This window comes from Agromyces sp. NPDC058126 (assembly GCF_042884595.1).
Lineage (GTDB): Bacteria > Actinomycetota > Actinomycetes > Actinomycetales > Microbacteriaceae > Agromyces.
Genome location: NZ_JBHVTS010000003.1, coordinates 54387 through 112057, shown reverse-complemented (window position 1 = coordinate 112057; position 57671 = coordinate 54387). Strand labels below are relative to the sequence as shown.

Annotated in this window: 50 protein-coding genes and 1 pseudogene (2 of these 51 cut by a window edge); 9 read left to right on the top strand and 42 right to left on the bottom strand. The window is 71.0% G+C overall.

Translation table 11 applies throughout. From position 1 onward, the window contains the following. The 4 genes in view from cydC to ACFVTR_RS09505 are tightly spaced (at most 14 nt apart) and all read right to left on the bottom strand, a layout consistent with a single transcriptional unit that may run on beyond the window. Positions 1–1298, bottom strand: the 5' portion of a protein-coding gene (cydC, locus tag ACFVTR_RS09520; protein WP_387036785.1) for a thiol reductant ABC exporter subunit CydC. It extends 424 nt beyond the left edge of the window; the window shows 1298 of its 1722 coding nt (coding positions 1–1298); it begins with the start codon at positions 1296–1298; the stop codon falls past the left edge of the window. Beyond that, entirely contained in the window at positions 1291–2976 is a 1686-nt protein-coding gene (cydD, locus tag ACFVTR_RS09515) for a thiol reductant ABC exporter subunit CydD (protein ID WP_387036783.1), read from the bottom strand. Before cydD ends, cydC begins: the two co-directional genes overlap by 8 nt. A 10-nt stretch (positions 2977–2986) precedes the next feature. Beyond that, on the bottom strand, positions 2987–3991 hold the full coding sequence (cydB, locus tag ACFVTR_RS09510; protein WP_387036781.1) for a cytochrome d ubiquinol oxidase subunit II: 1005 nt from the start codon (positions 3989–3991) through the stop codon (positions 2987–2989). A 14-nt stretch (positions 3992–4005) separates the two neighbouring features. Next, the gene (locus tag ACFVTR_RS09505) at positions 4006–5418 is read right to left on the bottom strand and encodes a cytochrome ubiquinol oxidase subunit I (protein WP_387036779.1); all 1413 of its coding nucleotides are present in this window, start codon (positions 5416–5418) and stop codon (positions 4006–4008) included. Between the two features lie 90 nt (positions 5419–5508). Between ACFVTR_RS09505 and ACFVTR_RS09500 the strand changes: the two genes are divergently transcribed. The 3 genes and pseudogenes from ACFVTR_RS09500 to ACFVTR_RS09490 form a co-directional block, all read left to right on the top strand. Next, positions 5509–5883: a BlaI/MecI/CopY family transcriptional regulator gene (locus ACFVTR_RS09500; protein WP_022890145.1), complete on the top strand. Its 375-nt coding sequence runs from the start codon at positions 5509–5511 to the stop codon at positions 5881–5883. A gap of 2 nt (positions 5884–5885) precedes the next feature. Then, entirely contained in the window at positions 5886–6827 is a 942-nt protein-coding gene (locus ACFVTR_RS09495; RefSeq protein WP_387036777.1) for a M56 family metallopeptidase, read from the top strand. A 34-nt stretch (positions 6828–6861) separates the two neighbouring features. Beyond that, a pseudogene (locus ACFVTR_RS09490) lies at positions 6862–7530 on the top strand (DedA family protein); the annotation flags it as partial. Between the two features lie 154 nt (positions 7531–7684). On the opposite strand, the gene ACFVTR_RS09485 reads toward ACFVTR_RS09490, so the two are convergent. The 5 genes from ACFVTR_RS09485 to ACFVTR_RS09465 all read right to left on the bottom strand — a co-directional run bounded on the left by ACFVTR_RS09485 (position 7685) and on the right by ACFVTR_RS09465 (position 11618). Continuing rightward, on the bottom strand, positions 7685–8611 hold the full coding sequence (locus tag ACFVTR_RS09485) for an ABC transporter substrate-binding protein (RefSeq protein WP_376944851.1): 927 nt from the start codon (positions 8609–8611) through the stop codon (positions 7685–7687). Then, positions 8608–9351 carry an ABC transporter permease gene (locus ACFVTR_RS09480; protein ID WP_387036775.1) on the bottom strand — a complete coding sequence of 248 codons (744 nt, stop codon included), beginning with the start codon at positions 9349–9351 and terminating at the stop codon, positions 8608–8610. Before ACFVTR_RS09480 ends, ACFVTR_RS09485 begins: the two co-directional genes overlap by 4 nt. Then, on the bottom strand, positions 9348–10043 hold the full coding sequence (locus ACFVTR_RS09475) for an ABC transporter permease (RefSeq protein WP_387036773.1): 696 nt from the start codon (positions 10041–10043) through the stop codon (positions 9348–9350). Before ACFVTR_RS09475 ends, ACFVTR_RS09480 begins: the two co-directional genes overlap by 4 nt. Next, entirely contained in the window at positions 10040–10852 is an 813-nt protein-coding gene (locus tag ACFVTR_RS09470; RefSeq protein ID WP_387036772.1) for an ABC transporter ATP-binding protein, read from the bottom strand. The genes ACFVTR_RS09475 and ACFVTR_RS09470 overlap by 4 nt, the downstream gene beginning before the upstream one ends. A 103-nt stretch (positions 10853–10955) precedes the next feature. Continuing rightward, a complete protein-coding gene (locus tag ACFVTR_RS09465) occupies positions 10956–11618 on the bottom strand; it encodes a TetR family transcriptional regulator (RefSeq protein WP_387036771.1) in 663 nt (220 codons plus the stop codon). A 105-nt stretch (positions 11619–11723) separates the two neighbouring features. On the opposite strand from ACFVTR_RS09465, the gene ACFVTR_RS09460 reads away from it, so the two are divergent. After that, a complete protein-coding gene (locus tag ACFVTR_RS09460; RefSeq protein WP_387036769.1) occupies positions 11724–12779 on the top strand; it encodes an App1 family protein in 1056 nt (351 codons plus the stop codon). A 48-nt stretch (positions 12780–12827) separates the two neighbouring features. Here ACFVTR_RS09460 and ACFVTR_RS09455 read toward each other — a convergent pair whose 3' ends face one another. The 24 genes from ACFVTR_RS09455 to ACFVTR_RS09340 form a co-directional block, all read right to left on the bottom strand. After that, complete coding sequence (locus ACFVTR_RS09455; RefSeq protein ID WP_387036767.1) at positions 12828–13883, bottom strand: quinone-dependent dihydroorotate dehydrogenase; 1056 nt, start codon at positions 13881–13883, stop codon at positions 12828–12830. Between the two features lie 37 nt (positions 13884–13920). Next, positions 13921–14394 (bottom strand): transcriptional regulator NrdR, encoded by a 474-nt coding sequence (nrdR, locus tag ACFVTR_RS09450; RefSeq protein WP_376944837.1) that lies wholly within the window; start codon positions 14392–14394, stop codon positions 13921–13923. Positions 14395–14471: 77 nt separating this feature from the next. Then, positions 14472–15779, bottom strand: coding sequence for a histidinol dehydrogenase (hisD, locus tag ACFVTR_RS09445; RefSeq protein ID WP_387036765.1), 1308 nt, complete (start codon positions 15777–15779; stop codon positions 14472–14474). 47 nt (positions 15780–15826) lie between these two features. Further along, entirely contained in the window at positions 15827–19294 is a 3468-nt protein-coding gene (dnaE, locus tag ACFVTR_RS09440; RefSeq protein WP_387037736.1) for a DNA polymerase III subunit alpha, read from the bottom strand. A 152-nt stretch (positions 19295–19446) separates the two neighbouring features. Continuing rightward, positions 19447–20367 carry an RluA family pseudouridine synthase gene (locus tag ACFVTR_RS09435; protein ID WP_387036764.1) on the bottom strand — a complete coding sequence of 307 codons (921 nt, stop codon included), beginning with the start codon at positions 20365–20367 and terminating at the stop codon, positions 19447–19449. Further along, positions 20367–20993 carry a signal peptidase II gene (lspA, locus tag ACFVTR_RS09430; RefSeq protein ID WP_387036762.1) on the bottom strand — a complete coding sequence of 209 codons (627 nt, stop codon included), beginning with the start codon at positions 20991–20993 and terminating at the stop codon, positions 20367–20369. Before lspA ends, ACFVTR_RS09435 begins: the two co-directional genes overlap by 1 nt. Next, positions 20983–21654 (bottom strand): DivIVA domain-containing protein, encoded by a 672-nt coding sequence (locus ACFVTR_RS09425; protein ID WP_376944829.1) that lies wholly within the window; start codon positions 21652–21654, stop codon positions 20983–20985. Before ACFVTR_RS09425 ends, lspA begins: the two co-directional genes overlap by 11 nt. A gap of 117 nt (positions 21655–21771) precedes the next feature. Next, a complete protein-coding gene (locus ACFVTR_RS09420; protein ID WP_376944827.1) occupies positions 21772–22086 on the bottom strand; it encodes a YggT family protein in 315 nt (104 codons plus the stop codon). A gap of 6 nt (positions 22087–22092) precedes the next feature. Further along, positions 22093–22581 (bottom strand): cell division protein SepF, encoded by a 489-nt coding sequence (locus ACFVTR_RS09415; RefSeq protein ID WP_387036760.1) that lies wholly within the window; start codon positions 22579–22581, stop codon positions 22093–22095. Between the two features lie 33 nt (positions 22582–22614). Beyond that, complete coding sequence (locus ACFVTR_RS09410) at positions 22615–23286, bottom strand: YggS family pyridoxal phosphate-dependent enzyme (RefSeq protein WP_387036758.1); 672 nt, start codon at positions 23284–23286, stop codon at positions 22615–22617. Beyond that, positions 23283–24497, bottom strand: a complete 1215-nt coding sequence (gene ftsZ / locus ACFVTR_RS09405) for a cell division protein FtsZ (RefSeq protein WP_157424338.1) — start codon at positions 24495–24497, stop codon at positions 23283–23285. Before ftsZ ends, ACFVTR_RS09410 begins: the two co-directional genes overlap by 4 nt. A gap of 182 nt (positions 24498–24679) precedes the next feature. Beyond that, a complete protein-coding gene (locus ACFVTR_RS09400; RefSeq protein WP_387036756.1) occupies positions 24680–25750 on the bottom strand; it encodes an FtsQ-type POTRA domain-containing protein in 1071 nt (356 codons plus the stop codon). Positions 25751–25763: 13 nt separating this feature from the next. Next, a complete protein-coding gene (gene murC / locus ACFVTR_RS09395) occupies positions 25764–27164 on the bottom strand; it encodes a UDP-N-acetylmuramate--L-alanine ligase (protein ID WP_387036755.1) in 1401 nt (466 codons plus the stop codon). A 109-nt stretch (positions 27165–27273) separates the two neighbouring features. Next, entirely contained in the window at positions 27274–28365 is a 1092-nt protein-coding gene (gene murG / locus ACFVTR_RS09390; protein ID WP_387036754.1) for an undecaprenyldiphospho-muramoylpentapeptide beta-N-acetylglucosaminyltransferase, read from the bottom strand. Beyond that, positions 28362–29621 carry a putative lipid II flippase FtsW gene (gene ftsW, locus ACFVTR_RS09385; protein WP_387036752.1) on the bottom strand — a complete coding sequence of 420 codons (1260 nt, stop codon included), beginning with the start codon at positions 29619–29621 and terminating at the stop codon, positions 28362–28364. The genes murG and ftsW overlap by 4 nt, the downstream gene beginning before the upstream one ends. Beyond that, complete coding sequence (gene murD, locus ACFVTR_RS09380; protein WP_387036751.1) at positions 29581–31137, bottom strand: UDP-N-acetylmuramoyl-L-alanine--D-glutamate ligase; 1557 nt, start codon at positions 31135–31137, stop codon at positions 29581–29583. Before murD ends, ftsW begins: the two co-directional genes overlap by 41 nt. Next, complete coding sequence (mraY, locus tag ACFVTR_RS09375) at positions 31122–32219, bottom strand: phospho-N-acetylmuramoyl-pentapeptide-transferase (protein ID WP_387036749.1); 1098 nt, start codon at positions 32217–32219, stop codon at positions 31122–31124. The genes murD and mraY overlap by 16 nt, the downstream gene beginning before the upstream one ends. A 73-nt stretch (positions 32220–32292) precedes the next feature. Beyond that, a complete protein-coding gene (gene murF, locus ACFVTR_RS09370; protein ID WP_387036747.1) occupies positions 32293–33705 on the bottom strand; it encodes a UDP-N-acetylmuramoyl-tripeptide--D-alanyl-D-alanine ligase in 1413 nt (470 codons plus the stop codon). Then, positions 33702–35249, bottom strand: coding sequence for a Mur ligase family protein (locus ACFVTR_RS09365; protein ID WP_387036746.1), 1548 nt, complete (start codon positions 35247–35249; stop codon positions 33702–33704). The genes murF and ACFVTR_RS09365 overlap by 4 nt, the downstream gene beginning before the upstream one ends. A gap of 13 nt (positions 35250–35262) precedes the next feature. Further along, positions 35263–37056, bottom strand: coding sequence for a peptidoglycan D,D-transpeptidase FtsI family protein (locus ACFVTR_RS09360; protein ID WP_387036744.1), 1794 nt, complete (start codon positions 37054–37056; stop codon positions 35263–35265). 60 nt (positions 37057–37116) lie between these two features. Next, a complete protein-coding gene (locus ACFVTR_RS09355; protein ID WP_387036742.1) occupies positions 37117–37710 on the bottom strand; it encodes a hypothetical protein in 594 nt (197 codons plus the stop codon). Continuing rightward, positions 37707–38660, bottom strand: coding sequence for a 16S rRNA (cytosine(1402)-N(4))-methyltransferase RsmH (rsmH, locus tag ACFVTR_RS09350; RefSeq protein WP_387036740.1), 954 nt, complete (start codon positions 38658–38660; stop codon positions 37707–37709). Before rsmH ends, ACFVTR_RS09355 begins: the two co-directional genes overlap by 4 nt. Positions 38661–38764: 104 nt before the next feature. Next, positions 38765–39196 carry a division/cell wall cluster transcriptional repressor MraZ gene (gene mraZ, locus ACFVTR_RS09345; protein ID WP_026378744.1) on the bottom strand — a complete coding sequence of 144 codons (432 nt, stop codon included), beginning with the start codon at positions 39194–39196 and terminating at the stop codon, positions 38765–38767. Between the two features lie 300 nt (positions 39197–39496). Then, complete coding sequence (locus ACFVTR_RS09340) at positions 39497–39880, bottom strand: DUF3040 domain-containing protein (RefSeq protein WP_376944799.1); 384 nt, start codon at positions 39878–39880, stop codon at positions 39497–39499. A gap of 74 nt (positions 39881–39954) precedes the next feature. Here ACFVTR_RS09340 and ACFVTR_RS09335 point away from each other — a divergent pair, with 74 nt between their 5' ends. Then, positions 39955–41067, top strand: coding sequence for a polyprenyl synthetase family protein (locus ACFVTR_RS09335; protein WP_387036738.1), 1113 nt, complete (start codon positions 39955–39957; stop codon positions 41065–41067). Positions 41068–41093: 26 nt separating this feature from the next. Here ACFVTR_RS09335 and ACFVTR_RS09330 read toward each other — a convergent pair whose 3' ends face one another. Next, positions 41094–41432, bottom strand: coding sequence for an Rv2175c family DNA-binding protein (locus tag ACFVTR_RS09330; protein WP_387036736.1), 339 nt, complete (start codon positions 41430–41432; stop codon positions 41094–41096). Between the two features lie 198 nt (positions 41433–41630). On the opposite strand from ACFVTR_RS09330, the gene ACFVTR_RS09325 reads away from it, so the two are divergent. Next, a complete protein-coding gene (locus ACFVTR_RS09325) occupies positions 41631–42860 on the top strand; it encodes a LysM peptidoglycan-binding domain-containing protein (protein ID WP_387036734.1) in 1230 nt (409 codons plus the stop codon). Positions 42861–42942: 82 nt separating this feature from the next. After that, a complete protein-coding gene (pknB, locus tag ACFVTR_RS09320) occupies positions 42943–44865 on the top strand; it encodes a Stk1 family PASTA domain-containing Ser/Thr kinase (protein ID WP_387036732.1) in 1923 nt (640 codons plus the stop codon). 162 nt (positions 44866–45027) lie between these two features. Here the strand turns inward: pknB and ACFVTR_RS09315 are convergent, their stop codons facing one another. The 3 genes from ACFVTR_RS09315 to ACFVTR_RS09305 all read right to left on the bottom strand — a co-directional run bounded on the left by ACFVTR_RS09315 (position 45028) and on the right by ACFVTR_RS09305 (position 48164). Then, on the bottom strand, positions 45028–46356 hold the full coding sequence (locus ACFVTR_RS09315) for a class II 3-deoxy-7-phosphoheptulonate synthase (RefSeq protein ID WP_387037734.1): 1329 nt from the start codon (positions 46354–46356) through the stop codon (positions 45028–45030). Between the two features lie 122 nt (positions 46357–46478). After that, complete coding sequence (locus ACFVTR_RS09310; RefSeq protein ID WP_387036729.1) at positions 46479–47168, bottom strand: lysophospholipid acyltransferase family protein; 690 nt, start codon at positions 47166–47168, stop codon at positions 46479–46481. A 48-nt stretch (positions 47169–47216) separates the two neighbouring features. Continuing rightward, positions 47217–48164 (bottom strand): ROK family glucokinase, encoded by a 948-nt coding sequence (locus ACFVTR_RS09305; RefSeq protein WP_387036727.1) that lies wholly within the window; start codon positions 48162–48164, stop codon positions 47217–47219. A 154-nt stretch (positions 48165–48318) separates the two neighbouring features. Between ACFVTR_RS09305 and ACFVTR_RS09300 the strand changes: the two genes are divergently transcribed. Further along, positions 48319–50151, top strand: coding sequence for an AMP-dependent synthetase/ligase (locus ACFVTR_RS09300; protein WP_387036725.1), 1833 nt, complete (start codon positions 48319–48321; stop codon positions 50149–50151). Positions 50152–50247: 96 nt separating this feature from the next. Here the strand turns inward: ACFVTR_RS09300 and def are convergent, their stop codons facing one another. From def to ACFVTR_RS09285, 3 genes are read right to left on the bottom strand one after another with little or no spacing between them, the layout of a single operon-like run. Continuing rightward, entirely contained in the window at positions 50248–50739 is a 492-nt protein-coding gene (gene def, locus ACFVTR_RS09295; protein ID WP_387036723.1) for a peptide deformylase, read from the bottom strand. 10 nt (positions 50740–50749) lie between these two features. Next, the gene (locus ACFVTR_RS09290; RefSeq protein WP_387036722.1) at positions 50750–52153 is read right to left on the bottom strand and encodes a MinD/ParA family protein; all 1404 of its coding nucleotides are present in this window, start codon (positions 52151–52153) and stop codon (positions 50750–50752) included. Between the two features lie 37 nt (positions 52154–52190). Beyond that, positions 52191–55595: a pyruvate carboxylase gene (locus ACFVTR_RS09285; RefSeq protein WP_387036719.1), complete on the bottom strand. Its 3405-nt coding sequence runs from the start codon at positions 55593–55595 to the stop codon at positions 52191–52193. A gap of 74 nt (positions 55596–55669) precedes the next feature. Between ACFVTR_RS09285 and ACFVTR_RS09280 the strand changes: the two genes are divergently transcribed. Next, the gene (locus ACFVTR_RS09280) at positions 55670–56503 is read left to right on the top strand and encodes a ParA family protein (RefSeq protein ID WP_157424317.1); all 834 of its coding nucleotides are present in this window, start codon (positions 55670–55672) and stop codon (positions 56501–56503) included. An 82-nt stretch (positions 56504–56585) separates the two neighbouring features. On the opposite strand, the gene ACFVTR_RS09275 is transcribed toward ACFVTR_RS09280, so the two are convergent. Both ACFVTR_RS09275 and ACFVTR_RS09270 read right to left on the bottom strand, forming a co-directional pair. Continuing rightward, entirely contained in the window at positions 56586–57131 is a 546-nt protein-coding gene (locus tag ACFVTR_RS09275) for a MerR family transcriptional regulator (protein ID WP_157424316.1), read from the bottom strand. 109 nt (positions 57132–57240) lie between these two features. Further along, positions 57241–57671 carry the 3' portion of a MerR family transcriptional regulator gene (locus ACFVTR_RS09270; RefSeq protein WP_376944775.1) on the bottom strand. It continues 262 nt past the right edge of the window, so only the last 431 of its 693 coding nucleotides appear in the window; its start codon lies beyond the right edge, outside the window; it ends in the stop codon at positions 57241–57243.

The following is a 57671-nucleotide window of genomic DNA, read 5'->3' as shown; positions in this document are numbered from 1 at the left end:
GGCCGCTGCTCGACGAGGCCGACGAGACGGCGCACGTCGCCGGGGTCGAGCTCGGATGCCTCGACGCCACCGATGCGGTACGAACCGCTCGTCTCGAGGAACCGCACGAGCACGTGTGCGAGCGTCGACTTGCCCGCGCCCGACTCCCCGCGCACGAGCACGCGCTCGCCCGGCGCGAGCTCCAGGTCGAGGCCCGCGAGCGTCGGGGCGGTGGCACCCGGCCAGCTCGCCGCGACGCCGCGCAGCGAGATGGCCGGCGCCGGCTCGGCGGCCGGTGCCGCGACCGGGTTCGCCGGGGCCACGGGGATCTCGGCCGGCACCTGTCCGGGAACGGCGCTCGCGACACGCTCGGCGCTCACCCGGCCGAGCCGCCACGCGCTCGCCGCGGGCGGGATCGCCGCGGCGACCTCGGCGATCGCGAGCGGCACGAGGCACAGCACCGCGAAGGTCGGGCCGTCGATCCGTCCGGAGGCGAGGAGCGGCTCGGCGCTCACGATCGCGAGGGCGACCGCGATGCCGCCGATCGCCGACATGATCGCCGCCGCCGCGCCGGCTGCCGAGGCGCTCGCCCGGGTCATCCGGGCCAGTCGCTCGCCGAGCGCGTCGATGCGCGCCCGCCCGGCCGCCGCCGCGTCGAAGGCGACGAGCATCTCGAGCGACTGCACCTGATCGACGACCGCGGCCTGCAGCTCGCCGCGCAGCGGCGCGAGCCGCGACTCGGCCCGGGCGGCGACCGCACGCTGCACGAGCAGGGTCGCGCCGACGCCGAGCACGAGGCATCCGAGGAGGGCGACGGCCGAACCGGGCGCGAGCACCGCCACCCCGACCACCGCGCCGAGCAGCACGACGAGCGCACTCACGACGGGTTGCACCGCGCGCAGCGGCACGTTCTGCAGTTCGTCGACGTCGCCCACGAATCGGGACAGCAGCTCACCGCGCCGGAGCGCGGCGATGCCGTCGGGGGCGACGGGGAGCATCCGTTCGAAGATGCCGCCGCGGATCGCGGCGAGCTGCCGGAACGCGGCGTCGTGACCGCTCAGCCGCTCGAGGTAGCGGAACACCGCGCGGCCGAGGGCGAACGCTCGGACTCCGACGATCGCGAGCGAGAGGTAGAGCACAGGGGGCTGCTCGGCGGCGCGGGCGATGAGCCACGCCGAGCAGGCGAGGAGCACGACGGCCGAACCGCCCGACAGGATCCCGAACAGCACCGAGGGCAGCAGCCTGGCGAACGGCGGGATGCTCGTGCGGAGCACCGTGCGGGTGTCGGGCCCGCCGTGCGGGTTGCGTGCTTCAGACATGGGCCACCGCCGGTTCGATGATGTCGTCGGCGGCGTGGACGAGCGCCGGACGATGGGTGGCGACGAGCACGGTGACGCCCCCGTCGCAGAGCGCGCGAACGCGTTCGACGAGCGCCGACTCGCGGCCGGCGTCCTGCGCCGAGGTGGGCTCGTCGAGCAGGAGGATCGGCAGCCGCCGCGCGAGCAGTCGATGCACCGCGCGCGCGATCGCGACCCGCTGCGCCTGCCCTCCGGACAGGCCGGCGCCGCCCGGACCGAGCACGAGTTCGGCCGGGACGTCGACGCCGGCGACCGCGAACGCCTGCTGGAGGAGCTCGGGGGCCGCAGATTCGTCGCCGAGGCGGACGTTCTCGGCGACCGTGCCGGCGAGGAGCATCGGCGACTGGCCGGCCCATGCGATGAGCTCGCGACGGCGACCGTCGAGCGGGCGACCGTCCCAGGCGATCTCCCCCGCCGCGACCGGCGCGAAACCGAGGAGGGCGGCGAAGAGCGTCGACTTGCCGCTGCCGCTCGGGCCGGTCACGGCGATGAGTGAGCCCCGGGCGACGACGGCGTCGAGCCCCTCGATCACGGGGCGGTCGCCGCGGCGCACATGGAGCCCCGTGACGACGAGGCCGGCGTGCGGCGCGGGCGCCGGGGCATCCTCGTGCTCGAGGGCAGCGCCGGGCTGCACGGCCGTCGCGGCGGGCGCCACCGGCGCGGCCGGGCCCGAGTCCGCCGAGCCGGCCTCCGCGGCGTCGAGCAGCGCGAACGCGTCGTCGGCGGCCGTCACCCCGGCGGCCGAGGCATGGAACGCCGCGCCGACGTTGCGGAGCGGCAGGAACACCTCGGGCGCGAGCACGAGCACGAAGAGGCCCGGCGCGAGCGACATGTCGCCCGCGACGAGGCGCAGGCCGATCGACACCGCGACGAGGGCGACCGACAGGCTCGCGGCGAACTCCAGCGTGAAGCCCGAGAGGAAGGTGATGCGGAGGACCTTCATCGTGCGGCGCCGGTAGCCGTCGGTCACCTCGCGGATGCGGCGCGTCTGCCGCTCCGCCCGGCCGTACAGCATGAGCGTCGACAGCCCGCCGACGACCTCGAGGAATCCGCGCGAGAGCACCGAGAGGCTCTCCCACTGGCGCCGCTGCACCGCCTCGGTCGCCATGCCGATGAGTGCCATGAACACGGGGACGAGCGGCAGGACGATCACGAGCACGAGACCCGAGAGCGGGTCGGCGATCCACGCCGCCGCGATGCACGCGGGCGTCGCGACGACGGTGAGCACGAGCTGCGGCAGGTAGCGGCCGAAGTAGTCGTCGAGCGCGTCGAGGCCCGGGCCGAGCAGGGTCGCGATGCGCGCCGACGAGAAGCCGGCGATGCCGCCGGGGCGACGCTCGAGCGCGGCCAGCAGTTCGGCCCTGAGCTCGCGCTTGACCCGCTGGGCGCCCGTCGTGCCGACGAGCTCCCACGCCCAGCTCGCGAGCGCCCGCACGCACGCGGCGCCCACGAGCACGGCGAGGGCCGGCCAGGCGGCGTCCATCGGCATGCCCTCGATGAGGCCGACGACGAGGGTCGCGATCGACCAGGCCACCGCGATGATCGCCGCCGCCTGCACGACGGCCAGCGCACCGCCCGCGACGAGGAAGCCGCGGGCGGCGCGCGAGCGGCGCACGAGCCGGGGGTCGAGAGGTTTCACGCGAGCCGGCTCAGTGGGTCGCCGCTTCGATCGTCGACCGGCTCACGCGTTTGCGGAAGACCCAGTAGGTCCACCCCTGGTAGGCGAGGATGAGCGGGAGGAAGATCAGCGCGACCCAGCTCATGAACGTGAGCGTGTACGTCGTCGACGAGGCGTTCTCGATCGTGAGGCTGTTCGCCGGGTCGTTCGAGGCCGGCATGACGCCGGGGAACAGCGCCGCGAACAGCGCGAACACCGCCGCGGCGATCGTCGCGGCCATGAGCGTGAACGCGACGCCCTCGGCGCCCCGCAGGTTCGCGAGCCAGCCGCCGATGAGCGCGACCGCGGCGACCGCCGCGAGGATCCAGAACCAGAACGTGCCGAACGCGAGCCCCGTCCACAGCAGGAAGGACGCGGCCACGACGATCGTCACGATCCCCGAGCGCACCGCGAGGCGGCGCGCCCGCTCCCGCAGCTCGCCCTCCGTCTTCAACGACACGAAGACGACGCCGTGCGTGAAGAAGAGGAGGAGGGTCGTGAGCCCGCCGAGCAGGGCGTACGGGTTCAGGAGGTCGAACAGGGTGCCCGTGTAGTTGTGGTCGGCGTCGAGAGGCACGCCCTGCACGATGTTCGCGAACGCGACGCCCCAGAGCAGCGCGGGCACCGCCGAGCCGATCACGATCATCAGGTCGAAGCGACCCTTCCACTGCGACTCGGGGCGCTGGTGGCGGTACTCGAACGAGACGCCGCGCACGATGAGCGCGAGCAGGATGAGCAGGAGCGCGAGGTAGAAGCCCGAGAAGAGCGTCGCGTACCACTCGGGGAACGCCGCGAAGAGCGCGGCCCCCGCGACGATCACCCAGGTCTCGTTGAGGTCCCAGACGGGGCCGATGGTGTTGATGAGCACTCGGCGGTCGGTGTCGTCCTTGCCGAGGAACGGCAGCGACATGCCGACGCCGAAGTCGAAGCCGTCGAGTACGAAGTAGCCGACGAAGAGGAACGCGACGATCCAGAACCAGAGCGTGGGGAGATCCACTTGTCCTCCTCCTTTCAGTAGACCGTCGTGGCGGGTTCGATGCGGCCCGACTCGGGGTCGGGTTCGCCGAGTTCGGGTGGGCCCTTCTTGATGGCCCGGAGGATCAGCCGCACCTCGACGACCGCGAGCGCACCGTAGACGAGCGTGAACGCGATCAGGGAGATGAGCACGTCGAGCCCGGTGACGTTCGGCGAGACGGCCGATTCGGTGGGCAGGAGGCTGAACACGATCCAGGGTTGGCGCCCCATCTCGGTGAAGACCCAGCCGACGCTCATGGCGGCGAGCGAGAGCGGGAAGCTCCAGATCGCGACCTTCCAGATCCAGCGCTGCTTCGGCATCCGGCCCTTGCGGGTGAGCCACAGGCCGACGACCGCGACGAGGACGTGGACCATGCCGAGCCCGATCATCCAGCGGAACGCCCAGTAGGTGACCCAGATGGTCGGCGCGTAGTCGCCGGGGCCGTAGAGCTCGGTGTACTGCGCCTGCAGGTCGTTGATGCCCTCGACGCAGCCGTCGAAGGAGTGCGTCGAGAGGAGCGACAGCAGATACGGGACGCGGATCGAGAACAGCTCGCTCGTGCCGTCGGGCGTGCCGAGCGTGAACAGGGAGAAGGAGGCATCGGCGCCGCAGACGGTGTCGTAGGTCGCCTCGGCGGCCGCCATCTTCATCGGCTGCGTGGCCACCATCGCGAGGCTGAGCTGATCGCCGAAGATCGTCGTGAGGATGCCGGCGCCGACCATCGTCCAGAGGCCGAACTTCAGCGCGGGGCGCATCGTGTCGAGGTGCTGGTTGCGGGCGAGGTGCCAGGCGGCGGCCGAGATGATGAGGCCGGCGGTCACCATGAAGCTCGCGGCGATCGTGTGCGGGAACGCGGCGAGGGCCACGGGGTTCGTGAGCAGCGCCCCGATGTCGACGAGCTCGGCGCGGCCCTTCTCGGCGTTCATCTCGTAGCCGACGGGGTTCTGCATGAAGGCGTTCGCCGCGAGGATGAAGTACGCCGACACGATCGTGCCGACGGCGGTGCACCAGATGGTCGCGAGGTGGATGCCGCGCGGGAGCTTGTCCCAGCCGAAGATCCAGAGGCCGATGAAGGTCGCCTCGAAGAAGAAGGCGAGCAGGCCCTCGAGGGCGAGCGGGGCGCCGAACACGTCGCCGACGAAGCGGGAGTACTCCGACCAGTTCATGCCGAACTGGAACTCCTGCACGATGCCGGTGACGACGCCCATGGCGAAGTTGATGAGGAAGAGGTTGCCGAAGAAGCGGGTGATCTTCAGGTACTCGACCTTGTCGGTGCGGAACCAGGCGGTCTGGAAGACCGCGACGGTGGTCGCGAGTCCGATCGTGATCGGGACGAACAGGAAGTGGTAGACGGTCGTCAGACCGAATTGCCATCGAGCGAGCAGCAGCGGGTCGAGCAACTCATTCACACGGATGCCTCTTTCACACGGAGAGAACGCCGAAGCGACGTTCTTCTACGAAGCGTAGAACAAATCGGAGATCGGCGGTAGTCTGGTGGCATGGCGAGTCTCGGAGATCTCGAGCGCTCCGTGATGGAGGTGCTCTGGTCGAGCGACGCCGCGCTCTCGGCCAACGAACTGCGCGACGCGCTCGCGATGCGCGACGGCGAGAGCGGGCGCACGGTCGCGACGACCACGGTGCTGACCGTGCTCTCACGACTCGAGCGCAAGGGCTTCGTGAGCCGCACCCGCGAGCACCGCCCCCACCGCTACCAGGCGCTGCTCTCCCGCGAGGAGCACACCGCCGAGCTCATGCACGAGGTGCTCGACCGTTCGAGCGACCGCGACGCCGCACTGGCCCGATTCGTGGGCACCGTGAGCGACGGCGAGGCGGCGACCCTCCGGCGCCTCCTCGACGAGCTCGTCCGACGCTGACCGTGGTCGCCGTCGCCGTGGGGCTCGGCGCCCTCGCGCTCACGCTCGCGTGGCCGATCCCGCTGGTGCTCTCGCGCGCGGGGTGGCCCGCGCGCTCCCCCGCCGTCGCCCTGGCGCTCTGGCAGGCCATCGCCATCGCCGGCGGCGTCTCGATGATCGGCTGCCTGCTCGTCTTCGGCGCCTCCCCGGCCGGCTCGCTCCTCGGCGCCTGGCATGCGCTCGTGCCCGCGCTCTTCACGGGCCCGATCCCGCCCGAGTTCGGCGTCGTGCACCTCGCCGCGATCACCCTGGCGGCCGGGCTCGCCGTGCACCTCGCCCTGAACCTCGCACTCACGGCGGTGCGCGCCGAGCGCGAGCGGCGCCGCCAGCACCAGCTCGTCTCCCTCCTCGGCGACCCGATGCCGGGCCAGCCGCACACCCGGGTGCTCGCCCACCCCGCGCCGCTCGCCTACTGCGTGCCCGGCATCCGCACGGCGACCGTGCTCACCGACGGCCTCATCGACGCGCTCTCGCCCGACGAGCTCGCCGCCGTCATCGCGCACGAACGCGCACACCTCGACCAGCTGCACCACCTGGTGCTCCTCGCGTTCCGCGCCTGGCACAGCGCGCTGCCGTGGTTCCCGATCGCGAACCGGGCCGAGCGCTCCGTCATCCTCCTCGCCGAGATGCTCGCCGACGACCGCGCCCGGCGCGCGGCCGGCGACGACGCGCTCCGCGGGGCGCTCCTCGTCGTCGGCGAGGGCGGGCCGGGCGGCTACGGCGACGATTCCGTCATCGCCGACGCCGACATGCTCGAGGCACGACTCGACCGGCTCGGCGTCGTGCCCGCGGCATCCTCGTCGTCGGCGATGCCGCGCGCGATCGTGCTCGGCGTCTCCGCGCTCCTCCTCCTCGTCCCGCTCGCGGCCTATTCCGCGGTACTGGCGGATCATCCCGCAGGGTGACGCGACGGCGCCCGCCCCCGGTTACGCTCGAACGATGAACGAGATCCTCGACTGGATCCTGAGCACCGTGCAGGCGGTCGACCCGGTCGCCCGCACGCTCCTCGCCGGCCTCGGCATCATGCTCGAGACGAGCGTGCTCATCGGCCTCGTCGTTCCGGGCGACACCATCGTGCTCGTCGCCGCGACCGCGGTCGACAGTGTCGGCGAGTACCTCGGCCTCACGTTCACGGTCATCGTCGGCGCGCTGATCGGCGAGAGCATCGGGTTCGGCCTCGGACGCTGGTTCGGCCCGCACATCCTCCACTCGCGCCTCGGTCAGAAGCTCGGCGAGGAGAACTGGCATCGCGCACAGCGCTACCTCGATCGCCGCGGCGGTCCCGCGATCTTCATCTCGCGCTTCCTGCCCGTGCTGCACTCGCTCATCCCGCTGACCGTCGGCATGAGCACGATGCGCTACCGCAAGTTCATCGCCTGGACGGCGCCCGCCTGCGTCATCTGGGCCTTCGCCTACGTCTCGGTCGGCTGGGCCGCCGCGGGCAGCTATCGCGAACTCAGCCGCGAGCTGCACTGGGCGGGCTACATCTTCGTCGCCGTCATCGCGCTGTTCCTCCTCGTCGTGTGGGGCGCCAAGAAGCTCATCGTGCGCTCCGAGGCCAAGCACATGGAGGCGGCCGAGGCCGCCGATGACTCCGGTGCGCTCGACACCGCCGTGGGCACTCCGGCGGACTTCACCCGCGAGGGAGCGCCGGCGACGTCGCCGGCGCCCGCGCGCGTCTCCCGGCACGACGAGGGGCCGGATGCCTCGGCATCCGACCCCTCGGAACGCGACGCCGACCGCTAGTCGGCCGCGACCCCGCTCAGAACAGGCTCTGCTCGGCGAGCCAGTCGCTGGCGATCTGCTCGGCCGACTGCTGCTCGTCGACGCTGAGTGCGTTGAGGGCGACCAGGTCGGCGGCGGTGAGCGCGGCGCTCACCGTGTTGATCACCTCGGCGGCCTCGTCGTCGACCTTCTCGCTCACCACGGGAACGACGTTCGAGGCGAGGAAGAGCCCCTCGGGGTCTTCGAGGGTGACCAGGTCGCTCGTGGAGATCGCCGGGTTGGCGCTGTAGATGTTCACGAGCTGCACCGCGCCGTCCTGGAGGGCCTTGATGGTGAGCGGCCCGCCGCTGTCCTCGATGGGCGTGAACGCGACGTCGACGCCGTACACCGACTTCAGGCCGTCGGGCCCGTACGGCCGGGTGGCGAGCTCCGAGTTGCCGCCGAGCGTCAGCGGCGTCTCGACCTTCGCGAGGTCGGCGAGGCTCGTCACGCCGTTCGTCTCCGAGAACTCCTTCGTGACGTTGTACGAGTCCTGATCGGTGGCCGACGACTGGTCGAGCACGCGCAGGCCCTCGGGCAGCGCGCCCTCGAGCTCGGCGTAGACGTCGTCGGCGGTCGTCGCCGTGGTGTCGGGCACGTAGTACTGGAGGAGGTTGCCCGTGTACTCGGGGAAGACGTCGATCGCGCCGCTCTCGATCTCGGGCATGTAGACCTCGCGCTGCCCGATGCGGGGCTGGAGGTCGACCGTGAAGCCGTTCGCCTCGAGCGCCTGGGCGTAGATCTGCGCGATGATCTCGTTGGAGTAGTAGTCCTGCGAGCCGACGACGAGCGTCTCGCCACCGCCGTCGGTCTCACCCGATCCGCTGTCGAGCGGGTCGCCCGACGCGCACCCTGCCAGGGCCACTGTCGCCCCGACCGCGACCGCCGCCAGCGCGACGAGTCGGCCTTTTCCTGCTGTGATCATTGCCTGTTCCCTTCATGGATGGGTCGCCCCACGACCGTTCGCGGCCGGGCCGGACGCGAGCGGAGTTCACGAGTTCGGGTCGCCCGCACGCCGGCGGGCACGACGAGGCGCTGCGCGAGTGCGAACGCGCCGTCGACGAGGAGGGCGAGCAGGATCACGAGGATCGAGCCGCCGAGCATCTCGCCGTAGTCACGGGTCTTGAGCCCCTGGAAGATCGGCCGCCCGAGGCCGACGTCCGCCACATACGCCGCGAGGGTCGCCGTGGCGATGATCTGCAGGGCCGCCGAGCGCACGCCGCCGACGACGATCGGCAGGCCGAGCGGCAGCTCGACGCCGCCGACGATCTCGCGCTCGCGCATGCCCATCGCACGCGCCGCGTCGATCGTGCGCCGGTCGACCGACTCGAAGCCCGCGTAGGCTCCGGCGAGCAGGGGCGGCACGGCGAGGATGACCAGCGAGATCACCGGGGCCGCGAGCCCGATGCCGAGCCAGAGCCCGAAGAGGGTCAGGACGCCGAGCGTCGGCAGCGCGCGCAAGCCGCCCGAGACCATCACGACGAGCTGCTTGCCGCGCCCGGTGTGCCCGATCACCGCGCCGGTGGGCAGGGCGATCGCCGAGGCCACCAGGAGCACCACGAGGGAGAGCAGCAGGTGCTGGGCGATGCGCTCGGGGATGCTGCCCGCCCCCTGCCAGTTGGCCGGATCGAGGATCCAGGCGATGCCGTCCGCGACGAGGTTCACGAGAGCGCCTCCTCCGCCGCGGGAGCGGTGGGTGCGGTCGCCGAGGAACGGCGCGCCGCCCCGACCCTCGTCCACGGCATGAGCATCCGGCCCGCCAGCACGGCGAGCAGGTCGAGCAGGAGGGCGAGCAGGATCGTCGCGACGATGCCGGTCGCGATCTCGGCCTGGATGCCGCGCTGGAACCCGTCGGTGAAGAGGCTGCCGAGACTCGGCACCCCGATCACGGCGCCGATCGTCGCGAGGCTCACGGTGCTCACGATGACGACCCTGAGCCCCGAGAGCAGCACCGGCCCGGCGAGCGGGAGCTCGACGGCCCAGAAGCGGCCGAACGCCGCGTAGCCGACCGCGGTCGCCGATTGGCGCACGTCGCGGTCGATCGCGTCGAAGGCGTCGGCGGCGGTGCGCACGATCACGGCGATGCCGTAGAGGGTCAGGGCGATCACGAGGTTCGCGGGCGACCGCACGCCGAGACCGGTGAACACCGGCAGCGCGATGAGCAGCGCGAGCGACGGGATCGCGTAGAGCAGCCCGCAGAGCGTGAGCAGCACGCCGCGCGACCACCGGTACCGGTGCGCCAGCCAGCCGATCGGGACGGAGACCACGAAGCTCAGTATGATCGCGGGCACCGACAATGCCAGGTGCACGAGGCTCAGCTCGCCGACCAGGTCGAGATTCGACCAGAGCCAGGTCACGAGGCGAGCACTCCCGCCGCGCGCCCGTCGCCGTCGACGACGACCTGCCGCCCGTCGACGTCGCGGAGGTGCAGCACGCGCTTGCCCCGATCGGCGCCGACGAAGTCGGCGACGAAGTCGTCGGCGGGATGCGCGAGGATCTCGGCGGGCGACGCGGCCTGCGAGATCCGCCCGCCCTGCTGCATGATGACGACCTGGTCGCCGAGAAGGAACGCCTCGTCGATGTCGTGGGTGACGAAGACGACGGTCTTGCCCAGCTCGCCCTGCAGTCGAAGCAGCTCCTGCTGCAGCTCGGAGCGGACGATGGGGTCGACCGCGCCGAACGGCTCGTCCATCAGCAGGATGTTCGGGTCGACGGCGAGGCCGCGCGCGACGCCGACGCGCTGCTGCTGCCCGCCCGAGAGCTGGCTCGGATACTTGTCGGCGAGCGCCCGGTCGAGCCCGACGGTGTCGAGGAGCTCCAGCGCCCTGGCGTGCGCCTCGCGCTTGCGGGTGCCGCGGAGGATCGGGACGGTGGCCACGTTGTCGATCACCTTGCGGTGCGGCAGGAGCCCGGAGTTCTGCATCACGTAGCCGATGCTCCGTCGGAGCGCGACGGGTTCGAGGGTCGAGACATCCGTGCCGTCGATGAGCACCTGCCCGTCGCTCGGATCGACCATGCGATTGATCATGCGGAGCAGCGTCGTCTTGCCGGAGCCCGAGGAGCCGACGAGGACCGTGGTCTTCCGCGGCGGGATCACGATGTCGACCCCCGAGACCGCGAGGGTGCCGTCGGGGAAGCGCTTGGAGACGCCGCGGAACTCGATCATGCTGGCTTCATCCCGTCGTCGGCCTTCGCTCGATGTGCAGGCTCAAGCCAAACACCGATCGCGCCGCAGGGCAACGGATTGACGCCGCGCGTCGCGAGCCGGTTCAGGCCGCGTCGACCTCCGCGAGCACCGAGCCGAGGTGTTCGGCGAGGTAGTCGTGCACGAGGCGCTTCGCCTCGGCGAGATACCGCTCGTCGCCCTCGGGGCTGCGCTCGAAGGCGCGGCTGATGAGTGCGTCGCCGATCTCCATCCCGACGCCGAGGCGGAAACGGAGCTCGGCCCGATCGGACTCGTCGCCGAACTCGGCCTCGATGAGGCGGGCCATGCGGTGGGCGAACTCGGGCTCGATGTCGTCCTCGGCGAGCTCGCGCTGCGCCGCGTGCACGACGGTGAAACCGGGTTCGTCGCGGTACATCGTGGCGCACGCCTCGAGCGCCGTCTCGACGACCGTCCACCACGACTCGAGCTCGATGCCCTCCATGTCGTCGGCGACGCGCTCGCGGTATCGGCGGACGGATCGCTCGCGGAGCGCGTACAGCACTGCGACGCGGTCGGGGAAGTAGCGGTACACCGTGCCGATCGAGGCCCCGGCGCGCTCGGCGACCATCTGCGTGGTCAGCCGCTCGAAGCCCGACTCGTCGACGATCTCGGCGGCGGCGTCGAGCAGCGCGTCGAGACGCTGGCTCGAGCGACGCTGCGTCGGCTCGGTGCGGACCGAGCGCCTCCGGCTCGGATCGGCCCCGAGGATCAGGTCGATGTTCGGCACGGAACCTCCTCAGTTGCTCGGACCACTCTATCGGGCGGCGAACGACCCGCCGTACCGATCGCGGCCGTTTCGCGACCCGGGCCGCTCGCATGACAGACTGAGTGGATGCCGGCGAGCTCCCCCACCCCGGCCGGATCCCGAGAGCGCCAGGTCCGGCATCGTGCCGCGCGCATCGAAGACTGGATCCACGACGTCCGATCGCGCTGGGCCCGACGTCGCGGACACATCCCGACCGTGGTCCCGTACACCGGCTACGGTTCGACCGAGTGGGTCCGCGTGTTCTGCCGGGTGCTGCTGCACAAGCCGATCCCGCCCGAGGCGTCGAAGCGTCGCCGTCGTCGCGGCGAACAGGGCATCCGCGGATGGCGCAGCTTCACGAGCGTGCCCGTCGGAGACGTTCCCGTCGTGATCGAGATCGGCGGCGAACGCATCGAGGTGCTCGCCGACCGGGGCGGCGTGGTCGACACGACCGTGCCGGTGTCGCTCGAGCCCGGCTGGCACCGCGCGACGCTCAGCACCGAGGGCGCGAACCCCGTCGAGGCGCCCATCCGCATCGTCGGCCCCGACGTCGAGTTCGGCATCATCTCCGACGTCGACGACACCGTGATGGTGACGGCGCTCCCCCGGCCGCTCGTCGCCGCGTGGAACACCTTCGTGCTCGACGAGCACGCCCGCATCCCGACGCCCGGCATGGCCGTGCTCTTCGAGCGCCTCGCCCGCTCGCACCCGGGATCGCCGGTCATCTACCTCTCGACGGGCGCCTGGAACGTCGCGCCGACGCTGACGCGCTTCCTCTCCCGCAACCTCTACCCCGCAGGCCCCCTGCTCCTCACCGACTGGGGCCCGACGCACGACCGCTGGTTCCGCAGCGGGCGCGAGCACAAGCACGAGAACCTGCGGCGCCTGGCCGAGGAGTTCCCGAACGTGCGGTGGCTGCTCATCGGCGACGACGGACAGCACGACGAGGAGCTCTACGCGCAGTTCGCCGCGGAGCACCCCGGGCGGGTCGAGGCGATCGCGATCCGGCGCCTCTCGACGGGCGAGGCGGTGCTCGCCGGCGGTCGCACCAAGGCCGAGGAGCACGGCACCGAGGTGCCGTGGGTCTCGGCGAGCGACGGGTCGACCATCGCCGACCGGCTGGCCGAGGTCGGCGTCGTCTGAGCGCGCCGACGACGCGTCCCGCCGGACGAACCGAGTCGGCCGCGCCGCCTACTTCGCGGCGACCGCCGAGACGCGCGAACGGCGGAACGCCGCCAGCCCGCGGTTGACCTGCCGCGCCCACAGCGGGCCCCGGTAGATGAACGCCGAGTAGCCCTGCACGAGCGTCGCACCGGCGTCGAGCCGGTCCTGCACGTCGGCCGCGGTCTCGACGCCGCCGACCGAGATCACGCAGAGCTCCGCCGGCACGTGCTGCCGGACGAGCTTCAGCACCTCGAGCGAGCGAGCGGCGAGCGGCGCACCCGAGAGACCACCGTCGCCGATCGCCTCGACGACGGACGCGTCCGTGCGGAGCCCCTCGCGGGAGATCGTCGTGTTCGTGGCGATGAGCCCGTCGAGGCCGAGGCGCACGACGAGCTCGCAGATGCGCACCACTTCGGCGTCGTCGAGGTCGGGGGCGATCTTCACGAGGAGCGGCGTGGTGCCGCTCGCGGCGCGCACGGCCTCGAGCAGCGGCGCGAGGGCGTCGAGCTCCTGCAGGCCGCGCAGGCCCGGCGTGTTCGGCGAGCTGACGTTGACCACGAGGTAGTCGGCGTAGGGGGCGAGCAGCTTCGCACTGCGCTCGTAGTCGCCGACCGCGTCCTCGACGGCGGTGACGCGGCTCTTGCCGATGTTGATGCCGAGCACCGGGCGGTGCGTGCGGCGCGACAGCCGTGAGAGGCGGCCCGCCGCGGCATCCGCGCCGCCGTTGTTGAAGCCCATGCGGTTGACGAGCGCGCGATCCTGCACGAGGCGGAACAGTCGCGGGCGCTCGTTGCCCGGCTGTGCGATCGCCGTGATCGTGCCGACCTCCACGTGGCCGAAGCCGAGGTTGCCGAGGCCGAGCACCGCGTACCCGTCCTTGTCGAATCCGGCGGCGACGCCGAACGGCGACGGGAACCGCAGGCCGAGCGCCTCGACCGCGAGCGAGGGGTCGGGCGCGGTGAACCGCTCGACCACCCGCCCGACGCCGAGCGTCGGCAGCGCCTTGATCACCCGGAATGCGAGGTGATGCGCGTCTTCGGGATCGAGCTTGGAGAGGAACGCGGAGAAGAGAAGTCGATACATGCCGGATTCAGGGTACCGGTCGCGGCACCCCGCCGCGTCACTCGACCGGTCGTGCGGGCAGTCGGCCGTGCTCCTCGCGGAGCAGCTCGATCGCCGATTCGAAGTCGTCGAGCGAGTCGAACGCCTGGTAGACGCTCGCGAAACGGAGATAGGCGACCTCGTCGAGCTCGCGCAGCGGGGGCAGGATCGCGAGGCCGATGTCGTTCGCCTCGATCTGCGAGGCGCCCGTCGAACGGATCGTCTCCTCGACCTTCTGGGCGAGCACCGCGAGGTCGGAGTCGGTGACGGGGCGGCCCTGGCACGCCTTCTTCACGCCGAGCACGACCTTCTCGCGGCTGAACGGCTCGACGACGCCGCTGCGCTTGATCACGACGAGGCTCGCCGTCTCGGTCGTCGAGAACCGCCTGCCGCACTCGGGGCACTGGCGACGGCGACGGATCGAGAGCCCGTCGTCGCTCGTGCGGGAGTCGATGACGCGCGAATCGGGGTGGCGGCAGAACGGGCAGTACATGGTGCCACCCAGCCTAGCGGCGGTGCGCGGTGCGGCGCCGACGACCGGGCGTCCCGCTGGCCGGGACGATCACCCGATCACGCCCGCTCGAAACGTGCGGTGACCGCTTCGCCGTGCGCCGGCAGGTCCTCCTCGGCCGACAGGGCCGCGATGACCGGGGCGACCTCGCGGAGCGCCTGCTCGTCGTAGCGCACGACCTGCTGCGGCCGCAGGAAGGTCGCAGCCGAGAGCCCCGCCGCGTACCGCGACTGGCCGCCCGTGGGCAGCACGTGGTTCGAGCCGGCCGCGTAATCGCCGAGGCTCACCGGCGAGTAGGGGCCGACGAAGATGGCGCCGGCGTTCTCGATGCGCGCGAGCACCGCGTCGGCGTCGCGCACTTGGATCTCGAGGTGCTCGGCGCCGAAGGCGTTGGCGAAGTCGGCGGCCTGCTCGAGGTCGTCGACGAGCACGACGGCCGACTGCACCCCCTCGATCGCCTGCCGCACCCGCTCGCGGTGCTTCGTCGCGTCGGCGCGGGCCTCGAGGCGGGCGACGACCCGTGCGGCGAACTCGGCCGAGTCGGTGACGAGCACCGAGGCGGCGAGCTCGTCGTGCTCGGCCTGGCTCACGAGGTCGGCGGCCACGAAGTCGGCGTCGGCCGCGTCGTCGGCGATCACGAGGATGTCGGTGGGCCCGGCCTCGGCGTCGATGCCGGTCACGCCCTGCACGAGCCGCTTTGCGGCGGCCACGAAGACGTTGCCAGGGCCGGTGACGCGCTGCACGGGCTCGAGGCCGAGATCGGGCACGCCGTGGGCGAAGGCGCCGATCGCACCCGCGCCGCCCATGGCGTAGACCTCGGTGATGCCGAGCAGCGCCGCCACGCCCGCGATCGTCGGGTGCACCCGCCCGCCGAACTCCGCCTGCGGCGGCGAGGCGAGGGCGATCGAACGCACGCCGGCGGCCTGCGCCGGCACGACGTTCATGACGACGCTCGACGGGTAGACGGCCTTGCCGCCCGGCACGTACAGGCCCACCCGGGAGACGGGCTGCCAGCGCTGTTCGATGACCGCGCCGTCGCCGAGCACCGTGCGCTCGGGCGCCGGCACCTGTGCGGCGCTGGCGGCGCGCACGCGCTCGATGGTGCGGAGGGCGGCGTTGCGGATCTCGGGCGCAAGGGCGTCGCGGGCCGCCTCGAGCTCCTCGGCGGGCACCCGCACCGACGACGGCCGCACCCGGTCGAACCGCTCGGCCTGGTCGAGGAGTGCGGACTCGCCATGCTCGCGAACGGCGTCGATGAGCGCGCGAGCGGGCTCGAGCGCGGCCGAGACGTCGGTCGCGGCGCGAGGGACGAGCGCGAGCAGCTCGGTCGTGGAGGGGCGGGTTCCGCGGAGGTCGATGGTACGCATGGCCCATCAAGCCTAGCGAGCGCCCGTGCGCCTCCGTCGGGCGGGCGTCACACGAGGCAGTTCGGCCCGAGCAGGCTCTTCAGTTCACCGTAGAAGTCGGCACTCACCTTCACGGGGTACGGCAGTTCGAACACCCGGGCGCTGCGCCCCCGGACGAGCTTCAGGCGCACCTCGGTGTCGCCCCGGTGCCTGATGAGCACGTCGCCGAGCGCGGTGACGGTCTCGGTCGTCGCCCGCTGCTCGGGCAGCGAGATCATCACCGGACCGCTCTCGTCGCCCTGGCCCAGCTCGGGGGTGAACACGCTGTACGCGTGCAGGTTCATGCCGTCGTCGCGCATGCTGACCCGCCCTCGCACGACGGCGATCGAGTCGGCCTGGAGGCCCGGGGCGAACTCCTGGTACGCCTTGCCCATGAACATGACCGTGATCTCGCCCGAGAAGTCCTCGACCTGGATCATGCCGTACTGGTTGCCCGACGCCTTCGCGACGCGGTGCTGCACGCTCGTCACGAGACCGGCGATCGTCACGGTGTCGCCGTCCTGCGTGGCGTCCGAGCCCATGAGATCGGTGATCGTCGTCGAGGCGTGCTTGGCGAGCGGCGCCTCGAGCCCGGCGAGCGGGTGGTCCGAGACGTAGAGCCCCAGCATCTCGCGCTCGAAGGCGAGCTTGTCGCGCTTGGCCCACTCGGGCCGGTCGGGCACGAGCGACGGCGGCGCCTCCTCGTGCTCGGCGAGCAGCGAGTCGAAGTCGAAGCCGGCCTGACCGGTCGCCTCGACGCGCTTCTCCCCCACCGCCGACTCGACCGCACCCTCGTGGATCTCGACGAGCGCCCGCCGGGTCGCCCCGAGCGAGTCGAAGGCCCCGGCCTTGATGAGCGACTCGACGGTGCGCTTGTTCGCCACCGGCAGGGGCGACTTCTTCAAGAAGTCGTGGAACGACTCGAAGCGCCCCTTCTCGTCGCGCGCTGCGCGGATCGCGTCGACGACGTTGAAGCCGACGTTGCGGACAGCGCCGAGACCGAACCTGATGTCGTCGCCGACGGCCGCGAAGAAGCCGATCGACTCGTTGACGTCGGGCGGCAGCACCTTGATGCCCATCCGGCGGCACTCGTTGAGGTAGAGCGCGAGCTTGTCGCGCGCATCGCCGACGCTCGTGAGCAGGGCCGCCATGTACTCGGCCGGGAAGTGCGCCTTGAGGTACGCCGTCCAGTAGCTCAGCACGCCGTACGCGGCGGAGTGCGCTTTGTTGAAGGCGTAGTCGGAGAACGGCAGCAGGATCTCCCAGAGCTTGCCGATCGCCTCCTCGGAGTAGCCGTTCGCCTTCATGCCGTTCGAGAAGCCCTCGTACTGCTTGTCGAGCTCGGACTTCTTCTTCTTGCCCATCGCACGACGGAGGATGTCGGCCTGGCCGAGCGAGAAGCCGGCGACGCGCTGCGCGATCGCCATGACCTGCTCCTGGTAGATGATCAGGCCGTAGCTCGTGTCGAGGATGTCCTTCAGCGACTCCGCGAACTCCGCGTGGATGGGCGTGATCTCCTGCAGTCCGTTCTTGCGGAGCGCGTAGTTGGTGTGCGAGTTCGCACCCATGGGGCCGGGGCGGTACAGGGCGATGACGGCCGAGATGTCCTCGAAGTTGTCGGGCTTCATGAGGCGCAGGAGGGCGCGCATCGGCCCGCCGTCGAGCTGGAACACGCCGAGCGTGTCGCCGCGTGAGAGGAGCGCGTACGCCTCGGGGTCGTCGAGGGCGAGGTCCTCGAGCACGGGGCGGAACCCGCGGTTCGCCTCGATGTTGTCGAGCGCGTCGTCGATGATGGTGAGGTTGCGCAGCCCCAGGAAGTCCATCTTGATGAGGCCGAGCGACTCGCACGCGGGGTAGTCGAACTGCGTGACGATCTGGCCGTCCTGCTCGCGCTTCATGATCGGGATGATGTCGATCAGCGGATCGCTCGACATGATGACGCCGGCCGCGTGCACGCCCCACTGGCGCTTCAGGTTCTCGAGGCCGAGCGCCGTGTCGAACACGGTGCGGGCCTCGGGGTCGGTCTCGACGATCGCCCGGATGTCGCCGGCCTCTTTGTAGCGCGGGTGGTTCTTGTCGAAGATACCGGTGAGCGGGATGTCCTTGCCCATGACCGCAGGCGGCATCGCCTTCGTGAGCTTCTCGCCCATCGAGAAGGGGAACCCGAGCACACGCCCGGAGTCCTTCAGAGCCTGCTTCGCCTTGATGGTGCCGTAGGTGACGATCTGCGCGACGCGCTCCTCGCCGTACTTCTCGGTCACGTACTTGATGACCTCGCCGCGGCGACGCTCGTCGAAGTCGACGTCGAAGTCGGGCATCGAGACGCGGTCGGGGTTCAGGAACCGCTCGAAGATGAGCCCGTGCTGCAGCGGGTCGAGATCGGTGATCTTCATCGCGTACGCGGCCATCGAGCCCGCACCCGAGCCACGGCCCGGCCCGACGCGGATCCCGTGCTCCTTCGACCAGTTGATGAAGTCGGCGACGACGAGGAAGTACCCCGGGAAGCCCATCTGCAGGATGACGCCGACCTCGTAGTCGGCCTGCTTGCGCACGTCGGCGGGGATCCCATCGGGGTAGCGCTGGGCGAGGCCCCGGTCGACCTCCTTCACGAACCAGGTCTCTTCGCTCTCGCCGGTCGGCACCGGGAATCGCGGCATGTAGTTGGCGCTCGTGTTGAACTGCACGTCGCAGCGCTCGGCGATCAGCAGCGTGTTGTCGCACGCCTCGGGGTGATCGCGGAAGACGTGCCGCATCTCGGCCGCGGTCTTCAGGTAGAACTCGTCGGCGTCGAACTTGAACCGGTTGGGGTCGTCGAGCGTCGAGCCCGACTGCACGCACAGCAGCGCGGCGTGGCTCTTCGCGTCGTCGGCGTGGGTGTAGTGCAGGTCGTTCGTCGCGACGAGCGGCAGGCCGAGGTCCTTCGCGAGCCGGTGGAGGTCCTCCATGATCCGGCGCTCGATGCCGAGGCCGTGATCCATGATCTCGGCGAAGTAGTTCTCTTTTCCGAAGATGTCGCGGAAATCGGCCGCGGCCTTCACCGCTTCGTCGTACTGCCCGAGCCGGAGCCGCGTCTGCACCTCGCCCGACGGGCAGCCGGTCGTCGCGATGAGCCCCTTCGAGTACGTCGAGAGCAGCTCGCGATCCATGCGCGGCTTGAAGTAGTAGCCCTCGATCGACGCGCGGCTCGAGAGCCGGAAGAGGTTGTGCATGCCCTCGGTCGTCTCGGAGAGCAGGGTCATGTGCGTGTACGCGCCCGAGCCCGAGACGTCGTCGCCGCCGCCGCTGCCCCAGCGCACCCGGGTCTTGTCGCCGCGTGCGGTGCCCGGGGTGATGTACGCCTCGGTGCCGATGATCGGCTTGATGCCGGCGTCGGTCGCTTGCTTCCAGAAGTCGTAGGCGCCGAACACGTTGCCGTGGTCGGTGACCGCGACGGCGGGCATGCCCTCGCCCTGCGCCGCCTTGATCAGCTCGCCCACCCGGGCCGCTCCGTCGAGCATCGAGTACTCGGAATGCACGTGCAGGTGGACGAATGAATCGGCGGCCACGGGGCTCCTCTTCGGATGCTGCGGGGTGGTTCTGGGGGTGTGTTCGAGTCTAGGGCGACCCGCCCACGTCGGGGCCGGTCCGCCTGCGGTTCGAACGGATCGAGTCAGTCGCCGCGCAGCAGCTCGAGCGCGTGCGCGAGGTCGGCGGGGTACTCGGAGACGAAGGTCGTCCACTGCCCGGTGCCGGGGTGCGTGAGCGAGAGCTCGTGGGCGTGCAGCCACTGACGGGTCAGTCCGAGCCGTTCCGAGAGACTCGGGTCGGCGCCGTACATCGCGTCGCCCGCGCACGGGTGCCGCTGCGCGGCCATGTGCACGCGGATCTGGTGCGTGCGGCCGGTCTCGAGGTGCACCTCCAGGAGCGATGCGTACGGGAACGCCTCGAGCGTCTCGTAGTGGGTGACGGCGTGCTTGCCGTCGGCGGTCACCGCGAACTTCCACTCGGAGCGCGGGTGGCGCCCGACGGGGGCGTCGATCGTGCCCGCGAACGGATCGGGATGCCCCTGCACGACCGTGTGGTAGATCTTCTCGACCTCGCGATCGTGGAACTGCCGCTTCAGCTCGGTGTAGGCGCGCTCGGACTTCGCCACGACCATGAGGCCGCTGGTGCCCGCGTCGAGCCGGTGCACGACGCCCTGCCGTTCGGGTGCGCCCGAGGTCGAGATGCGGAACCCCGCGGCCGCGAGGGCGCCGACGACCGTCGGGCCCGTCCAGCCGAGCGAGGGGTGCGCGGCGACGCCGGCCGGCTTGTCGACCACCACGAGGTCGTCGTCGTCGTGGACGATGCCGAGCTCGGGCACCGCGATCGGTTCGACCGCGAGCGTGCGCGGCGGCTCCCAGCTGACCTCGAGCCAGCCGCCGGCGCGCAGCCGGTCGGACTTGTCGACCGTCGTGCCGTCGACGCTGACGCCCCCGGCCGAGGCGATCTCGGCGGCGAGGGTGCGCGAGAAGCCGAGGAGCTTCGCGAGCCCGGCGTCGACCCGCGAGCCGTCGAGCCCGTCGGGGACGGGGAACGAACGATGCTCCATCAGGCCTCGTGCGCGCGCAGCGGGTCCGCGGCCGGGGGCCGCGGCGCCTCGGGGGCGTCGTCGCCGGACGAGACCGGCGCGGTGGCATCCTGGGCGTTCTTCGCGGGGCGGACCTCGCGCGACCCGTCGAGCCCGACGCCGCGGATCGTCAGGATCATGAACAGCACCATGCTCGACACGATCGCGATGTCGGCGACGTTGTAGATCGCCGGGAGCATCCACGGGGTGGAGATGAAGTCGATCACATGGCCCAGGCCGAAGCTCGGCTCGCGGAAGAGCCGGTCGGTCAGGTTGCCGAGCACGCCGCCGAGCAGCAGTCCGAAGACGAGCGCCCACGCGATCGAACGGATGCGCCGGGCGAACCAGATGATGAACGTGATCACGCCTGCGGCGAGGATCGTGAAGATCCACGTCATGCCGCTTGCGAGGGAGAATGCCGCGCCGGGGTTGCGCACGAACTGCCACTGGAGCACGGAGCCCAGCACCGGCACGATCTCACCCTCGGTGAGGTTCGAGACGACGAGGAACTTGCTCAACTGGTCGAGGCCGTACGCCGCGATCGCGGCGCCGGCCAGGACCAGCAGGGCGGTGGTGGTGCCGACCTTCGCGGCCGGCTCAGCCGCCAAAGCCCTGGAAGGTCGGTGCCGGCTGCTCGGCGGGAGCCGAGAAGCCCTGGTTGCCCGACACCTGAACCGGGGCGGCGGTGTCGAGGTCGCGCAGCTGGCCCTCGATGTAGCTCTTCAGCTTCGCGCGGTAGTCGCGCTCGAAGGTGCGGAGCTCGTCGACGCGCTTCTCGAGCGCGACGCGCTCCTGGTCGAGGATGCCCATCTGCTGACGCTGCTTGGCCTCGGCCTCGGCGACGACGCGCGCGGCGGTGGCGTGGCCCTCGGCGATGAGCGCATCGCGCTTCTCGATGCCCTCGCGCACGTGCTCCTCGTGGAGGCGGCGGGCGAGCTGCAGGAGGTTCGTGGTCGAGGTCTGCTCGTCGAGCTCGGACTGCACGGCGGGCGCCTGCGTCGGCACGGCGACGGTGGGGGGCGGCGCGGCCGGCTCGGTGTACACCGCGGCCGGTGCCGGCGCAGCGGCGGCGGGCGCCTGCGCGGCCTCCGCGGCACGGGCCTCGGCCGCCGCCACACGCTGGCGCAGCTCGTCGTTCTCCTGGTTCAGACGACGCAGTTCGACGACGACCTCGTCGAGGAAGTCATCGACCTCGTCCTGGTCGTAGCCCTCCCGGAACTTCGTCGCCTGGAAGCGCTTGTTGACCACATCTTCCGGAGTTAGCGCCATGGCTTTCCACCCTCAAATCTGTTCGATCGGTTCGATCACGTTCTGCTAACGGTAGCAAACACCACCTGTGAGTCGTGAGCGCCGATCGTCTCGGCTTGTCACGATCGCAGGAGATGCTCAGGCGGCGGCTGCTGCCGCGGCCAGCCCCGACACGATGGTCATGGCGAGGATGACGACCAGCATCGCGAGGCTCCACCCGAGATCGAGTGCCACCTGCCCGATGCGGATCGGCGGGAGGATCCGCCGGAAGAACTTCACCGGCGGATCGGTGATGCTGTACACGACCTCGACGACGACGAGCCAGAAGCCCTTCGGGCGCCACGAGCGGTTGAACGCCCGCACGAGATCGAGGACGAAACGCCCCCACATCACGAAGAAGTAGATGAGGAGAAGTGCGTACAGGAGGTTCCAGACGACGAGGAGCGCGCCCACGGGCGGCTACGCGTGCGTGAAGAACGACGCGTCGACGTCGCCCTCCGCATCGCCCGTCTCCCCCGAGACGACCACGTGCGCGGGCGAGAGCAGGAACACCTTGCTCGTGACCCGCTCGATCTTGCCGTAGAGCCCCTGCGAGAGGCCGCTCGCGAAGTCGATGAGACGCCGCGCGTCGGCATCGGACATCTGCGAGAGGTTGATGATCACCGGGACGCCTTCACGGAAGGACTCGGCGATGACTTGCGCGTCGCGGTACTGACGCGGGTGGACGGTCAGGATCTCGTTCATCTCCGCCTGCGGGGTGCTCGGTTGGACGTGGTGCTTGCGCAGCGGGGTCACCGCGGCGCCGGTCTTCGGCGCGGGGGCCGGGGCGGCGTGCACGACCGGAGCGGGTGCCGCCGCGGCCTGGGGCTGCGCGTGGGGAGCCTCGTGCTCGAGCTCCTCATCGGCGAGTCCGAGGTAGACCATGGTCTTCTTGAGCGGGTTCGACATCGATGCCTCCGTCTGTGTTCCGTCTCTTCGAGGTTAACCGGCGGCCGGCCGATTCCCGGTGATTGCGCTCCCGATCCGGAGGTGTGTCGCACCCTCCAGAATCGCCTCGCGAAAGTCGTGGGACATCCCCATGGACAGATCACGGGCATCCGGTGCGAGCCGGACGACCCGCTCGGAGAGCTCGCGCACCCGGGCGAACGCGGGACGCGCCGGCGCATCCAGCGGGGCGACCGCCATGAGCCCGCGCAGCCTCAGTCCGGGCGCGCCGAGCACCCGCTCGACGAGCTCTTCGAGCCCGTCGGGCGCGACGCCGCCGCGACCGGGATCGTCGGTGAGGTTCACCTGCACGAAGCAGTCGATGGATGCCTCGTCGGAACGGAGCGCGTCGACGAGCGCCGGCCGGTCGACCGAGTGGATCGCCGAGGCGTAGGCGCGCACCTGCTTGGCCTTCTTGCTCTGCAGCTGCCCGATGAAGTGCCAGCGGAGCTCGAGGTCGGCGAGCTCCGCGGCCTTCGCCTGCGCCTCCTGGTGCCGGTTCTCGCCGATGTCGCGCACGCCGTGCGCGGCGAGCTCGCGCACCAGGGAGGCCGGGTGGAACTTCGTCACGACGATGGTCGTGATCTCGGATGCCTCGCGGCCCGCCTCGCGCGCGGCGTCCGCGACGCCCGCCTGGACGGCCGCGAGGCGGTAGCCGAGCCCGCTCACTTCAGGAAGTCGGGGATGTCGAGGTCGTCGTCGTTGTCGTCGAAGGCCGGGTCGGTGACGATCTGGTCGGCGCTCGAGCTCTGCGCCTCGCCCCAGTTCGCCGTCTCGACGAGCTCGTCGATGTCGATCTCGGCGATGACCTCGGCGACATCGCCGCCGAGCGCGTCGCCGAGCGAGCCGGTGCCGCCGACGCCAGCGCCGACCGCCGCGGCCGCCGCGGGCACGAAGTTCGTGCGACGCGCCTCGACCGGCTTCGCGTTCGGCTCACCGCCGTCGAAGCCGGCGGCGATGACGGTGACCCGCACCTCGTCGCCGAGGGTGTCGTCGATGACGGCGCCGAAGATGATGTTGGCCTCGGGGTGCACCGCCTCCTGCACGAGCCTCGCCGCGTCGTTGATCTCGAAGATGCCGAGGTTCGATCCGCCCTGGATCGAGAGCAGCACGCCGTGGGCGCCGTCGATCGACGCCTCGAGCAGCGGGCTCGCGACGGCGAGCTCGGCGGCCTTGATGGCACGGTCGGCCCCCCTCGAGGAGCCGATGCCCATGAGCGCGGACCCGGCGCCCTGCATGACCGACTTGACGTCGGCGAAGTCGAGGTTGATGAGCCCGGGCGTGGTGATGAGGTCGGTGATGCCCTGCACACCGGCGAGGAGCACCTGGTCGGCGGTCGCGAACGCCTCGAGCATCGAGATGCCGCGGTCGCTGATCTCGAGCAGGCGGTCGTTCGGCACGACGATGAGGGTGTCGACCTCTTCCTTCAGGCGCGCGACGCCCTGCTCCGCCTGCGTCTGGCGGCGCTTGCCCTCGAAGCCGAAGGGCTTCGTGACGACACCGATGGTGAGCGCGCCGATCGACTTCGCGATGCGGGCGACGACAGGAGCACCGCCGGTGCCCGTGCCGCCGCCTTCGCCGGCGGTGACGAAGACCATGTCGGCGCCGGCCAGCGCCTCCTCGATCTCCTCGGCGTGGTCCTCGGCGGCACGGCGGCCGACCTCGGGGTCGGCGCCCGCGCCGAGCCCGCGGGTGAGGTCGCGACCGACGTCGAGCTTGACGTCGGCGTCGCTCATCAGCAGCGCCTGCGCGTCCGTGTTGATGGCGATGAATTCGACTCCGCGGAGGCCGAGTTCGATCATGCGGTTGACGGCGTTGACACCGCCACCGCCGATACCGACCACCTTGATGACGGCGAGGTAGTTCTGGTTTGTCGACATGTCCGGCCTTCCGTGCGAACTCTGAACCCTGAACCTCTAGTCGAAGGTTAAAGTTTTGCTGAGTATGCAATTCCTGTGATGACGGTACGAGGAGCACCGCGCGCGCCGCGCAAGGCGGGCCCGGCGTGTCGCGATCCGACCGCCGAGAAAGCCTCCGACGAACTCGCGCGGGCCCTCCGCGCTCAGTACGTGACCGCGCTCTCGGGGGACGAGACGTCGTACCCCGACACGGTGTCGGGCGGTGCGACGACCATCAGGCGCGCGAGCACCGCGGCCTTCGTGCTCGAATCGTTCGACCCGCCCCAGACGACCGGCACTCCCCCGGCGAGCTCGAGCCGCACGTCGTCGGCCGTCTCCGCCGATGCGCCGACGAGCAGCGGCCTGACCTCCGCAGGCAGGCTGCGGACGACCGCCGCGACCGCCCGGAATCCGTCCGAGGCGATGCCGCCCGGGGTCTCGATGAGCGGCTGCCCGTCTGGGCGCGACTCGAGTCGGTCGATGACCACTCCCGCGCCGTCGACGAGCTCGAAACCGCGGGCGGTCTCGATGACGCCCACCGGCGTCCGCTCGACGATGCGCACGACCAGGGTCCCGGGCGGGATCGTCTCGGTCGAGTACGTCTCGATCAGCCGGAAGTCGGCGAGTGCCCGGTGCACGTCCTCGCGCGTGACGAGCGGCAGCGGTGTTCCGAGCTCGCCGTCGAACGCCGCGACGATCTCATCCGGCGGAATGCGGGCGGCCCCCTCGACGCGCACCTCGCGCAACGCCATGAGCGGCGAGTACGCCCCGCCGACGACGACCACCACGAGCAGCGCCAGCGCTCCCCCGACGACCGACCAGACGATCCGTCGCCGGCGCGAGCGCTTCGTGAAGCGCCGCACCTCCTGCTTCTCGTATCGTCGCCGCTCGCGCTCGGCCGCGGCCAGGGCTCGCCGCGCGCTCTTCTCGTCGACCGCCGGCTCGGGGGACGGGGCCGGGCCGCCCTGCGCAGCATCGCTCGGCGACGCGCCCCCGGCGAGTCCGCGGCGGAGATCGTCGAGCGGCACGGTCTCCTGATGGTCGCGCGTCACGCGTGAGCCCTTCGCGCCGGCGCCGGCCACGACCTCGATCGGCTCGGTGCGTACCCGGTCGCCGCCGGCATCCGGCGACCGCGGCGCCGGGACGCGGGCCGCCGGACGGGCCTCCGAGGGCGCCGGCCCGCCGAGGGGCGGCCGCCTGGGCGGCCGCGCCTCGAAGCCCTGCGGCCGCTTCACGAGCGGACCACCGTCATCCGCGCTCCCGCTCGAGCGAGCCGAGCAGCTGCGGGACGATGCGGTAGACGTCGCCGCAGCCGAGGGTGATCACGAAGTCGCCCTCGCGGGCGATGCGGGCGGTGTGGTCGGCCGCCTCCTGCCAGTCGGGCACGAAGGCGACGTGCGAGGGGTCGGCGAACCGTTCGCTCACGAGCTCCCCGGTCACGCCGGGCACCGGGTCCTCCCGCGCACCGTAGACGTCGAGCACCACCGTCTCGTCGGCGAACTCCTCGAGCACCTCGGCGAACTCCTTCGCGAAGGCCTGGGTGCGGCTGTAGGTGTGCGGCTGGTGGACCGCGATGATGCGCCCCTCGCCCACGACGGTGCGCGCCGCAGCGAGCGCTGCGGCCACCTCGGTCGGGTGGTGCGCGTAGTCGTCGTAGACGCTCACGCCGCCGACGACGCCGTGCAGCTCGAATCGGCGGCCGGTGCCGGCGAATCGGGCGATGCCCGCGAGGGATGCCGCGGGGTCGAAGCCGAGCCCCACGAGCACGGCGAACGCGCCGGCGGCGTTGATGGCGTTGTGCTTGCCCGGCACGAGCAGCTGCGCGCGGTGGTCGACGCCGTCGTACGCGATCGAGAACGCCACGGGACCGTCGGTCTCGATGGAGTGCACGCGCACCGTGGCATCCGCCGCCTCACCGAAGGTGACGACGTTCCGGTGCGAGAGGCGCTCGGTGACCCGCTTCGCGCCGGCGTCGTCGGAGGAGACGACGACGAGCTCGCTCGCACGGTCGGCGAAGTCGACGAAGGCCTGCTCGAAGGCCTCGCGCGAGCCGTAGTGGTCGAGGTGATCGGGGTCGACGTTCGTGATGAGCGCGATCGCGGTGTCGTAGAGCAGGAACGAGCCGTCGGACTCGTCGGCCTCGACGACGAAGAGCTCGTCGGCGCCCGCGGCGGAGGAGACGCCGAGTCCCTCGATCACGCCGCCGTTGACGAAGCTCGGGTCGGCGCCCTGGGCGAGGAGCCCCGTGACGATCATGCCCGTCGACGTGGTCTTGCCGTGCGCGCCGGCGACCGACACGAGGCGCTGGCCCGAGATGAGCCACGCGAGCGCCTGCGAGCGGTGCAGCACCGGGAGCCCGCGCTCGAGCGCCAGCCGGTACTCGGGGTTGTCCTGCCAGAGGGCGCCCGTGACCACGACCGCCTCGGCGTCGCCCAGGTTCTCGGCCGCGTGGCCGATCGCGACCTCGGCGCCGAGCTCACGGAGCGCGGCGATGTTCGCCGAGTCGCGCACGTCGGAACCCGTCACCCGGTGGCCGGCGTCGAGGAACAGCCGCGCGATGCCGCTCATGCCGGAGCCCCCGATGCCGACGAAGTGAACGGCGCCGAGCTCGGCGGGGATCTGGATCGAGAGATCGGGCTTGATGGTCACGTTCGGGTGCTCTTCCTCGGTGCTGGTCGGTCGGGTCGTCGCACGACGACCGTGGGGATGTTCGAGGGCCGGGTGCGCGGGGCATCCGCCACGCTCCACGTTACGCGCCTCAGGCGGGGTGCGCGGCTCCCCCGCCGCGGGCGGCGTCGATGAGCGCGACCATCCGGGCGGTGCCGTCGCGGACGCCCGCGGTCGCCGCGGCGGCGGCCATCGCGGCGACGCGATCCGCATCGGTGAGGAGCGGCACCAGCTCGGCGCCGACCCACTCGGGAAGGAACCGGGCGTCGTCGACGAGGATGCCGCCGCCCGCCTCGACCACGCCGGCCGCGTTGAAGCGCTGTTCGCCGTTGCCGACCGGGTACGGCACGTAGACGGCCGGGAGCCCGAGGGCGGCGAGCTCGCTCACCGTCGCGGCGCCGGCGCGCGAGACCGCGAGGTCGGCGACGGCCAGTGCGAGGTCCATGCGGTCGGCGTACTCGACCATGCGGTAGTCGGCGATGCCCGGGTCGTCGACCTCGGACTTCGCCCCGGTGATGTGCAGCACCTGCCAGCCGGCGCCCGTGATCGCGCGGGCGCTGTCGACCATCGTGCGGTTGATGCGACGCGCACCGAGCGAGCCGCCGGTCGCGAGGAGCACCGGGCGGGCCGGGTCCAGGCCGAAGAACTCCGCGGCCTCGGCACGGAGCGACGCGCGGTCGAGCGATTCGATCTCGCGTCGCAGCGGCATGCCGACGACCTCGGCGTGCGGCAACGGCGTGCCTTCGAACGCGACGCCGACCTCGGCCGCCCAGCGGGCGCCGAGCCGGTTCGCGAGCCCCGGCTTCGCATTCGCCTCGTGGATCACCACGGGGATGCCCGCGCGACGCGCGGCGAGGTAGGCGGGGGTCGAGACGTAGCCGCCGAACCCGACGACGATCTCGACGCCGCGTTCGGAGATGATGCGCGCCACGTCGTCGATCGAGCGGCCGAACCGCGACGGGAACGCCAGGGCGGCCCGGTTCGGGCGCCGCGGGAACGGCACCTTCGCGATGGTGAGGAGCTCGTAGCCGCGCGCGGGCACGAGGCGGGCCTCGAGTCCCTCGGCCGTGCCGAGCACGAGCACCTCGGCGTCGGAGTCGCGCTCCCGGAGCCGATCCGCGACGGCGAGCAGGGGATTCACGTGGCCGGCGGTGCCGCCGCCGGCGAGGAGGTAGACGCTCATCGTGCGGCACGCTCCGATGCGCGCGCCTTGCGTGCCGCGGCACGTGCCGCCGCCCGCGCCGGCGCCTCGGGGTCGCGCGCGACCGAGAGCACGACGCCGATGGCGACGAGGGTCGTCAGGAGGGCGGTGCCACCGGCCGAGACGAGCGGCAGCGGGACACCGAGGACGGGGAAGACTCCGAGCACGACTCCGATATTGACACAGGCCTGGCCGATGACCCACACCATCACGGCCGCGGTGACCGTCTTCGCGAACATGGTCCGCGAGCTCCGCAGCACCCGGGCGAAGGCGACCGCGAGCAGCACGAACATGCCGATGACCACGATCGCGCCGATGAGCCCGAGCTCCTCGCCGATGATCGCGAAGATGAAGTCGTTGTCGGCGGCCGGCAACCACGACCACTTCGCCGCCGAGTTGCCGAGCCCGACGCCGAACACGCCGCCGTTCGCGAGCGCATACGTGCCGTGCATGACCTGCCAGCACGAGTTCAGCGTGTCGGCGCCTCCGGTGTCGCAGTTCGAGTCGACGAATGACATGATCCGTCGCATCCGGTTCTCGCTCGAGAAGGCGACGATCACGAAGCCCACGATCGCGACGAGGATCGGCACGAGCAGCAGGCGCAGCCGAACCCCGATCAGGAAGAGCGCGCCGAGCAGCATCGCCCCCATGATCATCACGGTGCCGAGGTCGCCGCCGAGGAGGACGAGGCCGATCGCCCCGCCGCCGACGAGCAGGATGGGCAGCACCCCGTGGGTGAAGTCGCCGAGCTTGTCCTGCTTCTTGGTGACGATGAGCCCGAGCCAGATGACGAGCGCGACCTTGATGAACTCCGAGGGCTGGAACTGCACCGGGCCGACGCGCAGCCAGTTGGTGTTGCCGCCGTCCTCGATGCCGAGGTCGGTGGCGACGACGAGCAGCTGCGGGATGCAGGTGATGATCAGCGCCGGCCACGCGATGCGCATCCAGAACTGCTCGGGCATGCGGCTCGCGATGAGCATCGCCGGGATGCCGATGATCGCGAACACGCCCTGGCGGATCGCCTGGTCGAGGAGGCCGCCGTCTTCGAGGTAGGACTCGACGAGCGACGCCGAGAGCACCATGACGAGGCCGAGCACGACGAGGAAGAGCGTCGTGCCGAGCAGTAGGAAGTAGTCGGCCGATTCGACGCGGAAGACCCGCCCGAGCCGGATGCGGGCGGCCGAGACGCCCTGCTGATCAGCCTTCTGGCGACGGGTCGAGCGGGGCGGAGTCGCCATCCGCCTCACCTCCCAGCATCGTTCTGACCGCCTCGTGGAACCGTCGGCCGCGATCGCCGTAGTCGGCGAACTGGTCCATCGACGCCGCGGCGGGCGCGAGGAGCACGGTGTCGCCCTCTGCGGCGACCGATGCGGCCAGTGCGACCGCCTCGGGCATCACCTGTTCAGTGTCGTCGGCGATCACCTCGAAGAGGGGCAGCCCGGGCGCGTGTCGGCGGAACGCCGCGACGAGGAGTTCGCGGTCGACGCCGATCACGATCGCCGCGCGGAGGCGCCCGATGTGCGCCGCGACGAGCGCATCGGCGTCGACGCCCTTGAGGAGCCCGCCGACGATCCAGACGACGCGGCCGAACGCCCGCAGCGACGCCTCGGCGGCATGCGGGTTCGTCGCCTTCGAGTCGTCGATCCAGCGGATGCCGCCGGCGACGGCCACGGTCTCGATGCGGTGCGCGTCGAGACGGAAGTCGTTCAGGGCATCGTGGATGACTCCGACCGGGACGCCGAACGAGCGGGCCAGCGCCGAGGCGGCGAGGATGTTCGCCACCACATGCGGCGCATCGAGGCCGCGAGGCTCGAGCTCGACCCGCGTCGTGATCTCGAGCGCGGTGTTGCGCCGGTCGTCGAGATACGCGCGGTCGGCGAGGATCCCCTCAACCACGCCGAAGTCGCTCGGCCCCGGCACGTCGAGGCCGAAGCCGATCGCCCTCGCGCCCTCTTCGACCTCGGCGTCCTCGACCATCCGCCTCGTCGCCTCGTCGGCTCGGTTGTAGACGCAGGCGTGCTTCGTGTTCGCGTACACCTTCGCCTTGGCCGCACGATAGGCCTCGAACGAGCCGTGCCAGTCGAGGTGGTCGTCGGCGATGTTGAGCACCGTGCTCGCCCACGGGTGCACTGCACCCGGGCCCTCGGTCGGCAGGTGGTGCAGCTGGTAGCTCGAGAGCTCGACGACGAGCACGTCGAACCCGCCCGGGTCGCGCACCGCGTCGAGCACCGGCACGCCGATGTTGCCGCACGGCGCCGCCCGCAGCCCGTTCGCCGCGAGGAAGGTCGCGGTCATCTGCACGGTCGTCGTTTTGCCGTTGGTCCCGGTCACGAGGATCCACTCGGCGGCGTTCACCTTGTCGCGGACGCGCCAGGCCAGTTCGATGTCGCCCCACACGGCGATTCGCTCGCGGCCGGCCCACTCGAGCACCGGGTGGTCGGGGTGGAACCCCGGCGAGACCACGACGACCTCGGGCGCGAACGCCTCGAGCTCGGCGGGCACCACGTCGAGCGGGTGGCGCACGAGCTTCGCGCCGATCACCTCGAGGATGCGCGCGCGGTCGTCGTCGACCTCGGGCGCGACGACGAGGACGTCGGCGCCGAGCTCGGTGAGGGTGTCGGCGACCGCGAAGCCGGTGACGCCCACGCCGAGCACCGCGACCTTGAGCCCGCGCCAGTCGGCGTTCCAGCTCGTCAGGGTGTCGAGACGGTTCGAGGTCGGTGCCGAGGCATCCGCCATCAGCTCTGCAGCCATTCGAAGTAGAACGCGCCGACGCCGGCGGCGACGAAGAGTCCGCCGATGATCCAGAAGCGCACGACGATCGTGACCTCGGCCCAGCCCTTCAGCTCGAAGTGATGGTGGATCGGACTCATCAGGAAGATGCGTTTGCCGTGCGTCACCTTGAAGTAGGCCCGCTGCAGGATGACCGAGCCGGTCTCGATGACGAAGAGGCCGCCGATGATGATGACGAGGAGCTCGGTGTGGCTCACCACCGCGAGCGCCGCGAGCGCGCCGCCGAGGCCGAGCGAGCCGGTGTCGCCCATGTAGATCTTGGCGGGGTTCGTGTTCCACCAGAGGAAGCCGATGAGGCCGCCGACGATCGCGGCCGAGACGATCGCGATGTCGAGCGGATCGCGCACGTTGTAGCAGCGGTACTCGTCGTTCTCGTTCAGGCCCACCGCGGCGCACGCCTGGTTGAACTGCCAGAAGCCGATGAACACGAAGGAGCCGATCGCGAGGATCGAGGCGCCGCCGGCGAGGCCGTCGAGCCCGTCGGTCACGTTGACGCCGTTCGAGGTCGACGCCGCGATCAGGCAGATCCAGACGACGTAGAGGATGATGCCGAAGAACGTGCCGAACACCATGAAGTCGAGCGGCAGATCGCGGATGAACGAGATCTTCGTGTTCGCCGGCGTCACGCCCTGGTCGTTCGGGAACTGCAGCGCGAGCAGCGCGAACAGCGCCGCGACGATCACCTGCCCGGCGACCTTCGCCCAGCCGCCGAGCCCGAGGCTCTGCTTCTTGCGGGTCTTCAGGAAGTCGTCGACGAATCCGACGAGGCCGAGGCCGACCATCATGAGGAGCACCAGCATGCCCGACGCCGTCGGCCGCTCGTTCGAGACGAGCAGCGTCGCGACGAAGTATCCGAACAGGGTGCCGAGGATGAAGATGATGCCGCCCATGGTCGGCGTGCCGCGCTTGACGTGATGGCTCTGCGGCCCGTCGTCACGGATGAACTGGCCCCAGCCGATCCGCGTGAACAGGCGGATGAACAGCGGGGTCAGGAACAGCGTGAAGGCGAGCGACAACGCTCCGGCGGTCAGCAGTGCTCTCACGCGAACCATTCTCCCAGTCGGTCGCCGAGCAGGCAGGTCGACTGCCAAGCCTCGCCGAGATGATGCACTGCGCTCACGCGAACCATTCTCCCAGTCGGTCGCCGAGCAGGCGGAGACCCGCCGAGTTCGACGATTTCACCAATATCGTGTCGCCGGGGCGGGCGCCCGCGGTGACGAGTTCGAAGGCCTCATCGGCGGTCTCGACGTACGCCGATTCGCCGTCCCACGATCCTTCGTTGATCGCGGAGATGTGCAGTCGGCGGGCGGCCTGGCCGACGACGACGAGCTGCGAGATCCCGAGGCGCACGGCGAGCAGGCCGATGCGGTCGTGCTCCTCCCCCGAGAACTCGCCGAGCTCGCTCATCTCGCCGAGGACGGCGATCGTGCGGCTGCCCGGCTCACGCACCTGGGCGAGCGTCTTGAGCGCGGCCGACATCGAATCGGGGCTCGCGTTGTACGCGTCGTTGATGACGGTGATGCCGTTGCGGCCGCCCATGAGCTGCATGCGCCAGCGTTCGGCGAGGGTCACCTGCTCGAGGGCGGCGACCACGTCGGCGAGGAGCACGCCGAGTTCGACGGATGCCGCGATCGCGGCCAGCGCGTTCATGACGTGATGCTCGCCGAGCACCCCGAAGTGCACCCGCGCCTGCTCGCCGCCGGGCACCGTCACGGTGAAGTCGGTGCCGCGCGAGTGGGCGCGGAGCTCGGTCGCGCGCACCTCGGCGGTGTCGCCCAGCCCGAACCAGACGACGCGGGCGTCCGTGAGCCCGGCCATCGGCACGACGCGCGGGTCGTCGGCGTTGAGCACCGCGACGTCGCCGGGGAGGAGGTCGGTGACCATCTCGGACTTCGCCTGCACGGTCTTCTCGATGCCGCCGAACTCGCCGGCGTGGGCGAGGCCGACCTTCAGCACGATGCCGACGTCGGGGCGGGCCATGCGGATGAGCCGGGCGATCTCGCCGACCCCCGAGGCGCCCATCTCGGCGACGAGGAACTCGGTGTCCTCGGCCAGCTCGAGCATCGTGACGGGGGCGCCGACCTCGTTGTTGTACGAGGCACGTGCGGCGACGGTCGGACCGACCTTCTCGAGCACGGCGCGCAGCAGGTTCTTCGTCGTGGTCTTGCCGTTCGACCCCGTGACGCCGACGATGCGCAGCCGGCCGAGCGCGCGCACCCGGCGCACGGCCTCGGTCGCGAGCGCGCCGAGCGCGTCGATCGAGTCGGCCACCACGATCTGGGGCACGGGCAGTTCGAGCGTGTGCTCGACGATGAGCACGGCGGCGCCGCGCTCGACGGCCGACGGGGCGAAGCGGTGGCCGTCGTCGAACTCGCCGCGCTTGGCGACGAAGACGTCGCCCGCACCGATCTCGCGCGAGTCGGTCGTGACGGCGCCCGTGACGACGCTCTCGGCCGTCGCGGTCGTTCCCTCGAGGTGGAGCGTGCCGCCCGCGGCCGCCGCGATCTCGGCGAGCGTGAGCGCGATCATTCGAGCCACCCCGCTTCGCGGAGCGCCTGCTTGGAGTCTTCGCGTGCCGAGTACGGGATCTTCACGCCTTTCACCTCGTGGTAGTCCTCATGGCCGGGGCCGGCGTAGAGGATGGCGTCGCCGTCGTCGGCGAGGGCCAGTGCGGCGCGGAACGCCGCCTTCGGGTCGGCGATCTCGTGGATCTCGCGCTCGGGCACGGCGGCGCGTGCACCGGCGATGAGCGCGGAGCGGATCGCCGCGGGATCCTCGAATCGCGGGTGGAAGTCGGTGATGACGACGACGTCGGCGCCGCGTGCGGCGATCGCCCCCATCTCGGCGCGCTTCGTCGTGTCGCGGTCGCCGTCGGCGCCGAACACCATGATGACGCGGCCCCGGGTCGAGCGACGGATCGCACCGAGCGTCTGGAGGAACGCGTCGGGGCTGTGCCCGTAGTCGATGTACACGATGGGGCCGCGATCGCCCGAGATGCGTTCGGCACGGCCCGGGATGTACGCGTCGATGCCGCCGTCGCGCTCGAGCGCGGCGGAGATGCGGTCGAGGTCGTAGCCCGCTTCGGTGAGCATGACGATCGCGAGGGCCGCGTTCGCCGCCATGTACCAGCCGAGGAGCGGCACGCGGGTCTCGAGGCGACGGCCGTCGGGAGCCTCGAGCGCGAAGGCCGTGTACGCCGCCGCCTCCTCGAGGATGGTGAGGCGCCAGTCGGCGGGCACGTCGGCCTCGCTCGTCAGCGTCGTCACCGGGATGCGCGACTCGGCGACCAGCCGGCGACCCCATTCGGAGTCGACGGTGACGACGCCGCGTCGCGCGCGGTCGGGCGCGAAGAGCTCGCGCTTCGCCTCGAAGTACTCGTCCATGTCGGCGTAGTCGTCGAGGTGGTCGTGCGTGAGGTTCGTGAAGCCCGCGACGTCGAAGACGAGTCCGTCGACGCGATGGCGCGAGAGCGCCTGCGCCGACACCTCGATGCCGACCGCCCGCACCTCGACCTCACGCATGCGGGCGAGGAGCGCGTGCAGCTCGCTCGCCTCGGGCGTCGTCAGCGAGCTCGTGACGGCCTCGTCGCCGATGCGGCGCTCGGCCGTCGAGGTGAGGCCGGCGACGACGCCGAGCTGGCGGAGGATGCCGTAGAGCAGGTACACGACGCTGGTCTTGCCGTTGGTGCCGGTCACGGCGAACGTCGTCGCCGGGTTCTCCGCCGTGCGGTGGATCCAGGCGGCGACCTCGCCGAGCGCGGCGCGCGCGTCGGGCGTCACGAGGATCGGCAGCCCCGATTCGGCGGCGAGGGTCGCGCCGGCCTCGTCGGTCAGCACGGCGACGGCGCCCGCGTCGCGGGCGGCGACGGCGTACTTCGCCCCGTGCGCGTTGCGCCCGGGGACGCCGACGTAGAGGTCGCCGGGGCGCACCGCGCCCGAGGCGAGACCCGCACCGGTGACTTCGAGGTCGCCGAGCTCGCCGCGCACGTCGAACCCGAACTCCTCGGCGAGGCCGCGGAGCGATCGGGGGCTCGGGTGCTGCGGCCGGAGGGCCGTTGGAGGCGATCCGGTCACGAACCCAACTTTCTCACCAGGTAGCTGGCAGATCGGGCGCCGGAGCGCCGGATGGAACGGTCCGATACTTCTTCAGCACCTGGCTCATCACCTCTTGGAAGACGGGAGCGGATGCGGCGGACGAGTTCATCTTAACGGCATTCTGGAAGCTCACCGAAACGACGAACTCGGGATCGTCGGCGGGAGCGAAGCCCGAGACGGAGACGAGGTAGCCCGGCAGGTAGTGCCCGTCGGGGCCCGCCACCTGCGCCGTGCCCGTCTTCGCCGCGACCCGGTAGCCGGGGATCTCCCACTGGTCGGCGAGCCAGCCGTCGGCGTAGACGCGCTCGAGCATCGCGCTCGTCTCGTCGGCCGCCTTCTCGGAGACGACGCGGGTGCCCTGGGCGGGCGGCGAGGTGGTCTCGCCGTCCGCGGTGGTGCACCCGTCGACGAGCGTGACGGGCATCCGAACGCCGCCGTTCGCCAAGGTCTGGTAGACGCTCGCGATCTGCACGGCGGTCGTGGTGAGGCCCTGGCCGAACATGGTCGCGTACTTCGTCTGGTTGTCCCAGTCGTCGGGGTCGCCGTGCAGGTCGCCGGCCGCCTCCTGGGGGAATCCGACCTCCGTCTGCTCGCCCAGGCCGAAGTCGAGCATGTCCTCGTAGCGCTGCCGGTCGCTGAGCCGCTCGCCGAACTTCGACATCCCCGTGTTCGACGACTCGACGAGCACCCCGGTGAGGGTCAGCCGCTCGTCGTCGTGGACCGAGCTGTCGTTGATGTTCGCGCCGTTCGGCGGAAGATACCGGTACGGGGCGATGATCTGGTCGACGGGGGTCGCCTTGCCCGCATCGAGCACCGACGCGGCGGTGAGCGCCTTGAAGGTCGAGCCGGGTTCGTACGGCGCGGTGAACGCGCGCGAACCGCGGTCCTCGGCGTCGGTCGCCGAGGGGTCGTTGGGGTCGACGGTCGGCACGTCGGCGATCGCGAGCAGACGCCCGGTCTTCACCTCCATGACCGTCACGGTGGCCCAGTCGGCGCCGACGGCCCGACGCTGCTCCTCCGCGACGCGCTGCACGTAGTACTGCAGGTCGGCGTCGATCGTGAGCTTCAGCGTGCCGCCGTCCTTCGCCTGCTTGTGCACGATCTCGCTGCCGGGGATGGGCACCCAGTCGGCCGCGCTGTGGAGGTAGCTCACCTCGCCGTCGGTGCCCGCGAGGCACTGGTCCTCGGCGAGTTCGAGGCCTTGGAGCGGGGTGCCGTCGTCTTCCTGCACGAAACCGAGCAGGTTGCCGCCGACCGCCCCGTTCGGGTACGTGCGGCTCGGGTGCTTCTCGGCGTACACCCATGGGATGTCGAGGGCCTTCACCGCGTCGTAGGCCGTCGTGTCGACCTGCTTCGCGAGGAACGCGTAGTCGGAGTCGGGGTCCTCGGCGAGCTTCGAGGTGATGACGCCGACCACCTGGTCGCCGGTGAGGCCGACGGCCGGGCCGAGCTCGGCTGCGGCCGGGGCGAGCTCCGCGACGAGTTCCGCCGCCGTGACCTCGACCTTCTGGCCGGGATGCTCCTTCTGCTTCCGCTCGAGCACCGAAAGCTGCGCCTGCTTCGGCGAGATGACGATGTCGTAGCGCATCACGCTGTCGGCGAGCACCGTGCCGTTGGCGTCGACGATGTCGCCGCGGGCGCCCCAGACCTTGACGGGCTGCGACCTCGCGTCCTGCGACTTCGCGTTCAGGGCCGAGGCGCGCACCACCTGGATGTCGACGAGCTTCACGACGAACACCCCGACCAGCACGACGAGCACCACCGCCGAGGCGAGGATCCTGCGCATCGGGTGTCGACTCGTCCGGTTCATCCGTTGCGGTCCTCGTTCGTGCTCGTCGTGCTGGTGCTAGTGGGTGGCGGGCGTCGGCAGTCCATCGCCCACCGGCGGAGCGACCGGAGCCTCGACGGGCGCCTCGGCCCCCGCCTCGCCTGCCGCCCCCGCTGCGGTCTCACCCTTCGGAGTCTCCCCCGCGGGCTGCTCGGTGACGAGCGGCACGCCGTCGATGAGGGCATTCGGGACGAGCGGCGCGGAGGCCGCGGCTCCCCCGGTCGCGGCGGACGGGTCGCCGCTCACCGTGCCGTCGGAGAGCCGGAGCAGCACCGGGTTCGAGTTCGGCACCATCCCGAGGGCTTCGGCGTTCGCGGCGAGGTACTGCGGCGACTCGACCCGGTCGAGGTCCTCGCGGAGCTGCTGCTCCTGCCGGTCGAGCGTCGACTGCTGCATGGTCGCCGCGTCGATGTCGTAGGCGCCCTGCGTGATGGCGATCGACAGCAGCAGCTGCGCGACCACGATGACCGCGACCCCCGCGACGGCGATGATCGCGTAGGCGAGGCGGGGCTTCGCCCGTCCGGTGCCCGGCTCGGGCGCGGGGCGCAGCCAGCGGGGCCGCTCGGGCGCGCGCCGGGGCGCGGGCAGGGACTGGGCCGGCACAGCGCTCATGACGGCCTCCTCACTCGTTCTGCGGCGCGCAGGCGCACCGGTTTCGCACGCGGGTTCTCCGCCTGCTCGGATTCGCTCGCGAGCTCGGCGCCCCTGACGAGGAGCTTCCACTGCGGGCGGTGCTCGGGCAGCTCCATGGGGAGCCCGGCCGGTGCCGACGAGCTGGATGCGGTCTGCAGCACTCGTTTGACGATGCGGTCCTCGAGCGACTGATACGCGAGCACGACGATCCGGCCGCCGACGGCGATCGAGTCGAGCGCCGCGGGCATCGCACGCTCGAGCACCGAGAGCTCCTCGTTGACCTCGATGCGCAGCGCCTGGAACACCCGCTTCGCGGGATGCCCCTGCCGCTGCACGGCGACCGGGGTCGCCGCCTGGATCACGGCGACGAGTTCGGCCGAACGGGTGATCGGGGCCTCCTCCCGCGCCCTGACGATCGCTCGCGCGTAGCGGGCCGCCAGCTTCTCCTCGCCGTAGTCGAGGAAGATGCGCCGCAGTTCGTCCTCGCTCGACTCGGCGATGACGTCGGCCGCGGTGCGGCCCTTCGTCGAGTCCATCCGCATGTCGAGCGGGGCGTCCTTCGAGTAGGCGAATCCCCGCTCGGCGCGGTCGAGCTGCAGCGAGGAGACGCCGAGGTCGAAGAGCACGCCCTGCACCTCGGTGAATCCCTCGGATCGCACGGCCTTCGCGATGCCGTCGTAGACGGTGTGCACGAAGCGGGCGCGGTCGCCGAACTTCGCGAGCCGCTTGCGGGCGATGCCGAGCGCGTCGGTGTCGCGGTCGAGTCCGATGACCGTGAGCTCGGGGAAGCGCTCGAGGAACGCCGCCGTGTGCCCGCCCATGCCGAGCGTGGCGTCGACCATCACCGCGCCGCGCTGCTCGAGCGCCGGTGCGAGCAGCTCGAGCGTGCGCTCGAGCATGACCGGGGTGTGAATGCGTTCGATGTCCATGATTCCGCCTTGCCTTCCGGGCCTTCGAGCCCTGATCCCCATCCGTTCGTCCTGATGCGGGGAAGTGCACCAGGCCCGGCCGGCTGGGAGTCGGGACCCGTGGATCAGAAGAGTCCGGGGATCACCTCCTCCGCCGTTTCCGCGAAGGCCGCCTCCTGCTCGGCGAGGTAGCTCTGCCACGCCGCCTGATCCCAGATCTCCACCCGGCTGCCCGCGCCGATGACCGTGAGGTCCCGGTCGAGCCCCGCATAGCTGCGGAGCATGGCGGGGATGGTGACCCGGTTCTGCTTGTCGGGGGTCTCCGCGGATGCCCCCGAGAGGAACACGCGCATGTAATCGCGTGCCTGCTTGCTCGTGACCGGGGCTTGGCGGATCTTCTCGCTCATGCTCTCGAACTCGCGGGCGCTGAATACGTAGACGCAGCGCTCCTGCCCGCGCGTGAGCACGAGCCCGTTCGACAGCTCCTCCCGGAATTTCGCCGGAAGAATGACGCGGCCTTTCTCATCGAGCTTTGGTTCGTAACTCCCGAGGAACACCACACCACCCCCTTTCCTCCGGCCAGAATCCAGGTGGCCCCACTTTACTCCACCTCCATCCACTGATCAACGACATTCGCTCGATTTCACGGCTTTACGGCGCCTGAAGGCCCGTCATCACGCGGAATTCCGGGGGTGGAGGGAGGTGGAGGAAAACGACACGCCGGGGAGGAGCAGGGGCGTCGGCCCGCTGCTGGATGCCCCGCCGACGGCATCGGGCGAGCGCGCGAGTGCCCCCGGGGACACGAAAAACGGGCCGATCAGACGATCGGCCCGTTCAGGTGGTGCGAAGTGGAGTGGCTACTCGTGCCCGTCCTGGCGGCGGTCCCAACGCTCGTTCATGCGATCCATGAATCCGGTGCGCGAGCGGGGCTTCGCCCCACCAGAGGACTGCTCGCTCGGCGCGGGCGCGGCGGCGCCGCGCTTCGAGGGCGTGATCGCGACGAGGACGCCGGCGAACATGAGCGCGAAGCCCAGGATGCCGATGATCAGCAGTTGGGTCGCGACACCGATGATCAGCGCACCGACGCCGGCGACGGCGAGCAGCACACCGAGCACGATGGCGCGGTAGTTCGGGCGCCGACCCCGCACGCCGCCGACGGCATGCACGAAATCGGCATCATTGCGATAGAGGTTCCGCTCCATCTCCTCGAGAAGACGTTGCTCCTGCTCTGAAAGCGGCATCTCTTTCCCCTCAGGCTCGGGATCGACGCATCCGAGTCCATTCTAGCCCTGCGCTGCGTCGGTAGGCTAGGCGGGTGGCTCACAGCTCCCGACTGGTCGATATGGTGCACGAACGCATCGAGGATTTCCTCGCCGAACGCACCTCCATTCTCCGCTCGATCAGCGCCGACCTCGAACCGCTCGACGGCTTCTCTCGGCGCTTTCTCAGCGGGGGAAAGCGCTTCCGCGCGCTCTTCTGCTACTGGGGCTGGGAGGCGGTGCGAACCCGCGGCTTCGACCCATACGAGTCGACCGAGGGGCCCGACCGGTTCCCGGTCGTCTCGGCGGCGGCCGCGCTCGAACTCTTCCACGCCGCGGCGCTCGTGCACGACGATCTCATCGACCGATCCGACACCCGCCGCGGCCTCCCCTCGGCCCATCGGCTCTTCGAGGGGCTCCACGCCGAATCAGGCTGGGCCGGCGACGCCGCCGACTTCGGCGTCGACGCGGCGATCCTCCTCGGCGACCTCCTGCTCGGCTGGAGCGACGAGATCCTCGACGAGGGGCTCGACGCCCTCGACGATCGCGCCGCCGCCCGCGCGGCGCGTCGCGAGTTCATGCGGATGCGCACCGAGGTCACGGCCGGCCAGTACCTCGACATCCTCGAGGAGCGGGCCTGGGTCGTGCAGCCCGACGACGAGCAGCGGCTGCGCGCAGAACGGGTCGTCGTCTACAAGTCGGCGAAGTACAGCATCGAGGCCCCCCTCGTGATCGGCGCCTCCATCGCGGGCGCGACCGAGTCGCAGCTCCGCGCGCTCCGCGACTTCGGCCTGCCGCTCGGCATCGCCTACCAGCTCCGCGACGACCTGCTCGGCGTCTTCGGCGACCCCGAGGTCACCGGCAAGCCGAGCGGCGACGACCTCAGGGAGGGCAAGCGCACGGTGCTCGTCGCGATCGCCCGCGAGCGGCTCGCTGCGGGCCAGCGGCGACTCCTCGACGAACTCCTCGGCGATGCGTCACTGAGCGCCGAGCAGGTCCGGATGCTGCAGCGCACGATCTCCGACTGCGGCGCCGTCGACGAGGTCGAGGAGCTCATCGCACGGAACGCGGCCCGCGCGGTCGCCGCCCTCGACGACGCACCGCTCGGGCACGAGGCGCGCAACGAGCTCGCCGCGATGGCGAAGACGGTCACCCGTCGCACGAGCTGAGCGGCGCGGCAGCGTCGACGTCGCGCTCAGGCCAGCGCCTGGGCGATCCGCCGCACCTCGGCCTTCCTGCCGGCGCGCAGGGCGTCGATCGGGGTCGTCCCGAGGCTGTCCTCCTCGGCGAGGAACCATTCGAGCGCCTCGCCGTCGCTGAAGCCGGCATCCGCGAGCACCATCGCGGTGCCGTGGATCTCGGGCATCGGCGCATCGTTCTTGAGGAACACGGACGGCACCTTCAGCACGCCGTCGACGCGAGCGGCCAGCAGGTGCCGGTCGTCGATCATGCGGCGCACGCGGCTGGGGCTCTCGCCCAGCAGCTCGACGAGGTCGGGAACAGTCAGCCAGGTGGTCTCGGCGGCATCGGTCACGTCACCAAGCCTGCCATGTCCCGAGGCGTCGGAAAAGCAGTGCATCGCGAATGCCGTCATGATCGAGGCGCGGCCGCGCCTCGATCCGAACGCGCCGCCCGCACCGAGTCGGCGGACTCGCGGCGGGGTGTTTGACTCGCCCCGATGCCTGTGCGACGGTGACGGGAGTCGGAGCACCAGGCCGGCGAAGGGGGAACCATGGCGTACGACGTCGACGACGCCGGCGGACGCGAGCGGCGCGGATCCGGCGGACGGGGGTCGGCACGCGGCATCCGCGGGCTGCTCACGGTGCCGCTCGCGGTCGTGAGCGCCGTGGCCGTCACCCTCGGCATCGCGCAGCCGGCCGAAGCCGCACCGCAGCCGGTCAAGCGGCAACCGAAGGCGAAGACGGCCGCCCCCGGGGCGATGATGCGCGCCGCCGCCTCGACCGCGGGCGCCGTGCCCGAGGAGGTCGTCGTCGCCGAGGGCGACACGGTCAGCGGCATCGCCGAGCGATTCGGCCTCTCGACCGCCGAGGTGCTCGCGCACAACGGACTCGGCTGGTCCAGCATGATCTTCCCCGGACAGCGCCTGGCGCTGCCCGGCGGACGGGCGGCGCCCGCGGCTCCGCCGCCCCGCGATGCGATCGCGAAGCACCTCGTCGCCGAGGGCGACACGATGAGCGGCATCGCCGAGCGATACGGCGTGGCACTCGACGAGCTCCTCAGAGTCAACGGACTCGGCCGACAGTCGCTCATCTTCCCCGGCGAGGCGATCGTGCTGCCGCCCGACGCCGCCGACCGCCCCGCGCCGGCACCCGTCGCCGCGGCCGTCCCCGACGAGCCGGCCGCACCGTCCCCGGCCGACACCCACGTCGTCGTCGACGGCGACACGGTGTGGGACATCGCCGCGCGCAACGACGTCGAGGTCGCGGCGCTCATCGCGGCGAACGGGCTCGACGCGAACGCGACGATCAGGCCGGGTCAGCGACTCGCGATCCCCCGTCCCGTCGCCGTCGTCACCGTCGCCTCCGTCAGCGTCGTCCTCACCGAGGAGATGCGCGCCAACGCGCAGCTCATCGTCGACGTCGGCCGCGAGCTCGGCGTGCCCGACTCGGGCATCGCCGTCGCACTCGCGGCGGCGGCCCAGGAGTCCGGGCTGAAGAACGTCCGGCACGGCGACCGCGACTCGCAGGGCCTGTTCCAGCAGCGCCCGAGCCAGGGCTGGGGCACCGTCGAGGAGGTGCTCGACCCTGTGCGCGCCGCGAGGGCCTTCTACGGCGGACCGGGCAACCCGAATCCGGGCGTCACCGCCGGGCTGCTCGATATTCCCGGATGGGAATCGATGTCGCTCACCGAGGCCGCCCAGTCCGTGCAGCACAGCGCCCACCCCGACCACTACGCCAAGTGGGAGGCGCAGGCGAAGGCGTGGCTCGCCGAACTCGGCTGAACCTCATCACGATGGGGTTTCGATCGGCGCGTCTGCGGCGTTTGTTCAGATCACGGCATATGCCGTTTCGTAGACTCGAACGGTGACCAGTGCACCTCCCGACCCCATGATCGGCCGTCTCATCGACGGTCGCTATCAGGTGCGCTCCAGGATCGCCCGAGGCGGCATGGCGACCGTCTACCTCGCGACCGACCTCCGTCTCGAGCGGCGGGTCGCGATCAAGATCATGCACGGGCACCTCGCCGACGACAACACCTTCAAGACCCGCTTCGTGCAGGAGGCCCGTTCGGCCGCGCGGCTCGCCCACCCGAACGTGGTGAACGTCTTCGACCAGGGCCAGGACGCCGACATGGCGTACCTCGTCATGGAGTACCTGCCCGGGATCACGCTGCGCGAACTCCTGAAGGACTACAAGAAGCTCACGCCCGAGCAGACCGTCGACATCATGGACGCGGTGCTGTCGGGTCTCGCCGCGGCCCACAAGGCCGGCATCGTGCACCGCGACCTCAAGCCCGAGAACGTGCTCCTCGCCGACGACGGCCGCATCAAGCTCGGCGACTTCGGCCTCGCCCGTGCGGCCAGCGCGAACACCGCGACCGGGCAGGCGCTCCTCGGCACGATCGCCTACCTCTCCCCCGAGCTCGTGACGCGCGGGGTGGCCGACGCGCGCAGCGACATCTACGCCGTCGGCATCATGATGTTCGAGATGCTGACGGGCGAGCAGCCCTACGTCGGCGAGGCGCCCATGGCCATCGCCTACCAGCACGCGAACGACGAGGTCCCGGCGCCCAGCTCGAAGAACCCGGCCGTGCCGTCAGAGCTCGACGAACTCGTCCTGTGGGCGACGCGACGCGACCCCGACGAGCGCCCGCGCGACGCGCGCGAGCTGCTCGACCGGTTGCGCGAGGCCGAGCCGGCGCTCCGCTCCTCGCACGTCCCGCTCACCACGCAGGCGACGATGGTCCTGCCGGCGGCCGGTGAGCTCCTCGGCACCGCAACCGCCGAGACGAGCGTTCTCGGCACGGCCGCGCTCGCTGCTCCTTCGAACATCACGACCGCCGAGGCGGCCGATGGCGACGACGCCGCCGAGCTCGCGACGAGCGCGGCGCGCCGCAAGCGCCGTGGCTACTGGATCCTCGCACTCGTCCTCCTGGTCACCGGTCTCGCAGCAGGCACCGGCTGGTACTTCGGCGCCGGACCCGGCGCCTACGTGACGATTCCGAAGACGGCCACCGAGACTCCCGAGGCGGCGCTCGCGCTCCTCACCGACGCCGGCTTCGAGGTGAAACAGGAGACCCGCACCGATCCCGAGATCCCCGTGGGCGCCGTCATCGACACCGACCCCGCCGGCGGGAGCTCGGTTCGAAACGGCTCGACCGTGACCCTCCTCGTCTCGGAGGGGCCCCGCATCCTCGAGGTGCCCCAGGTCGTCGGCGAACCGGTCGACGCGGCCACCGAGCTGTTGGCCGAGTTCACCCTGCTCGAGCCCATCGAGCAGTTCTCCGCGGAGGTCGCGGCCGGCTCCGTCATCGGTGCGCTCGGCGCCGACGGCGAGGCCCTCCCGGCCAGCTACCCCGAGCGCGGCGAGATCACGCTGATCGTCTCGGTCGGCCCCGTGCCGCCCGTCGAGGGTCTGCCGGTCGCCGACGCCGAGGCGAAGCTGAAGGACGCCGGGCTCGAGGTGAAGTACAAGGATCCGGTCTTCTCGAACGACGTCCCGAAGGACCACGTCGTCACCGCCGATTGGCTGAACGATCCCATGCGACCCGGGTCGACGGTCGAGCTGACCGTGTCGAAGGGCCAGGACCTGGTCGCCGTGCCGAACGTCGTCGGCAAGCCGCTCCAGGACGCGATCGACGAGCTCGAGGCGGCGGGATTCAAGGTCGCCCACAGCTTCCCTGCCGCGTTCATCGCCTTCGCCACGGTGAACGAGCAGAATCCGGTCGCCGACACGCAGGCCGTGCGCGGCAGCACGATCACCCTCGTGGCGACCCTCACCGTCTGAACCGAAGGCCGCCGCCACAGGTGGCGGGGGCGCTGCGCAGTGGCGCGCAGGTCCGCGTCGGCTCTCCCTGCGGCTTCACGACATCGCGTGCCCGGAACGAGATCGGCGCGAGGCATCCGCCCAGAAGGGGATGCCCCGCGCCGAGGCCGGGTGCCGTGCGACTCAGCGCGCCGCGAGCTCCTCTGCCACGAGGAAGGCGAGCTCCAGCGACTGCATGTGGTTCAGGCGCGGGTCGCACAGCGACTCGTAGCGCGTCGCGAGGGTCGCCTCGTCGATCTGCTCTGAGCCGCCGAGGCACTCGGTGACGTCGTCGCCGGTGAGCTCGACGTGGATGCCGCCGGGGTGCGTGCCCGCGGCGCGATGCGCCTCGAAGAAGCCCTTGACCTCGTCGACCACGTCGTCGAAACGACGGGTCTTGTAGCCCGTGGGGGTCGTGATGCCGTTGCCGTGCATCGGGTCGGTCACCCACAGCGGGTTGGCGTCGCTCGCCTTGATCGCCTCGAGCAGCGGCGGCAGCGCCTCGCGGATCTTGCCGGCGCCCATGCGCGTGATGAAGGTGAGTCGGCCCGGCTCGCGGTTCGGGTCGAGCTTCTCGACGAGCTCGAGCATCGTCTCGGGCGTCGTCGTCGGGCCGAGCTTCACGCCGATCGGGTTGCGAACGCGCGAGAGGAAGTCGACGTGCGCGCCGTCGAGCTCGCGGGTGCGCTCACCGATCCAGATGAAGTGACCGCTCGTCACGTACGGCGTGCCCGTGCGCGAGTCGATGCGCGTCATCGGCCGCTCGTAGTCCATGAGCAGGCCCTCGTGGCCGGTGTAGAACTCGGTGTGCTTCAGCGCCTCGAAGTCGGCGCCGCAGGCGTCCATGAACTTCACGGCGCGATCGATCTCGCGAGCCATCGACTCGTAGCGCGAGTTCGCCGGGTTCTTCGCGAAGCCCTGGTTCCACGAATGCACCTGGCGCAGGTCGGCGAAGCCGCCCTGCGTGAAGGCGCGGATGAGGTTCAGCGTCGACGCGGCCGTGTGGTAGCCGCGGATGAGGCGGCCGGGGTCGGCCGCGCGCGACTCGGGCGTGAAGTCGTAGCCGTTGACGATGTCGCCGCGGTAGGCCGGCAGCGTCACGTCGCCGCGGGTCTCGTTGTCGCTCGAGCGGGGCTTCGCGAACTGGCCCGCCATGCGGCCCATCTTCACGACCGGCATCGAGGCGCCGTACGTCAGCACGACGGCCATCTGCAGCACCGTCTTGACGCGGTTGCGGATCTGGTCGGCGGTCGCCCCGGCGAAGGTCTCGGCGCAGTCGCCGCCCTGGAGGAGGAACGCCTCACCGCGCGAGGCGGCCGCGAGGCGATCGCGCATCGTGTCGACCTCGCCCGCGAAGACCAGCGGCGGCAGCGTGGCGAGCTCGGCCGAGGCCGCACGCGCTGCGTCGGCGTCGGGCCACGTCGGCTGCTGCTTGATCGGCAGCTCCCGCCAATAGTCGAGGCCCGCGATCACGGAGGGATCTGCGTTCACGAAGGGCTCGACAAGCTGTACCACGAGTGTGTCCTGAGGGGTGAGGGGCGCTGGTGCGCCGTGATGCGGAACGGCGACGCAGATCGCGCCGCCGTGCCTCGAGCCTACCGCGATTGCGCGGCCCGCTGCTCCTTCACCGAACTCGCGTACACGTCGACGTAGTCCTGGCCGCTCAGCGCCCGGAGCCGGTAGACGAGTTCGTCCGTCACAGAACGCAACACGAAGCGATCCCCCTCGAGCCCCTCGAAGCGCGTGAAGTCGACCGGCTCGCCGACGATGATGCCGATGCGACGCACCTTCGGCAGGCGCTTGCCGATGGGCATGACGTGCTCGGTGCCGATCATCGCCACGGGGATCACTGGGACGCCCGATTCGAGGACCATGCGCGCGACGCCCGTGCGGCCGCGGTAGAGCTTGCCGTCGGGGCTGCGGGTGCCCTCGGGGTAGATGCCGAGGATGCTGCCATCGGCGAGCACCCGGAGCCCCGTGTTGAGGGATGCCTCGGACGCCTTGCCGCCGGAGCGGTCGATCGGGAGCTGGCCGGCCGCCTGGAAGAACACGCGGGTCGCCCAGCCCTTGAGCCCCTTGCCCGTGAAGTAGTCGCTCTTCGCGAGGAAGACCACCGGACGGTCGACGACGAGCGGAAGGAAGATCGAGTCGATGAAGGAGAGGTGGTTCGACGCGAGCACCACGGCGCCCTGCTTGGGCACGTTCTCGAGCCCGACGACCCACGGGCGGAAGATCGAGAGGAGGATCGGCCCGATCACGAGGTTCTTCATGATCCAGTAGAACACCGCAGGGCTCCCTTCTCGTGGCGCATCGATCAGCCTACCGTCGGCCGCTCAGGCGTGCTCGGCGACCCAGACGCGGGCGAGGTCGGCGGCGCCGACGACCCCTGCGTCGTTCTGGAGCTCGGCGACGACGAAGTCGGGCTCGGGGTGGTACCCGCGCGCCGGGAGGTGCTCGAGGTAGGCCTCGCGGATCGGCTCGAGCAGGAGTTCGCCGGCGATCGCCACGCCACCGCCGAAGACGAAGCGCTGCGGGTCGAGCACGGCGGAGAGGCTCGCGGATGCCGCGCCGAGCCAGTGTCCGAGCTGGCGGAGCGCCGCGACCGCGCCGGGGTCGCCGGCCTCGATGAGGCCGCCGACGATCGCGCCGTCGAGTTCGCCGTGCTCGGCACGGGCGCGGGCGAGCGCCTGGCCGATGCCGCCGGCGTCGGCGATCTCGCCCGCCATGCGCAGCAGCGCCCGTCCGGAGCCGTACTGCTCGATGCATCCGCGCTGGCCGCAGCCGCAGGCGAGGCCGTCGGGCACCACGCGGAGGTGGCCGAGCTCGGCGCCGGCCCCGAAGCCGCCGCGGAAGAGGCGGTCCCCCGCGACGATGGCGCCGCCGACGCCCGTACCGATCGTGAGCATCACCATGTCGCTCACGAGGCGACCGGCGCCGAAGCGGAACTCGGCCCAACCGGCCGCGTTCGCGTCGTTGTCGACGACGACCGTGCCGCCCACGCGCGCCTCGAGCTTCGCGCGCAGCGGCTCGTTGCGCCAGTCGATGTTCGGCGCGTAGTAGAGGGTCGACTGGGCGGCGTCGACGAAGCCCGCCGCCGCGACGCCGACGGCGCCGATCTCGTCGCCGCCGCGCAGGCCCTCGATCATCGCGACGACCGCGTCCTCGAGCAGCCGGGGGTCGGCCGGCGTCGGCACCCGGTCGCTGCGGACGATGCCGCCGAGTTCGTCGACGACCGCTCCAGCGATCTTCGTTCCGCCGATGTCGATTCCGATCGCGTGCACGCGGACGCCGCCTTTCGAGCATGAAGAGGTACGAGGCTGATTCGTGCCGGGACCGTGGCCACGCGAGCAACGACTAGAGTGTAATCGACCCCAATGCCGAGGTCGCGCAGGTACCCGAGCCGGGCGCGATCCTCCCGGTGCCGAAGGAGCTACCGTGACCGAATTCTCCACGCCTGCCGTGGTCTCTCCAGACCCCACGGCGAACACCACCGATCTGCTCGTCGACCGGCTCGCTGCGACGCCCGATTCGGTCCTGTTCTCACTGCCCACCGCCGACGGCGGCTGGTCGCCGGTGACGACGCGCGAGTTCTACGACCAGGTCATCGCCCTCGCCAAGGGTCTCGTCGCGGCCGGCATCCAGCCGGGCGACAAGATCGGCCTCATGTGCAAGACGCGCTACGAGTGGACCCTGATCGACTTCGCCACGTGGTTCGCGGGCGCGGTGCTCGTGCCCGTCTACGAGACGAGCTCCCCCGCGCAGGTGCGCTGGAACCTCAGCGACTCGGGCGCCATCGCGATCATCCTCGAGACGCCCGACCACTTCGCGCGCTTCGACGAGGTGCACCCCGACCTCCCCGGCATCCGCAACACCTGGCAGATCGACCTCGGCGACCTCGAGAAGATCGCGGCGGGCGGCACCGAGGTTCCCGACGACGAGATCGAGCGCCGCCGCAAGCTCGCCAACGGCGACGACATCGCGACGCTCATCTACACCTCGGGTTCGACCGGCAAGCCGAAGGGCTGCGTGCTCACGCACTCGAACTTCGTCGAGCTCTCGCGCAACTCGGCCGTGGCCCTCGACGAGGTCGTGCTCGACCCGAACGGCGCCTCGACGCTCCTCTTCATCACCCTCGCGCACGTCTTCGCGCGTTTCATCGCGGTGCTCTGCGTGCACGCCGGTGTGCGCGTCGGCCACCAGCCCGACACGAAGCAGCTGCTCCCCTCGCTCGGCAGCTTCAAGCCGACCTTCCTCCTCGCCGTCCCGCGGGTGTTCGAGAAGGTCTACAACGTGTCTGAGCAGAAGGCCGAAGCCGGCGGCAAGGGCAAGATCTTCCGCTCCGCCGCCGACACCGCGGTCGCGTACTCGATCGCCCTCGAGCAGGGCAAGGTCCCGCTCGGACTGAAGCTCAAGTTCAAGCTGTTCGACGCGCTCGTCTTCTCGAAGCTCCGCGATGCCATGGGCGGCAACGTCAAGTACGCGGTCTCGGGTTCCGCGCCGCTCGGTCCTCGTCTCGGCCACTTCTACCACGCACTCGGCATCACGATCCTCGAGGGCTACGGCCTCACCGAGACGACCGCTCCGGCGAGCGTCAACCTCCCGTCGAAGTCGAAGATCGGCACCGTCGGCCCCGCGCTGCCCGGCAACGCGATCCGCCTCGCCGACGACGGCGAGATCCAGGTCAAGGGCGTCGCCGTCTTCAAGGAGTACTGGAAGAACGCCGAGGCGACCGCCGACACGTTCGACGGCGACTGGTTCAAGACGGGCGACATCGGCTCCTTCGACGCCGACGGCTTCCTCACGATCACCGGCCGCAAGAAGGAGATCATCGTCACGGCCGGCGGCAAGAACGTCGCCCCCGCCGCCCTCGAGGACCCGATTCGCGCGAACCCGCTCGTCGGCCAGGTCGTCGTGGTCGGCGACCAGAAGCCGTTCATCTCGGCGCTCGTCACGCTCGACTCCGAGATGCTCCCGGTCTGGCTCAACAACAACGGCGAAGACGCCGGCATGACGCTCGAAGAGGCCTCGACCAACGCCGCGGTGCTCGCCGAGGTCCAGCGCGCGATCGACGCAGCGAACGAGAACGTCTCGCGGGCCGAGTCGATCCGCAAGTTCACGATCCTCACGAGCGAGCTCACCGAGGAGAGCGGGCACCTCACGCCGAAGCTCAGCATCAAGCGCAACATCATCCTGCAGGACTTCGCCCCGCTCATCGAGGCGATGTACTCGGGCGCACCGGCGACCGAGGGCCACTCGATCGTCAGCTGACGCTCGCCGAGCACGACGAAGCGCCCCACGGGATCTCCCGTGGGGCGCTTCTCGTCGAGGTCGCCGCGCCCGGACCGGTGCGCGTTCAGCAGTCCGTCAGAACCAGTCGGACTCGCGGATCTCCTTCATGGCCGAGCGGCGCTCGTCCTTCTCGAGGCGATCGAGGTAGAGCAGGCCGTCGAGGTGGTCGGTCTCGTGCTGCAGCGCCTGCGCCATGAGCCCCGTGCCCGACACCTCGATCTCCTTGCCGTCGAGGTCGATGCCCCGTACGCGCGCGAACGGGTAGCGCGGGGTCTTCCTCCACAGGCCGGGCACCGAGAGGCAGCCCTCGTCGATGGCCTCCTTCTCGCCCGACACCTCGACGAGCTCGGGGTTCAGGACGTACCCGACCTCGCCGTCGATGTTGTAGCTGAAGGCGCGCAGGTTCACGCCGATCTGGGATGCCGCGACCCCGGCGCGGCCCGGCAGCCGGACACTGTCGAGGAGGTCGGCGACGAGCGCGCGCACACGATCATCGACCTGTTCGACGGGGGCTGAGACGGTCTTCAAGACGGGGTCGCCGAACAGGCGAATGGGACGCTCTGGCAATGTTCTCCGATCAGTGCCCGCGTTCGGCGGGCAGGCCTTCCACCACGAGGGCGGCGAGTTCGCGCGCCGCGTGCTGGGTCACCGGGCGCAGTTCGTGCCAGTTGACCACGGAACCGGCCGCGAGTTGGGGGTCGTACGGGATGCGCACGATCTCGCGGACACGCGACTGGAAGTGCGCCTCGATCTCGTCGACCTTCACGAGGTGCGTTCCCTGCGTCGCGAGATTGATCGCGACGACCGCGTTGCGGACGAGTTCGCCGTAGCCGTTCGCCTCGAGCCAGGTGAGGGTCTCGGAGGCGAGGCGGGCCTCGTCGACGCTGCCGCCCGACACGATCACGATCGAGTCGGCGCGCTGCAGCGTCGCGCGCATCACGGAGTGGACGATGCCGGTGCCGCAGTCGGTCAGGACGAGCGAGTAGTACCGGGCCGCGAGCCCCGCGACGACGTTGTAGTCGTTGTCGTCGAACGCCTCGGAGAGGGTCGGGTCGGTGTCGGAGGCCAGGATGTCGAGCCGGGTCTCGTCACGCGAGACGAACCGGGAGAAGTCGGTGTAGCCGCCGATCGACGACGCCTTGGACACGACGTCCCGCACGGTCTCGCGGGTCTGCCGGTCGACGCGTTCTGCGAGGGTGCCTCGGTCGGGGTTCGCATCGATCGCGATGACCCGGTCGTCGCGGGCGTCGGCGAGAGCCATGCCGAGCAGCGCCGTGATCGTCGTCTTGCCGACGCCGCCCTTTCGGGTGAGCACCGGCACGAACCGAGCGCCGCCCTCGAAGCGCTTCTGGATGCGCTGGTTCATCGCCTTGTGCGCACGCGCCTTCGCCGAGTCGCCGAGGTTCACGAGATGCAGGGATGCCTCGTAGAGGAACCGGTTGAACCCGCCCTGCGGGGCGGGGCGCGTCGTGCGGTTGAGGTCGATCAGCCGATCGGCCGTCAGCGACTCGGGCGCCTCGGGCACCTCGGACGGGAGGGCCACCTCGTGGCCGCCGTCGACGGCCACCGCGACCTGGGTCGTGCCGGCCGCAGGCGTGTCGGCTCGGTCGAGCTCACGGGCCGCCTTCGCGTCGGCGGCGAGCAGCGCGCTGTAGGGCGACGACTCGCGACGTGTCGAACTGCGGTAGGCGCCGACCGCGAGCCCCGCGGGAAGGACGTCGACCGAACGCGTGCTCGTGTCGCCGCCGGCGCCGATCGCACCGGGATTCACCGAGACGTCGTCGATCGCCACGGCGACCTCGTCTTCGGGCACCTCGCGCACGGGCGCGGGCGGAAGGTCGACCCGGAGGTCGAGGTCGGGTGCGGGCACCGCCGCGTGGGCGCCGGTGGAGGTCGACGGGCTGATCCGATCGACCGGACCCGTGCGTACCCCCACTCCGCGCCGTGTCACCGGCCCGGTCTCGTGCGTCTCTTCAGCCACCGAATCCCCTCCTCATCAGTGCCCATCCACGCCAAGCCTAGCGCGGACGCACGACGACGAGCAGATCACCGGCCTCCACCTGCTGGGTCTTCGGGATCGCGACGCGCTCGACGACGCCCGCGACGGGCGAGGTGATGGCGGCCTCCATCTTCATCGCCTCGATCGATGCGACGCTCTGTCCGGCCGCGATCTCGGTGCCCGCCTCGACCTGCAGCGTGACCACGCCCGAGAACGGGGCCGCGATCTGGCCGGGCTGCGAGGCATCCGCCTTCTCGGCCGCCCGCGTGTCGACCGTGATGCTGCGGTCGCGCACGAAGACCGGGCGGAGCTGCCCGTTGAGGATCGTCATGACGGTGCGCATGCCCTTGTCGTCGGCCTCGCCGATCGCCTCGAGCCCAGCGTAGAGCTTGACGCCCTTCGCGATCTCGACGACGTGCTCGGCGCCGGGGCGCAGACCGTAGAGGTAGTCGGCGGTGTCGACGACCGAGAGGTCGCCGAAGAGCTCGCGGATCTGCTCGAACTGGCGGGTCGGCGCCGGGAAGAGGAGCGCGTTGAGGGTCGCACGGCGGGTCGCGCTGTCGGCCTCGAGCGCAGCGCGCTGCTCGGGCGTGAGCTCGGTCACGCCGATGCGCACGTCCTTGCCGGCGAGCACCTTCGTGCGGAAGGGCTCGGGCCAGCCGCCCGGCAGGTCGCCGAGCTCGCCGGCCATGAAGCCGATCACCGAGTCGGGGACGTCGTACTTCTCGGGGTTCGCCGCGAAGTCGGCCGGGTCGGCCTTGACGGCCGCGAGGTGCAGAGCCAGGTCACCGACGACCTTCGACGACGGCGTGACCTTCGGCACGCGGCCGAGGATCGAGTCGGCGGCGGCGTACATGTCCTCGATGAGCTCGAAGTCGTCGGCGAGGCCGAGCGCGATGGCCTGCTGGCGCAGGTTCGAGAGCTGACCGCCGGGGATCTCGTGGTGGTAGACGCGACCGGTGGGGCCGGGCAGGCCCGACTCGAACGGCTTGTAGAGGCGGCGCACCGCCTCCCAGTAGGGCTCGAGGTCGCTCACCGCGTCGAGCGAGATGCCCGTGTCGCGCTCGGTGTGCGCGAGCGCGGCCACGAGCGAGGACGCCGAGGGCTGGCTCGTCGTGCCGGCCATCGGGGCGCTCGCCACGTCGACGGCGTCGACACCGGCGTTGCTCGCGGCGAGGAGCGTCGCGAGCTGGCCGCCCGCGGTGTCGTGGGTGTGCAGGTGCACCGGCACGTCGAAGCGCTCGCGGAGGGCGCTCACGAGCTTCGCCGCCGCCGCGGGACGGAGCAGGCCCGCCATGTCCTTGATGGCGAGCACGTGCGCGCCGGCGTCGACGATCTGGTCGGCGAGCCGCAGGTAGTAGTCGAGCGTGTAGAGGTCTTCGGCCGGGTCGAGCAGGTCGCCGGTGTAGCAGAGGGCGACCTCGGCGATGCTGTGCCCGGTCGCGAGGACCGAGTCGATCGCCGGACGCATCTGCGAAACGTCGTTCAGCGCGTCGAAGATGCGGAAGATGTCGACGCCCGTCGCCGCCGCCTCACGCACGAACGCGTCGGTGACCTCGGTCGGGTACGGCGTGTAGCCGACCGTGTTGCGCCCGCGGAGCAGCATCTGGATGTTCACGTTCGGCAGCGCCTCGCGGAGGGCCGCCAGGCGGTCCCACGGGTCTTCGCCGAGGAAGCGCAGCGCGACGTCGTAGGTGGCGCCGCCCCACGCCTCGACCGAGAGCAGCTCGGGCGTCAGGCGGGCGACGTACGGTGCGACGGCGACCAGGTCCTTGGTGCGAACGCGGGTCGCGAGCAGCGACTGGTGGGCGTCGCGGAACGTCGTCTCCGTGACCGCGAGCGGCGTCTGGGCGCGGAGCGCCGCGGCGAAGCCGACCGGGCCGAGCTCGAGCAGGCGCTGGCGCGAGCCGTCGGGAGCGGGCGTCGTGAGGTCGAGCGGGGGCAGCTTCTCGACCGGGCTGACGCTGATCGGGGCGGGGCCGTTCGGCTGGTTCACGGTGACGTCGGCGAGCCAGTTGAGGATCTTCGTGCCGCGGTCCTTCGAGACGCGGCCTCGGAGGAGCTGCGGACGCTCGTCGATGAACGAGGTGCTGAGGTCGCCGGCGACGAACGCCGGGTCTTCGAGCACGGCCTGCAGGAAGGGGATGTTCGTCGAGACGCCGCGGATGCGGAACTCGGCGAGGGCGCGCTTGGCCCGCGCGACGGCGGCGACGTGGTCGCGGCCCCGGCAGGTGAGCTTCGCGAGCATCGAGTCGAAATGCGGGCTGATCTGGGCGCCCGGGTTGATCGTTCCGCCGTCGAGTCGGATGCCGGCGCCGCCGGGCGAACGGTAGGTCGTGATCTTGCCCGTGTCGGGTCGGAATCCGGCGGTCGGGTCCTCCGTCGTGATGCGGCACTGGAGCGCCGCGCCGCGCAGGCGGATCTGGTCCTGTTCGAGACCGAGCTCGGCGAGCGAGGCCCCGGCGGCGATGCGCATCTGGGCGACGACGAGGTCGACGTCCGTCACCTCCTCGGTGACGGTGTGCTCAACCTGGATGCGGGGGTTCATCTCGATGAAGACGTGCTGGCCGGCCCGCTCGCCCGCGGTGTCGAGGAGGAACTCGACCGTTCCCGCGTTGACGTAGCCGATCGAACGCGCGAACGCGATGGCGTCACGGTAGAGCGACTGGCGGACCTCGTCGGAGAGGTTCGGCGCCGGGGCGATCTCGATGACCTTCTGGTGGCGCCGCTGCACCGAGCAGTCGCGCTCGAAGAGGTGCACGGTCTCGCCGTTCGAGTCGGCCAGCACCTGCACCTCGATGTGACGGGGGCGGAGCACGGCCTGCTCGAGGAACATGGTCGGGTCGCCGAAGGCGCTGTCGGCCTCGCGCATCGCCTCTTCGAGGGCGGCGCGCAGCTCGGGCTTGGCATCGACGCGGCGCATGCCTCGCCCGCCGCCGCCCGCGACGGCCTTGGCGAAGATCGGGAACCCGACCTCGTCGGCCTGCGCGAGGAGCGCCTCGATGTCGCGTGAGGGCGGGGTCGACTTCAGCACGGGGACGCCCGCGGCGATCGCGTGCTCCTTCGCGGTCACCTTGTTGCCGGCCATCTCGAGCACGTGCTTCGGCGGGCCGATGAAGGCGATGCCGGCCTCGGCCGCCGCCTGGGCGAGCTCGGGGTTCTCGGAGAGGAACCCGTATCCGGGGTAGATCGCGTCGGCGCCCGACTCCTTCGCCACGCGGATGATCTCCGACACGTCGAGGTAGGCGCGCACGGGGTGGCCCGGCTCGCCGATCTGGTACGCCTCATCGGCCTTCAGGCGGTGCAGGGAGTTGCGGTCCTCGAACGGGTAGACCGCGACCGTCTTCGCACCGAGCTCGACTGCGGCACGGAACGCACGGATGGCGATCTCACCGCGATTGGCAACCAGGATCTTCGTGAACATGCAAGCCTTTCCGAACGGAATCCGCACAGCGAACGTTTAGGTATCGCCCGAGTAGTAAAGGTAACGTATCGGTCGTGCACGTTCTCTCCGTCAGCTCCCTGAAAGGCGGCGTCGGCAAGACCACCGTCACGCTCGGACTCGCGTCGGCGGCCTTCGCCCGCGGCGTCCGGACTCTCGTCGTCGACCTCGATCCGCAATCCGATGTCTCGACCGGCATGGACATCCAGATGGCCGGTCACCTGAACGTCGCCGACGTCCTGGCCTCGCCGAAGGAGAAGATCGTCCGTTCGGCGATCGCCCCCAGCGGGTGGTCGCGGCAGAACCCGCAGTCGACGATCGACGTCATGATCGGCAGCCCGTCCGCCATCAACTTCGACGGGCCGCACCCGTCGATCCGTGACATCTGGAAGCTCGAGGAGGCGCTCGCCAACGTCGAGGCCGACTACGAGCTCGTGCTCATCGACTGCGCACCCTCGCTCAACGCGCTCACCCGCACCGCCTGGGCGGCGAGCGACCGCGTGGCCGTCGTCACCGAGCCCGGCCTGTTCTCGGTCGCCGCAGCCGATCGCGCCCTCCGCGCCATCGAGGAGATCCGACGCGGGCTCTCCCCCAGACTCCAGCCGCTCGGCATCATCGTGAACCGCGCGCGCGTGCAGTCGCTCGAGCACCAGTTCCGCATCAAGGAGCTCCGTGACATGTTCGGCCCGCTGGTGCTGTCGCCCCAGCTGCCCGAGCGCACCTCGCTGCAGCAGGCGCAGGGCGCCGCGAAGCCGCTTCACATGTGGCCCGGCGAGAGCGCCGAGGAGATGTCGGCGAACTTCGACCAGCTGCTCGACCGGGTGCTCCGCACCGCACGCATCGGCGACTACGCCGGGCTGCCCGCCGAGATCGAGTCGCACGCGATCTGACGCGTGCGCGGCCGCGCCCGAGACTGCGGAATCCGCCGTCGAATGTGACGCCGTGTGACGAAGGAGCCGGGCCGAGCCCGGTTCAGGAGATCTTGCGCGACTTCGCGCCGCGACGTGCGGCCAGCTCGTCCATCGGGTCGGCCGGCTGCGTGTCGAGTTCGACGAGCGTCGACTCGACCTCGCGGAGCACCTTGCCCACGGCGATGCCGAACACACCCTGGCCGCGGTTCACGAGGTCGATGACCTCGTCGTCCGACGTGCAGAGGTAGACGCTCGCACCGTCGCTCATCAACGTGGTCTGCGCCAGGTCTTCGACGCCGGCCTCGCGGAGCTGGGTCACGGCGGTGCGGATCTGCTGCAGCGAGATGCCGGTGTCGAGCAGTCGCTTGACGAGCTTCAGCACCAGGATGTCGCGGAAGCCGTAGAGCCGCTGCGAACCCGACCCGGCGGCGCCGCGAACGGTCGGTTCGACGAGTTGGGTGCGAGCCCAGTAGTCGAGCTGGCGGTAGCTGATGCCGGCCGCGCGGGCGGCGACCGCACCGCGGTAACCGGTGCCGTCGTCGTGCTCGGGCATCCCGTCGGTGAACAGCAGGCCGAGGTCGTAACGCGAGCGCACGGTCTCACTCATCGAATCGCCCCTCTTCTGCTCCGTCACCCCGACGACGCGAGTTCCACGCTACCGAGGCCGAGGGCGTCCGCCAAACATATCGGGCCGATCGGCACGGCGTGTCGCGCGATCAGCGAGCGAGTCCGTCGAGCGTCGCGCGCACGACGCTCGAGTGCACCGCCGCGAGGTGGCCGGCGAGTTCGCGCCCGCGTTCGGCCGCCCGGGCCTTGTCGGCGGCATCGGCACGCCGCGACGGCGCGATCGCGCGCTCGACGAGCGCCGCCTCGCGTTCGGCCGCCGCACGGAGTCCGCGCAGATGCCGCGGCTCGATGCCCACCCCTCGCAGGGCGACGAGCGAACGCAGCACGCCGAGCGCCTCATCGCCGTAGTGGTCGGCCGCCGGCAGCAACGACGCCGAGACGGCGTCGTCGAGCAGGCCCGCGGTCGCCCCCGCCTCGGCGATGAGCTCGCTGCGGCCGTAGCGCTTGGCGGCACCGAGGAAGGCGCTCGCCCTCGTCGCGCCGGGCAGCGCCGGCGTCTCGCCGGCGTCGATCGCCTCGA

What these genes read in the sequence shown, in the direction of transcription:
- murD (WP_387036751.1), bottom strand. Translation starts at nt 31,137, where the DNA reads ATGGCTGCAGAGCTGATGGCGGATGCCTCGGCACCGACCTCGAACCGT.
- ACFVTR_RS09285 (WP_387036719.1), bottom strand. Translation starts at nt 55,595, where the DNA reads ATGTTCACGAAGATCCTGGTTGCCAATCGCGGTGAGATCGCCATCCGT.
- ACFVTR_RS09325 (WP_387036734.1), top strand. Translation starts at nt 41,631, where the DNA reads ATGGCGTACGACGTCGACGACGCCGGCGGACGCGAGCGGCGCGGATCC.
- ACFVTR_RS09340 (WP_376944799.1), bottom strand. Translation starts at nt 39,880, where the DNA reads ATGCCGCTTTCAGAGCAGGAGCAACGTCTTCTCGAGGAGATGGAGCGG.
- murF (WP_387036747.1), bottom strand. Translation starts at nt 33,705, where the DNA reads ATGATCGCGCTCACGCTCGCCGAGATCGCGGCGGCCGCGGGCGGCACG.
- ACFVTR_RS09455 (WP_387036767.1), bottom strand. Translation starts at nt 13,883, where the DNA reads ATGTATCGACTTCTCTTCTCCGCGTTCCTCTCCAAGCTCGATCCCGAA.
- nrdR (WP_376944837.1), bottom strand. Translation starts at nt 14,394, where the DNA reads ATGTACTGCCCGTTCTGCCGCCACCCCGATTCGCGCGTCATCGACTCC.
- ftsZ (WP_157424338.1), bottom strand. Translation starts at nt 24,497, where the DNA reads ATGTCGACAAACCAGAACTACCTCGCCGTCATCAAGGTGGTCGGTATC.
- hisD (WP_387036765.1), bottom strand. Translation starts at nt 15,779, where the DNA reads ATGCGTACCATCGACCTCCGCGGAACCCGCCCCTCCACGACCGAGCTG.
- ACFVTR_RS09500 (WP_022890145.1), top strand. Translation starts at nt 5,509, where the DNA reads ATGGCGAGTCTCGGAGATCTCGAGCGCTCCGTGATGGAGGTGCTCTGG.
- murG (WP_387036754.1), bottom strand. Translation starts at nt 28,365, where the DNA reads ATGAGCGTCTACCTCCTCGCCGGCGGCGGCACCGCCGGCCACGTGAAT.
- ACFVTR_RS09415 (WP_387036760.1), bottom strand. Translation starts at nt 22,581, where the DNA reads ATGTCGAACCCGCTCAAGAAGACCATGGTCTACCTCGGACTCGCCGAT.
- ACFVTR_RS09460 (WP_387036769.1), top strand. Translation starts at nt 11,724, where the DNA reads ATGCCGGCGAGCTCCCCCACCCCGGCCGGATCCCGAGAGCGCCAGGTC.
- dnaE (WP_387037736.1), bottom strand. Translation starts at nt 19,294, where the DNA reads ATGCTCGACGGAGCGGCCCGGGTGGGCGAGCTGATCAAGGCGGCGCAG.
- ACFVTR_RS09355 (WP_387036742.1), bottom strand. Translation starts at nt 37,710, where the DNA reads ATGAGCGCTGTGCCGGCCCAGTCCCTGCCCGCGCCCCGGCGCGCGCCC.
- rsmH (WP_387036740.1), bottom strand. Translation starts at nt 38,660, where the DNA reads ATGGACATCGAACGCATTCACACCCCGGTCATGCTCGAGCGCACGCTC.
- ACFVTR_RS09360 (WP_387036744.1), bottom strand. Translation starts at nt 37,056, where the DNA reads ATGCGCAGGATCCTCGCCTCGGCGGTGGTGCTCGTCGTGCTGGTCGGG.
- ACFVTR_RS09275 (WP_157424316.1), bottom strand. Translation starts at nt 57,131, where the DNA reads ATGAGTGAGACCGTGCGCTCGCGTTACGACCTCGGCCTGCTGTTCACC.
- ACFVTR_RS09425 (WP_376944829.1), bottom strand. Translation starts at nt 21,654, where the DNA reads ATGGCGCTAACTCCGGAAGATGTGGTCAACAAGCGCTTCCAGGCGACG.
- ACFVTR_RS09485 (WP_376944851.1), bottom strand. Translation starts at nt 8,611, where the DNA reads ATGATCACAGCAGGAAAAGGCCGACTCGTCGCGCTGGCGGCGGTCGCG.
- ACFVTR_RS09470 (WP_387036772.1), bottom strand. Translation starts at nt 10,852, where the DNA reads ATGATCGAGTTCCGCGGCGTCTCCAAGCGCTTCCCCGACGGCACCCTC.
- ACFVTR_RS09435 (WP_387036764.1), bottom strand. Translation starts at nt 20,367, where the DNA reads ATGGAGCATCGTTCGTTCCCCGTCCCCGACGGGCTCGACGGCTCGCGG.
- ftsW (WP_387036752.1), bottom strand. Translation starts at nt 29,621, where the DNA reads ATGGCGACTCCGCCCCGCTCGACCCGTCGCCAGAAGGCTGATCAGCAG.